Raw genomic sequence first — 47006 nt, forward strand, 5'->3', positions numbered from 1 at the left:
TGGTGGCCTACTGATGATTTGTCAAGTGCTTGAAGAGTAGCGATCGCGGTAGCGTTGCGTAGCAATATCGCTCCGGGCAATTATTTTTCTTCCTCCTCTATTATACACAAACGATGCTACCGGACATGATATAAACCGACGACTAAATTCATAACGCAAACACATTTCTAATTCAATGATGTAAAAAAGAATGTAGAGACGTTCCATGAAACCTCCCTACAAATAGACATCTCCAGAAAAGAGGGAATAGGTATGGAGAGGGAAATAACTGACAAGTTCTGTATGATAATTGATTTTATTTTTTATTTTTGGAGATGTCTAATTGATTGGTTCTAAATTGATCTATTAAGAATTCTAGAATTTATAGGAATTAAAAACTTGAGTCTGACCATCTTTTTGGAAGGCAAAAACATTGAAAGATTCTTGACGATCGCCCATTTCCATACCAGGAGTACCAATAGGCATTCCGGGAACGCTAATTCCGGCAATATTTGGTTTCTTTGCTATTAAATTTTTTACGTCTGCCACTGGGATATGACCTTCTACGAGATAACCAGCAATTTCACTTGTATGACAAGAAGCCAAATTTGAGGGTAGATTATATTTTTGCCGAATAGTTTTAATTTCTGACTCTGGTTTAACAATATCAGTGACTTGAAAGCCGTTTTGCTTGATATGTTCCACCCACCCCTTACAGCATCCGCAAGTGGGAGTACGGTAGACAGTAATATTAAGTGCTTGTGATGCTACCTCTGTTGTGGATAAACCAGAGTTATAGACAGTTTGAGCTGTTTTATTTAGCGTGGAATTCTGGGGTAAACCAATAAAAGTCCAATATGCAGTACCCAAAACTCCGGCAACTGCCACACCAGCAACTATAGCGCTGTGCGCAGGCAACAGGCAACAGCTCATCTGGCAACAGGCAACAGGGGGAGTAAATTGCCGATAATAAAGACTTTTAGCTATTTAGCCCCTCCTGCGATTTGTAAAGATACCAGCGCTCATTGCTATAAAGACTGTATCCAATTAGAGAAAAATTTTTTCATCACCATTGCCTCAAATAATCTATAAGTGCTTTTTTTGATTATATAGCAGAAGAAGGAAGGAACAAGGAAGAAGCGGTGCGACCCCGCGTCGGCGACAGACATAAGGGAATGCGCACCAAGAGAGGAAGAAGGAAAGTATTACCTTGTCTGAGTTTTAGAGCTTCTCAATCTGTATGCGCCCTTTACTTCGACTGCTATAAACCTTCTACTTCAAGCCTGAATTTCTAGATTACCCATCATTCCTAAATCTTCATGGTCGAGAATATGACAATGGTAAACAGTCTTTCCAGGAAAATCTCGGAAAGGCATTCTAATCATGGCTTTCTCTCCCGGTCTCACCAATACCACATCCTTCCACGCAAGATAGGGTTCTGGTTTCCCATTGCGACTCACAACTTGAAAAGCATTGCCGTGAACATGAAAGGGATGATCCATCATACCTGTGTTAATTAATTCCCAGTCTTCAACTGTATTAAGCTGAACTTGAGTATCAATTCTTGCTAGCTGATATGGTTGACCATTAAACAGAAATGCCATGCCTTTACCGGGTATCATGCCATGGTTCATCTGAAAACGACGTACCTTTTGAGCTTTTGGCAATGCTTCTACTGGTATTAGTTTGCTTGGCAATGGTACAGCAGCAACCTTGGTGTCATAAGTCACGGTTGCTAAGACTTGTGGTTGATTTTCAGGAGCATTCCTCCCCATCATACCTCTTCCTATCATACCTCTTCCCATCATCCCCATACCTACTCGTTGATAGGGCAAGTTCAACAAGCGATATTTTCCGGGTTCTCGGTTGGCTTGTATTAAGATATCTACTCTTCTCCAGGAGTTAATAACAGTTCTGACATTTCTATTGGTTCAGTTAATGCTCCTCCATCAGTAGCAATTAAATAAAGTGGGTGTTCTTCTAGAGACAACTGATAAAACCGGGAAGTGGAAGCATTGATAATTCGTAACCGTAACAAACCTTGAGGTGGAATTGTCAAGTTAGGGTTAGACTGACCGTTAACGGTAATTAAATCTCCCTCTCTTCCGGTCATAATTGAAAGTTCCTGGGATGGCAGTAAATTTCCTCGTCGGTCTAGAGCAAAGTCTTGCAATACTAAAAATTTTTCCTCAGCCGCCTTAACTTCTGGAATTTCATCCAACTCTCCCCGAACAATAAATAATCCTGCCAACCCACCAAAAAGTTGTTCTGCTGTCAAACCATGGAAATGAGGATGATACCAGAACATTCCCGCAGGATGATTTTGAGGAATTTGGAATTGATATGTTAGGCGATCGCCTTGTGCAATTTTCAGAAATACGTTATCAGCGTTTCCGGTGATGGGAATATGTAATCCGTGATAATGGATGTTTGTAGGTTGTGGTAATTTGTTGGTAAAGTTAATCCTAATTGTATCTCCTGGTTTTGCTTCTAATCTCGGTCCGGGAATTTGTCCGTTATAGTTGAATACATAAGCTTGTTGATTTCCTAGATTTATTTTATTAATACTGGCTATCAAATTTACTTCTAAAATTCCATCTTGGCTTTGGTTAATTTTATATTCGGATGAAAATGTTTGGAACTTTTCTTGAGTATTATCGTTGCTACATTGAGCTATTAAAACAGCAATAGCGCTACTAGAACTTAAGCTTAAAAATCTTCGACGGTTAATTTGTTTCATAATATAAATTTGTACTATAGCGCTAGGGAACAGGGAACTGTCATTTCAGTTATCAGTTGTCAAAGGGTTTTAGGATTGAAAAATGTCCGTTCCAAATTATTGTAGTGCTATAAATAATATTAGTATAACAGGAAACAGTAGATATCTCCAATAATAAAAAATTAAATCAATTATTATCCATAAATCATTAATTATTTCCCTCTACTGCCCTGCTCAACAAAATGTAGAAAAATTTTTGATAAATGGTATTAAATAACTGTAATGAACAATCTTTTCCCAAACTCGTAGGGATGTTGCATACAACATCCCTACATTACGGTTAATTAATGTTACTTGATATAATGTTTAGTCCTGGAATTTTGGCAGTAATTTTTTATTATTTTTAAATTTAAAAACTTGCTTTTACCTTTTAGGGAGATTCCATGGAACATCCCTACAAGATTTTGCTTGTGAAGATGTGGTTCATCAATTTGAAAAGCGCTGTAAAAGCAATAGCTGATGGCTGAATTATTACAAAAAATCAGATAAATTCCCTAAGTTTTATATGCAAAGAAAGATACTATGGGCGTACAATAAAATTGAGAATCTACAAACCCAACAAAGCTTAATTGATTAATACTTAGACTAACAGGACATTCAACCTCATAAAAAGTAGGAGCTAAAAATTCATACATATCAGTTGATAATAAATCTAAGTTAGTAGAGGATTGAAGAAAATTTTCGGCTAACCAAGTATGCAAACATTCGCCAGTAGAAATATCCCAGAGTTTAATAGTTTCATCTTCACTTCTACTAGCAATAGTTTGATTATTCTGACTCCAAACTAAGGAATCAATTCGAGCTTTATGTCCTTCAAAAATATGAAGACATTTACCTGTATTAATATCCCATAATCTTACTGTTCGATCGCTGCTACCAGTTGCGAGAAAATTTCCATCTGGACTCCAAACAATAGAATGTATTTCTTGAGTATGACCCTCAAAAACTAGATGTGGCTGATGATTCACCATTGACAACAAACGAATCTCTCCCAATTTATCCGCGATCGCTAAAAAATCTTTATTTGGACTAGAAGCTATGACAGAAATATTACCCAATGTCGGTATTTGGATTTTTTCTAACAACACTTGACAGTCTAAAAGATTTTCATCTTCTTGTTTTAGTGGTTCTAAGCAAGTTTGGTCAGACAAATTTACAGAATTAGTAGGACAAACACAAGAACTACGATCTAGCAACTGTGAGTCATAACTTTCATGGCATTTTTGTTTATCTGCTTGACTAATAGCAGGGCAAAGTTTCCCAGGAACTATTGTACAATAGTTAGAAGATTTCGAGTTAACTGTAGATAATACTTCAATAGCTTTTTGGGAGCAGGTATTAGCAGATTTATGAGATTCTATTTGACAGGGAGAAATGTCACCTACCATTAAGTCAATCTGTAGTTTCATGCACAGGTTAATCAGATTTTCAATGCCATAACCACATAAAGAAGTTTCACTTGCTTGTAGCTTGTTTAAAATTAATAATAATTGTTGTTCTAGCGCTCGAGTAGAACTAAATATTGTGCTGAGTTGTCTGGCAATAGGTTCTATAATCAGCTTATTTTGTCGTTCTTTAATATAGCGCTTGCCAGTAGTAATGATTAAAGAATGACTGAGAAATAAGTCTAAGTTGGCAGTAGTTAACTCAGCAACAACCTGTTCAATTAAATAGTGAAGAATATACTCCATTACTACAGGTTCGACTGTATACATACTTGATTTTTTCTTGACTAGAGAGCGCCAGATGAGAGCTTCTAAACTTTCTAAGAGATTTGCTTTGGAAATTGCTGGCACAATATCGGTTTGCAATTTTTTGACATTCGTCCAGTCTTGGTTAATTGCCAACCAAACTATGATTTTTTTTTCTAGCTCTGAGAGACGCTGAAAGTGTTGGTCGAGGAGGCGACGAATACCATTGAAGGTGGTTGTGCCATGTTGCAGAAATTCTGACAGGTCTCCATCAAATAAGTCTGTGATGGAACTGGTGACAATTTTTAAGGCTAGGGGACTATAGCTATAATATTCACTGAGCTGTTGTTTTTGTGTTTCTGAGCCTAATATTTTGTTAGTTTTTAGTAAGGCATGGGCGACTTCTTTAGACCCCAATAGTTGTAGGGAGCGTACTGCTGCATCTATACTTTCAAAGGCTGCTACTTCCGGAGGTTTTTCTCGACTGGTGAGGATGAGACTGCTAGAGTGAGATGTTTCGCCGATTAAATGAAAGAGTTGACTGTAGTCTTTGTAGCCAGGGCGATAGTGACCTGTACATCCAGTTTGTAAAATGCTTTCGACACTATCTAAAATTATTAGGCAACGTGAGTTGCGCAAGTATTCAATTAGTTTGCTTAGTTCTCCTTGAGTACATTCTTGCTGGGATAAAAATGACACTAGTTGAGTGAGAATTGTTTCTAGGGAGGGAGCATGGCGGAGCGATCGCCAGATTATATAGTCAAATTCATTCTGTAGTTGTTGGGCGACTTTTGCTGCTACTGCTGTTTTACCAATGCCTCCCATACCTAGTAATGCTACTAAACGACAGCCATCTCCGATAATATATTGTTGTAGTTGATTTAGTTCTTGAGAGCGTCCGTAAAAAACAGAAACATCTATGGCTTCTCCCCAATCAATTTTTGGTTTAGACAGTGTTTTTTTTGTTTCTGTAGAAGATTGGAATATATATTGTTGAATGTTTAGTTCTGTTTTGGCAAGACATGATTTGTGAGTACCAAATTTTTGTCTCAGCAGAGCGCGAAAGTTTTTCTTGGTTACTTTTTCGTCTAAGACACCAGAAAGACTTTGCCATAAGTTTGCAGCTACTCCTTTTATGTAGTCTGGGTCATAACCTGCTTGCTCGGCAATTTCAGAATATGCTTTACCTTCCCATGCTTGAGAAAATACTTTTCTTTTTACAGCGTTTAAGGAGCCTGGAGGTAGAACTGTCTCCAGAACTTCCAATGCTTCTTCGACTTTCATTTTTACTTAATATTTTGATATATTTTTGATTCTATCTAAGTTGATGTGATTTTACTGTTACTTCGGCGACAGCTTAAAACCTAATCTACATATTTAACTTTTTAGTTGAATAAAAAGTCATGCATGGGTACGAACAACACCAAATCATTACATAGTACTATAATTTTTTTGCCAATGCAAGGGGAAATTCTTTTCAGTGCCGACTTTTTTGGCAGCTCAACAAAATGCAGAGGTTCTGTTTCTGGGCAAAATTCTTGCCTTGTTATTGAATAGTCAAATCTTCCTACCACCCACTTTTTCTTCATGGGTGCTTCTCGCAATGAAGTTTTGCTCTAAGTTTGAGCGATCGCTCAAATGCGGAAGGTCGTTCTATCGCTTCTCTATTTCTCCTGACTTTTTCCGAGTGCTTCACAGGATGTTTGATCTATAATCAAAGCGATACCCATAACCTAGAGACTTTTCAGTTATCAGTGAAAAAGGCGATCGCTTCTGCTAAGGCAACATAATTATCCGTACATCCGTGGCAAAATCTGTGTCTGGCGATGTTTTGGCGTTGAATAAAAAGTCATGTATAGGTACAAAAGATCCAAAATATTACATACTACTATGATTTTTTTGCCGATGCAAGGGGAAATCCCTTTCAGCACCGATTTTTTTAGTAGCCTCACAAAATGCAGATTAATCATCCCGACATCCATCGGTGCATCCCTAGCAAAATCCTTGTCTTACTCTGACTTCTCCCACTCTGAAAAAAAATTTTCCCCGCTTCGTGGGAAGGAAAGAAAAAAGAAAAAGAGGGTAAAGGGGAAAAGGGGAAAAGAGAAAAGGGTTACAGAGTTCTCTCCCGCCTGAACACACAAGACGAAAACCAACAAAGTTGATGAGGTCGTCGCGCCAATAGTTGATGATGCGAAACGCGGAACGGCAAGGATTAGGACCGTCGATCCAGGATCCACCACGCAGCGGTGAAAGATTCTTATTTCCATCTAACCAAACACTTCCATCTGTAGGCGCTCCATTATAATTATCATGCCAATTATCAGCACACCATTCCCAGACATCCCCGTGCATATCGTACAAACCAAAAGCATTGGGTGGAAAAATTCCCACATCTGTTGTTTGTTCACGATATTTTCCTTTCGGTGCATTACCATAAGTATAATTTCCATCATAGTTAACTAACTCAGACGTTATAGTTTCGCCAAAATAAAATGGTGTTGTTGCTCCTGCTCGACAAGCATATTCCCACTGACTCTCACTAGGTAAACTATATTTTTTACCCGTTATTTCTGAGAGTTTCTGACAAAACTCTGTCGCATCGTTCCAAGTTACCATTTCTACAGGGCGACTTGCACCTTTAAACCTAGAAGGATTATTTCCCATAACTGCTTGCCATTGTGCTTGAGTGACTGGATACTTTCCCATGAAAAATTCTGGCACATCGACATAATGTTGCGGACCTTCATTATCTCTTCTCCCTGCTTCTGTCTCTGGAGAACCCATGAGAAATCTACCTCCAGGAATTTTTACCATTTCTAGGGAGACTCCATTGCCAAGATTTTCTGTCATTACTTCTGCTTGATGTTGACGGCGACTTATTATTTCTCCTCTACTATTAACTGTGACGGTGCTAAATGTCTGAATAGGAAATTTTGGTCGTGGTGGAGGGGGAGGTGCTGGAGTTGCTTCGGGAGTAGAAATATTTTCTGGAGGTGTTTCTGGTATTGGTTGGGGAGCAGGAATATTTTCTGGAGTTGTTTCTGGTATTGGTTGGGAAGTCGGAATATTTGGTCGGGAAGTCGGAATATTTTCTGGATATGGTTTATTCCCAAAACCTCTACTTAATATTGCTGCGACAAACCCACTTCCTGCTAAACCTCCTAATATCAATATTTGTCTTCTGCTTTTATTAGGTTGGGGTGGAGGGTTTACTACTACTGTTTTTGTTTGACTAACTTTTGGTTAGGTTGGGGTGGAGGTTTTACTACTACTGTTTTTGTTTGACTAACTTTTGGTGCTGGTGTTGGTTGTGGTGTGGGTGGTGAAGTTGTAAAACCTAAAGCTTCTAAGACTGCCGTAGGATTTTCATAACGCATGGGAAAATATTCATGTACCATCCTATCTAATACATTTGCCAGACGGTTACTTACTTGTGCTTCATTTCGCCAGATACATTTCCAGTCTTGGAGTCTTTTTGTAAGTTGTGGGGATCTTTTCCTGTCAGTGCTTTTATTCCTACCATTCCCACTGCATAGATATCGCTACTCAGTTTTGGTTGACCGTTACTTTGTTCGCCTGGCATATATCCAGGTGTTCCGACTGCTACAGTAAAAGTAGTCGTTCCTTTTTGGTAAGTAGTCAATACACTTATTTCTTTTACTGCGCCAAAGTCTATCAATACTATTTTTTGATCTGACTTACGACGCATCAAATTTTGTGGTTTGATGTCTCGGTGAACAATATTATTTTGATGAGCTACTGCTAATGCTTCTAAGATTCCTGTGAGTAAGGTGATAGTGTAAGACTCGCTTAATTTTTTCCCCGGGGTCAGTTCCTTACTTATATCGTGCCCTTCTATATATTCTTGTACTAGGTAAAATTCTTTTCCTTCCTGGAAATGAGCAAATAATTTTGGTATTTGGTCTGAGTCTTTGCCTAATTTGTATAAGGTCTTTGCTTCTGTCTCAAACAACTTTTGGGCAACAGGCAAAACTCCTGGGTCTGAACTTTTAGGTTTGAGATGTTTAACTACACATTTCGGATTTTCTGGTAGGTCTAGGTCTTGAGCTAAGTAGATATCTCCAAATCCTCCACTTCCTAGAGGAGAGTCGATAATTTTGTAACGTTGTCTCAAGATTTTTCCAGACTGCATTTTCAGTTATCAGTTATCAGTTATCAGCTTTTTTAGTTATTAGTTACCAGTTATTAGATTTCTTCTTATTCAGTTATCAGTTATCAGCTATTCTTCAACAATTAGCAATTAAAGAATTCAACTCATTCATTATTAATGATTCTTTATTTTAGTGGGCAAGTATAGTTTTTTGGCCTAAGTTATTTGAGTATATATGAGCGCACTTTTTCCATCATAAGTATAATACCATGTCAAGTTTTCTTGTCAACCCCCCCCCTTTTTTCAGTTATCAGCTTTTTCAGTTATTAGTTATTAGTCTAAATAGAATAAATTTAATTTCTTCAGGATTTACGCACGGAAACTAAATCCAGTGAGGGCGAATGCCATTCGCCCCTACATATGGCGTTTTCAAGGTTAATTTGTGTAAGTCCTGTTCTTCCTTCTTCCTTCTTCCTTTTTCACCGACCTATTCCAAAGGTGGCACAACTAAGGGTTGTTCTAATGGTTCTACTTCAAAAACTTCTTTTAATGCTTCATCTAAAGTTGGTTTCATTACAATTCGGTTTTCATAAGAAACAATAACTCTAGCTAAAGTTGGCAAACTATTTTGCTCTGCTTCTAAATAAATCGGTTCCACATAGAGCAAGGATTGATTAATTGGTATTACTAATAAATTTCCTTGAATTGCTTTCGATCCTTGACGATCCCAAAGAGAAATTTGCTGCGATATTTCTGGATTTTGATTAATCAAAGCTTCAATTTGTTCAGGACCATATATTAATCGTTGTTTAGGGAATTGATATAAAAGTAATTTACCGTAATTTGGTGCATCCGATCTAGCTGCTAACCAAGCAATTAAGTTATTACGACTTGCTGGAGTATAGGGTAGAAAAAGAATAAATTCTTCTGAAGTTTCTGCTGGTAATTTTGTAATTAAATAATAAGGTTCTACTTTCTGCTGTTGATTACCATAAATCTCAATAGGTACTCGCCACAAATCTTCTCGATTATAAAATACACGGGGGTCATCCATGTGATAAGTTGCCAATAGTTCGGATTGTACTTTAAATAAATCTACTGGATAACGGATATGAGCATAGAGACTTTTTGGCATTTCTGCTATGGGAGAAAACATATTAGGAAAAACTTTTTTCCAGGTTGTAATAATTGGGTCTTTAGGGTCAGCAACATAGAATTTTACTGAGCCATTGTAGGCATCAATTACAACTTTTACTGAGTTACGAATATAATTAAATTCGTTATTTTCTGGGTCAGAATAAGGATAGCGATCGCTTGTAGTATAAGCATCAAAAATCCAGTAGAGGTAACTGGGAGTTGTTTGAGTAACATCTTGTTTGCCGAATTGAGGATTAGCTACTACTAAATATGGGTCTTGGTCATAACGCAAAAACGGGGCAATCGATCGAACTCTGGCATTAATATTGCGGCGATATAAGACTTTAGTTGTAGGTATAAATTTATTAGTGAATAACATTCTCCAGTTCTTCAAATATTTAGCAAATACCCATCTTTTCCAGCTTGTACCGATGACAATACCACCACTGCCACTATAAGTGTTATAGGTATTTGTTTCTCCACTGGGATAGTCTAATTCTCTATCTTTTTCCGCAGTGGAAGTAATGACATGAGTATTGGTAAGTTCTCCATAATAAATTCTAGGTTTACCAATAGGAATACTGAATCTAATCCTTTCTAATACTTCTAAGGTACTATTCTTTTTAAGAGTTGGATCTGGTCCGATATTTTTAACGAAATATTCTGGTAATCCACTTTCTTCAACTTGATTAACTGGAGAAAGAGTAAAACCATAGCCATGAGTATAGACTAAATGTTCATTGACCCAAGTTTGTGCTGGTTGAGGCACAGATTCATAGTTTAGTTCTCTAGCTGCGATGATTACTTGTTGTTTTTCGGTAGGATTATTTTTTGTTCTTTCTTCTTTTTTCTTCAGGAATGTATAGCGGTCTATATCGGCATTTTTAAATTCATAATATGGTCTGATTTCTTGTAATTGTCGATTCGTTTGTAAAATTGGTCTTGTATCCCAAAGGCGAATATTTTCAATGGTTAATTTATTATTTATTAAGTCAGTATAGGTAAGTTTATTTTCTGGGTCAAATAGTTTTACTTCTAATTTTTCTGGATCGAAATAAGCTTCTCTAGTAAATTTAATACTACGTTTAATATATGGACTTTCTCGTTCTATTTCGTTAGGTTGTACGATGGTTATTTGTACAATTTCTGGTAATAACCAACCAGTTACTGCTGCGATGGCTAAATACCATGTTAAGATAGCTCTTAATGAATAGCTATTAGCAAACAGTTTTGCACTCAATTTTATCTTTTTTTTCCTTCTTCGACTCAAACGTAAAAATCGGAGACTGGCTTCAATATAAGGTTGAATATCTTTAATAGAAAAAATTGCTTGCCAAAACAAAAATAATGCAATTAATAATGCTAAAAATGCCAAAAATATATAAGCAGGAAGCTGAACTTTGACATCTGTGTAACCAGCACCATAGATGACACCACGCTGAGAGTAAAGCAATTCAAAACAAGCTAGAAAGTAACTATATGCTATGGTTAATATAAAACCTCCACCTAAAGCATGAAGATGCCGTTGTTGTTGTTGGGAAAATTGATGAAAATTGCCTTTACTTAGACTATTTCCAGACAATAAATAGATGAGAGTGCAAGCAACCAGTCCATATAAAAATAATCCGACCAACCAAAATTTTAATAATTGTAAAACGGGAATTTGAAAAACATAAAAACTGATATTTATATGAAATAAATCTTCTCTTTCAGGAAAGGGAGTAGCATTAAATAGTTGTAATATATTTCCCCAATGACTCGAAAGAATAAAACTAAAAACTAAACTTAGTACTATCGCAAATATACTTAACCATAATATAGGATTAACAGTGATAACAATACCTAATACAATAAATAATCCTAATAGCCACCAGTTAGACGGTATTTGACTGAATATTTGCCAAATTGATTCTACGCTCAATTCTGAAGGAATTTGTGGAGATACCTTTGCAACTGTGAAATCAGGATACCAGTAATCAGTAAATACCTGAATATAATGGGTTAGAATCAGTCCTATTAATAAAATTAATCCTAATACTAAACATAACAACCAGCCTAGACTAAATGAGGGTTCAATACGCAATTTACTTGATGGCATAGTTACTGGTGGAATTAGCATTATTTCTTCATATACTTTGGTTTTTCGATTGTGATTTTTTGGATACTTAAATATACTCGCTAGTCTGAGATTTGCTAAAAAGAAGACTGATGTAACTACAAAAGTAATTATCCATAATAAAGTTTCTGTTTGCAATTTAGTTATTAGTACGGGCAAATAATTAAGTTCTTCAAACCATAAAAATTCAGCCAATATATTAGTCGATAAATCAAATGCTGCCCACAATCCTAAGAGAATGACAAATATAATTAATATCTGTATAAAGTTGAGTTTTTCTAGTGCTTTGTATGACCTAAGTTTTAGCTTGTAAATAATATTTAATTTCATGGTTTATAATTTTAGATTAGTTATTTTATAGCAATTTTATTGAGTTTATCTACACTTATATCATGTCTGGTTGAATACTTAGACTTTGGAGAAAGAAAGGTAGAAGGCAGAAGAGAAGAAAAGGCTTGAAGGGAAAAAGTTTTTTGATCGTTAATTATCCGGATATGAGATTATACCAAATTAATAAGAAGCTGCATAGAATAATATATTGATTGGGATTGAGTGTATATCGAGATAGACAAGTTAATAAATTTCATAATTGTGTGCCACCTCACATAAAATTTATATAATATCAAATCCGGTTAATTGCACATAGAATCCTGTTATATAATATCTGTTTATAATCCTATAATTATACCAATTTCCTAAAGTCAGACTAAACATAACTTGACACCTTAGTTTTCAAGCTTGATAGATACTTTTACAAGTGTTGTTTCAGTTTATGAAATTGGTATTACTTCAATATTTAACCTCCTCCTACTCCCCTACTCCCCTACTCCCTCACTCCGCCGCTCCCAACTATATAATAAATATTCAACCGTATTTGATATAACACCCAATACCTAAGATCTACGACCTAATACCTCATTCTGTGCAGTCTCACATCAAATTAGTATTAGCAGGAACGAGAGTAGTCAGTCATCAATACTAAGTAGCAATATCAAGTCTCATTAATTAGCCATAATAAAAATGTTCTTCTCTTGAGAGAAAATATTTTTTAAATTTCCCCTTGTTCCCTACTTCCTACTCCCTACTCCCTACTCCCTACTCCCTACTCCCTAAATTTTTCCGAAGCGGTTATTTAAAGAGACATGATATAAAAAGGCATTTAATAAGCTATATCAAATCCTTTGAATTTGGTCTAAAAAAATTTTCCATCTGAGCGCCATTGCCAAATCTTTCAAGATTTCCCCCTCCTGGGAGGGGTTAGGGGTGAGTCCCCGCACTCTTTATCTAATTACACCAATACTACGGGATTTGATATTAGTCTCCTGAGTCGGATAGGAAGACTTGTCAAAAATTATAAAATATAATTTTAAATTTTAAGTTCGATCTTTTAGTTAATTAATAATTATATCACCTACATAAGGAATCACCTGATTTCTACCTTTTTCTTTTGCTTGATAAAGTGCTCGATCTGCTCCTGCAATTAAACTTTGATAAGTGGCTTCAGTAAATGGGATAATACTAGATACTCCTAAACTTGATGTTCTTAAATAGACTGTATTACTAAATTAATATCATCAGGATACATACGATTTTTCCAATCATCTACATGATTAAAAATCTCCGTTTCTGTATAACCTAAAATTTCTTGGCAACGGGTTGAATAAAAACATTCATTAGTTTTAATATTCCAATCCCATATACCATCATTATTACCGCGCAACGCTAATTTCCAACGTTCTTCACTTTTTTTTAAATCTAATTCCATTTGTTTACGCTCAGTAATATCTTTAATCAAGCCAATTAAATATTTTGGTTCTTGGGAAGTTTTGATTAAATATATATTCAAATATGATCAAATAATTTTACCTTTTTTGTGAATTAAACGGTTATCAGTTGAATATTTTTGTATATTTTATGCCAGAAGAGAGCGTAAATTAATTTGATAATCTTGCCGTTATTCTGCATAAATAATATCCACCAAGTTTAACTTTGATAAATCGGCATTACTATATCCCAAAATATTCCTAAATACTTGCTTAACTCGGAATATTTTTCCTGATAAAGTAGCAAAAAATATTCCCATTAAAGTCTGTTCAAAAGTCGCACGAAATTTTTCTTCACTTTCTTTTATTACTGCTTCAGCTAAAACATAGGAAGTGATATCTTGAAAAATTACTTGATAAAATTTTTCATCATTCTCTAACTGAATAATTTTATAATTGAAGAAGGAGACAGGAGACAGGAGACAGGAGACAGGAGACAGGAGACAGGAGACAGGAGACAGGAGACAGAAGGAAAATTACATGGGGATAGTCAACGAAGGGCCGCTCCGCGTCTACGCTCCCCCAAGTAATTTTGAACACCCCCGTTGACGATGGGGTATTAAACCCACAAAGAAAATGATAATATTTATCCAAATCCAATTGCCGTCTTTCCTCAAAGCTAGAATATTTGGTATAACATTTTTGCCATTTTTTGCTGTTTCCAGTATTGTCGCTATTACTTTTTGGTGTATTTCTGGTGGATGGATTTGTTTGGCGTGCATTTGCACAAGTTTTTCTCTGTGATAACCCAATATTTCTGTAGCTTTATAGTTAGCTTCTATAATCTTTCCCTGTAAATCAGCAATTAAAATTGCCTCACCCACATCTTGCATAAATGCACGGTACTTAAACTCTGAATTTTTTAATTTTTTTTCAGTTTTTTTGCATTCTGTTATATCAACATAATAGGAGATTTTTTTGTACTACGATTTTGTACAATTTCTGGAAAGATTGATATTTTGCGGAGCAAAACGCCATCCCACCCTACGGAAAGCTGCGCTAACGATCGCTTGCATCTAACGCCGACGCGGGGTCACACCGCTATTCCCTAAAATCTACAATATCTCACAACTCAAATAAGATTGCTATATATAGTAATTAGGAATGATTGATAAAAATTTTATTGCTTCGGTGTTTCCCATTCCCTATTTCCTATTTCCAGTTAAGAGTTTCCTAAAAGTCTAGAAGACCTAAAAACTCAAATAAGATTGTTATATCATGTCCGGATAATTAGTGATAAAAAAACTTTCTCCTTTTTCTCCTCTGTCTTCTTTTTCTCCTCTTTATTCTTTATTCTTGCTTCTTCATTCTTGCTTCTTTATTCCCTCCTGACTCCTAATAAATAATCTAGTTATTTGTAGCAAATATTTATCAAATTGGTATTAGAGAATTTTCCGAAACAGGGAAAGATTAAAATTAAGCTGTACAAATCAATTTCCTTGAAGAAGGAATAAGGAAGAAGGAAAAAGTGGATGGGTATAGTCAACGACCTAGCACTTTGTATCTACAAACCCCAACCAATTGTAAACAGCGTGTAGATAGCGGGGTATTAAACCCAAAAGAAAAAGATAAATGCTTACAGCGCTTTTCATTTAAGTAGACTACAAAATTATTTTTGCGCGCGGGAGCTAAGGAACAAGCAGCAGGGAATAGGGAGTATAAAAATACTTGATAGCTGTAGTATATACTATGTGAAAACCGCTATAATTGCAAACAACAAAAGCTATTGTTTCACTGAAAATTTCACAGTAAATATACTGCCTCGATCTAACTTTGAATAAACTTGAATAGTTCCTCCCATTCCTTCTACCAAAGTTTTAACAATAGATAAACCTAAACCAGCTCCACCAGAACGATTTCTAGCTTCATCCGCTCGATAAAAACGTTCAAAAATCTTAGCTTGTTGTGATAAAGAAATACCCTGACCTTTGTCACATACCTGAACGATCGCTTCACCACTTTGTTGACACAAATTTAAAATTATAGGAGAATCTTCACCAGAATATTTAACAGCATTATCAATTAAATTTAGTAAAACCTGTTTGAAGCGATTGCGGTCTACCATGACTTCAATTAACGATAAATTTATAGTTTTATCAATCTGATATTGTGATTTACCGACAATATTTTTTGATTTTAAACTTAATTTACTAGCAATATAATTATTATTGATATTTTGCTCTAAACTTAGTTTTTTAGAGTTGCCAATCTGGGCAGAGACTAGATTACTTTTTTCTGTAATAATTGAATTTTTATTATCACTAAATATTTGCTCTAGATTAACAAAATCACTTCCATTACCAAACCTCAGAATAATTTCTCGACCACTAAACTGTTTAGCCATTTCCACTACTTCTGCTACCAAATCATTCAGTACAACCGCTTCTAAATGAAAATGAATTTGTCCACTATCTGCTCTAGCTAACTCCAGCAAATCTTTCAATAATTCAACAGTACGTTGTGCTTCCCCAGAAGCTATCGAAATAGCTTCTTTCTGAATCTCCGTTAAATTATTACCCCTTCTCAAAAGACTCTGAAGATAACCAGAAACAATAGTCAAAGGAGTTCTTAACTCATGAGAAACATTACTCACAAACTGCCTTTGCTGTTCCCAAGAATCAGACAACCGGCCCAACATAGTATCTAAAGTTCTCGCCAACTCCTTAACTTCACTAGGAGCGCGTTCTAAAGAAACTGTTGCTCGATCTAGAATATCGGCATTAACATTATCAGCAAGTTGACTAATATGACGCAGAGGTATGAGAGAACGTTGAATATAGACAGTTATAGCAAGTGTTACTCCAATTATTGCCAAAATACTCGCCACACTTAAACTCATAACCATCGTCACTAGCATCTTTTGATCGCGGGAAATGTCTAGAGCGATATAAAGTTTACCAACATTCATCCCATTAACTGTTAAAGGACCACCACATAACACAAAATAGCGTCCATTTATTGGATAAACTAAGGGTTTTGAGGGCATTTCAGCTAAAGATTTTAAAACAAAATGGTCACTGTCACTCTGGAAATTTTGTGATTGAACTATCACAGTACCTTGCTGATTTTTGACCCAAATAAATACATTGGCCAATGTTAAATTATCAATAGCTTTCTGTAAACTTTTCTTGACATACCACGTTTCACTGTACATTTCAACATCTCTGGGAAAACGTTCAGCTATCTGCTCAATGTTATGCTTATGAGTGACTATCAACAATTGCTGCATCTTCCAACTTGTCCACAAGGCTACACTCCCTAGTCCTAATACTGAAAATAATGCAATACCCAATGTTAGGCGTGTCTGCAAAGAAGATGGCTCGAGTTTCCACCGCCCTAATTTGAGATTTTTCGGCCATTTAGCGATAAACTTCATCTTAAACTTAATTATGGGTAAAAAATATTTAAACTACAATTGTCATTAATTTAGCTACATATCCTGAGAAAACCCTGATAATTTTGTGGAGATATTCATACCTTTTGCTATTTGAAATTGCTACGCTGTAATTAGGAAACTATTTCTAGGAAAGAAAATTTCAAGAACACTTTTAGACACAATCATGTCTAGAGTAGTAACCATTAGGGAAAAGCGAATCACTAATTCATAATTCTTATGTTCCAACAAGAATTACAAGAATTTGTAGTGGTTTGTTGCATAAGAGCAATAGGGAAAGACCCGATGAAACTTCGTCAAAAAACATTAATAGTTATTAGTACGGCGATGGCTAGTTTGATAGTGGTGTTGTTTATTACAGCATCAATGATATTGTTTTATGGCTGCCAAAATTTGGAAGTCGATTACGTTTATCTAGATGTAGCAAGGGCATTAAATCTATTAGATGATGAGATATCTAATTTATCTGTAAAAGTAAAACAGGATAGAATATATGCCTTATCAAAAAAGTTAGTTGATCAGAATAAACTAGAGTCCAATAATATAAATAAATTTATTGATTTTAATTCATTCGATAATTTTGGGATTAATCAAAAACTGAACTTTCTATTGCTACTTGATGCTCGAGGAGAAATTTTATTTAGTCAAGAATTCGATGGAAGTCAACAAACAGAAATACTAATATCTGAGAACTTAAAAAAATATCTACCAATAGGTAAAAATATAAGTCAGCAAACAGGTATTATTCTTTTACCAGAAACTTATCTCCCGATCGCTGATACTCCTATTTTGAATGAAATAGATAGTCTAAACGTCCTTGGTGAATTAGTGTATGATATTAATCTTAATTATTTAGGAGTCAACCCACCCCTCGCCCCTCCCCCTCCCAGGAGGGGAAGTCAGTCGGACCGAGTCAGGAAGAAAGAAAGAAGAAGAAAGAGTAGTAGAGGAAGAAAGTTTTTTGTTTGCGCTCTTATCCGGACAAGACATCATACCTCTTTTCACCAAAGCCATCTAAACAATAACATCCTCATTGTTGGGTGCTATATAAACGATGCAACAATAGCAAAGTTAGCTGAATTAACAAAATTATCACTAACTTTTAGTCGGTGGGAAAATAACTCGCAACAAATTGATCGGCAACTGAAAACTTCAGAAATAGTTCTAGAACCGCTCAATTCCGATCGAGTAAATGGTTATAGAACTGTCAAAGATATCGATACTCAACCTCCTCTAATTTTACAAAGAGAAGTAGATCGAATTATCCGCCACCACAGTCGCTCATTTTGGAGTTACTTTATTTTTTCATCGGTAATAGTAGGTCTAGTTTTTGGGATCGTTATGCTGGCACTCAGAGAAAAATTGTTAGTCTCTCGTATTTCAAAATTAAACAAAATAGTTAATAAAATAGCTTCTAGTGGAGACCTTTCAATGCGCGTACCAATGCCAGGGGATGATGAGTTGTCAAACCTAGCTCAGACTATGAATAAAATGCTAGAAGCTTTACAACATTCTCAACTTGAATCTCAAGACAACGAAGAACGATATAGACTAATGGCAGAAAACTCCACTGATATGATTTCTCGTCACTCTCCAGATGGGGTTTTCCTTTATGTATCCCCCGCTTGTCGCAACCTGATGGGATATTCTCCATTAGAAATTGTTGGTACTCATCCAAAAGAGTTTTTTGCACCTGAAGATATTAAAGCGATTGCCAAAGCCTATCACACTATTATTAACAATCCCGTAACTTACACTATTGCCTACCGCGTTCTTTGTCAAGAAGGTAAATATATTTGGTTTGAAACCACCGCTCGTACAATTCGCGATCCTGAAACGGGGAAAGTACAAGAAATAATTGCAGTTTCTCGTGACATTTCTGACCGTAAACAAAGAGAACAAGAATTACAAGAAAGTGAAGCTGCTATTCGGAGATTGTACGAAATAACTTCTACTCCTTGTCAAGGTACAAATCAAGATAATTCTATTATCTTCTGTTTTTATGAACGCCTCCAAAAATTATTAGAAATGGGCTGTCAAAAGTTCGGCCTAGAAATAGGAGTATTGTCTAGAATTGAAGATAATAAATATACTATTGTTGCAGCTAAAACTCCAGATAATTCTATTTTGAAAGGAGAAGAATTTGACCTAGAAAAAACATTTATTTTTACAGCAATAGCAGAAGATCCAATATGTTTTGAATCTATTCAATATTCAGGTTTCTGTATCACAGTAGATATGGCTTTCCAAATCGAGGCTTATATGGGAACGTCAGTTATGGTGGGCGGCTCAGTTTATGGGACTCTCAATTTCTGGAGTCCTAAAGCCTTAAATGAACCTTTGAAAGCTGTAGATAAAGAATTATTAAAACTAATGGCTCAGTGGATAGGTGGAGAATTAGAACGTCAACAAACCGCTAATGATTTAGCAAAAGCTAGAGATGAAGCACTCGCTGCAACGAGAGCAAAAAGTGAATTTTTAGCTACTATGAGCCATGAAATTAGAACCCCGATGAATGCAGTTATTGGCATGACTGGTTTACTATTAGATACTCCTCTCAAAACAGACCAAAAAGATTTTGTCCAGACTATTCGTAGTAGTGGTGAGACTTTACTTACACTCATTAATGATATACTTGATTTCTCAAAAATAGAATCTGAGAAACTAGATTTAGAAGCAAATCCTTTTGATTTACAACATTGTCTAGAAGAATCTGTTGACTTATTAGCAGCAAAAGCTAGTGAAAAGAATTTAGAACTTGTCTATTTCATCTCTCCAGAAACTCCAACTACTATTATCGGAGATATTACTCGGGTACGTCAAATTTTAGTTAATCTCTTGAGCAATGCGGTGAAATTTACCTCTAATGGTGAGGTATTAGTTTCTGTTAGCAGTAGACGGCTAGAAGCAGAAGAAAATTCACAGAATTTAAAGGCAAAAAATAGCTCAGAATTTGATAATTGTGATATTTTTCCCGTATATGAAATACAATTTTCAGTCAGAGATACAGGTATTGGTATTCCTACTACTCGCATGAATCGTTTATTTAAGTCTTTTAGTCAAGTTGATTCTTCTACCAGTAGGGAATATGGGGGTACAGGTTTAGGATTAGTTATTAGTAAAAGATTAGCTGAAATTATGGGTGGTCAAATGTGGGTTGAAAGTATGGGTGCAGTTGGAGGTAATCCCCCAGCAGGCTATAAGTTTTTAGATGAAAAATTAGAGTATATCAACGAAAAATTAGGTTCAAGTTTTTATTTTACAATAGTCACAGAATGTAGCATTAAAACTGTCAAAGATCAATTAATTCAAACTAATTATTTAGATAATAATCGACATAGTTTAATAGACAAAAAAATACTAATAGTTGATGATAATACTACAAATAGAAAAATTTTGTTGAAACAAACTGAATCTTGGGGCATGAGAGTTAGCACTGCTGAAAATGCTACTCATGCTTTAGATTTAATGACTAAAAAGTACAAATTTGATCTAGCAATTATAGATATGCAGATGCCTGAAATTGATGGTTTAACTTTAGCAAATAAAATTCGTCAAAATCCAATGTATCGGGATTTACCTCTAGTGATTTTGACTTCTTTCGGTAGGCAAGAAATTAATGATTTTTATCAATTATTTGCAGCCATTATTAATAAACCTGTTAAACAATCTCAGCTTTATGAAACCTTACTAAATATTTTTTATGGTAAAGGTTTTGAAATTAGAATCACAAACAATAATATTAAATGGAATTCTCAAACTATTCCTTTATTAGCAGAACAATTACCGCTGCGAATATTATTAGCAGATGACCATTTAGTTAATCAAAAAGTAGCTTTACAAATTTTACAACGCATGGGATATCGTGCTGATGTTGCTAGTAATGGTTTAGAAGTTTTAGAAGCTGTATTTAGTTTGCCTTATGATGTGGTTTTGATGGATGTACAGATGCCTTTGATGGATGGCCTAGAAGCTGCTCGTCGCATTCGGCAAAAATATGAAAATATCACAGAACATCCTGAAAAAGTTTCTCAGCGAAGACCTCGAATTATTGCTATGACAGCTAATGCTATGCAGGGCGATCGTGAAGAATGTATAGCTGCAGGAATGGATGATTATATTAGTAAACCAATACGGATGGAGCAACTTATAGAAGCTTTAAGTAAAGCTAAGTCTATTGTGTCAGAAGGAAAGGAAAAATTGACTTTCCCACAATCAAATTTATCTCCAGCAACCGTTCCAGACGATAATCACATTTTCACAGAACAGACTATTCTTGAGAGTAAGGTAATAGAAGGGTTAAAAGAAGTAGAAGCTCTAGATGAAGTAATAGATATTTATTTAGATACTTCTCCCGAACTTTTAGAGAATATTAATATTGCTATTAATCAAGCCGATCCACTTATACTTAAGAATGCTGCTCATTCTCTCAAGTCTATTAGTGGTACTCTAGGAGCAATGATTCTTTATAAAATTTGTCAAGAATTAGAAATTATGGCTCGTTTAGCTTATGAGTCAGAAAATTCTACTCCAACAGAAGCAATAGAGATTTTTTCTCAGGTTAAAGTGGAGTATGAAAAAGTTATTGCTGCCTTGAAAATAGAGCGACAGAAATAGTAGGGGCAGGTTCCGCGTTAAGTTAATGCTGTTACAAATTATTCAGATGAACCCGCCCCCAACCCAATAATCTAGCTGAAAATATATTTTTATTTCCGAAACAATTTAATATTAAAGGAATAGGAAATATGATTAATAGTCACAAAAATCAACTCGTAGGGGTGGGTTCATCTGTTCAATTATGATACCCAAAATTAATATCATAAACCCACCCCCATCACCATTAATTCCACAGCAAAATATTTATTCATGGGTTTTAGGTGGGTTTTGTTAATAATTAATGATCGCATAACCGAAATACCCGATTTGGTAAAGATTTAATAATCTTGGGGACTGAGTTACATTTGTGTAGTATTTAAATTACATTATAGGTAATCTTCTGGCTGGAAGAGAGTAATTAAATAAAAGCCTAAATATTTATTGGTAATTAAGACCCTCAACAATCAGAGGGTTTTTTTTATTTTAAAAGAGATTTACTGGAAAGTATAGCGCTACGCGCAAGTCATAAGTTAGTAGGGGCGAATGGCCATTCGCCCCTACAGAAGTCAGAAGTCATCCCTGACTAAGTTTGAGCATTTATAAACGTCCTAACCTATTTGCGTCACCTGTTTAATTTGCTGTCGGCAATTCCCCTCCCGTTAAATCGCCCGATGATAACGGGAGACCCCTTGCCGAATCAAGTGGGATAAGTATTTTCTCATTTTCTCGCGATCGCTTGAGAATCAATACATTTGTTGCAACTTTAAAAAACACAGTTGTTTAATTTCTTTGCACCTGCAATGAAAATAAAATATCCCTAAATAAAGAAGGGAGCTTTGTTGAAACTCCCTAATACATTTAATACTGACTTATAATACTGACTTATATCATGTCCGGATAATTAGTTATAAAAAAACTTTCTCCTTCAACTCCAGTTGTTCTTCTTTCTTCCCTCTTTCCTCTTTCCTCCTGACTCCTGACTTCCCCTCCACCGGAGGGGTTAGGGGTGGGTTGACTCCTGAGGACTCCCTAGTTATTTATTTATCACTGTTTAACCGGACATGATATTAATACTGTCAAACTATTCACTCACAAGCAAAGAAGCTATTGGAATGATTTACTTTTGAGACTTGTGCTTAGTAGCAGCAACTAAACCACCGATAGTCATTAGACCTAATAAACTAGAAGGCTCAGGTACAGATTCAGATAAGATACCACCTGCTGATGTAATCTCGAAATTGTAGAGACCTTCGTGAGAACCTTCAGCATTTCTGCAAAAACACTGAAATTTTCTCCACAGCCCTTGACAAAACCTCCGACTTATGAACCAAAGCAAACCTCACATACCCTTCTCCAGCTTTACCAAAACCAGCTCCTGGGGCTACTGCAACCCCAGTATTTTTCACTAAGTCCACACAGAAACCTACAGAATTATTGGCCCATGCTTCCGGCAACTTTGCCCAAACATACATAGTGGCCGATGGAGTAGGCACAGGCCAACCAATTCGATCTAATGCCCCAACAAACACATCCCGACGTTGGCGAAAAATATCCACAGTTTCTCGAACTACCTCTTGAAGACCAGTCAAAGCAGCGATCGCTCCATTGAGAATGCCTTGATACTGATTAAAATCAATACAAGCTTTAACCTGTCGCAAAGCTTGAATCAATTCAGTATTACCAATGGCATAACCAACTCGGAAACCGCCCATACTATAAGATTTAGACATAGTAAAAAATTCTATAGAAACAGTTTTTTCTGGGTCAGCTTGAAAAATAGAAGGAGCGATAGATTGTTTTTTGGGTGCTTGAGAAAAGGTATCAAAAACAAAGTCTAAATATGGAGCATCGTGAACTAAGACTAAATTATGTTTTTGGCAAAAAGCAACAGTTTCTTGGAGAAAAGATAAAGGAGCGATCGCTGTTGTCGGATTATGAGGGTAACTCAAAACCATCATTTTTGCCTGAGATAAGACAGCTGGAGGTATGTCTGCCAAAACTGGCAAAAACCCATTTTCTGCCAATAAAGGCATAGGGTAAACTTGACCCCCCGCCAAAAACACCCCACCACTATGAGAAGGATAACTAGGGTCTTGCAGTAAAGCAAAATCACCAGGATTAAGTATAGCCAAAGGTAAATGAGCCGTACCTTCCTGAGAACCAATTAGAGGTAAGACTTCAGTTTCTGGGTCTACTGGAATGTCAAATTTATCAGTATACCACTGAGCTGCTGCTTGCCGAAAAGCTTGAGTGTTAGAAAATAACGAATAGCCGTGAGTAGTAGAATCTGACAAAGATTGAGCGATCGCTTCTAGAGCTTTGGGAGGCGCTGGTAAGTCAGAAGACCCCAGAGACAAATCTATTAAATCTTGCCCTGCTGCTTTTGCTAATGCTTTTGCCCGGTCCATATCGGCAAATACATTAAAGCTTAGGGGGGCTAAACGTTGTGATAATTGCATTTTGATTCCACCTCTGAATTGACTTGTGTAGTTATTATCTACTTTACTTTTGCCAAATATTTGTCAATCTTCCAATACCCGCTGTCAAAAGTCAAAATTTGAGAGGCACACAGTCGTACATGGGAATTAGGCAATAATTGAAAATACTTCAATACACCCAACTCCCCATTACCCCATCTATTTCCCATCAAGATTTTTATATCTGAATTCAGCGATCGCTCTAGGTTTCTCCACCAATCTCTGAAATACATTTGTATTGGATTGTATTATTGCGACATACGCATTAGCGGTACTTTGGGAAAAAATATGTTAAGAACAGCATAAAATCCTTATATAGTCTAGGTTTTACATTTAACCAACCTTTTTCCTGATATATCTAGGTTTTCCTGCGGAATGCTACGCAAAGAGCCATTTTTAGCCAGAGCAACGTATTTCCCTTGCCCCTACTAGCTTTGAAGGAATTTTCGCTCTAAAAAATATCAAAGTACCGTTAGTAGAGAAGGGATCTGAATTCAGCGATCGCTCTAGGTTTCTCCACCAACACCTGAAATACGTTTGTCTTATACTGTATTATTGCGACATACGCATTAGTAGAAAAGGAATATGTTAACTAGGAGGTTTATAGAACCCTGATGGTATCTTGACCTTGATGACAATTTTGAGCCATGGAGTCTTCGTGGGATAGAGGCAAGAGGAGAAACTGGTATTAGACAGAAAAACGTTGCGTAAGTCCTAAGAATATTGTCAACTACACAAATTATTCAGTATTCTAAATAAACTACTCTAACTAATAAAATAACAATGACCAAAAAAGAGGGTCAATAGCTTCCCCTTTCAAGGGGATGAAAAAAGTAAACTTCAGTATTTTCTTGCCTCTGGCCTCAGCCGGAGGTACTGATAACTGATATAGCACTACAAAAATTGGTTAGGACATTTTTCAATCCTAAAATCCTTTTACAGTTTGCTATTCCCTGTTCCCGGTTCCCTATTCCCTAGCGCGTAGCGCTATAACTGATAACTGAAATGACCACACCTTCCTCTGTTACCGTTACCGTTCCCGCAACTACTGCAAATATCGGCCCTGGTTTTGACTGCATCGGTGCTGCTCTCTCCTTATATAACCGCTTAAAATTTTCTATTGCGGATAGCGCAACAGAACTCAAAATTTCTGTCACTGGCAAAGAAGCTGCACGAGTAAGCACAGATAATACCAATCTCGCCTATCAAGCATTCGTCAAATTATATGAACATCTCGACCAAATACCGCCATCTGTAGAAATAGAAATCGACTTAGGCGTACCCTTAGCTAGGGGTTTAGGAAGTTCAGCTACTGCAATAGTCGGAGGTTTACTCGGAGCAAATCAACTGGCGGGACATCCTTTGAGTCAAACAGAAGTAATGAATTTAGCGGTCGTCATTGAAGGACACCCAGATAACGTTGTACCTGCCTTACTCGGTGGCTGTTGTTTAACTGCCTCTACTCCTACTGGTTGGGAAATATGTGATATTCCTTGGCATTCTGATATTGTGCCAGTAGTAGCAATTCCAGACTTTGAACTTTCAACAGCAGAAGCGCGACGAGTTTTACCAACAGAATACTGTCGCGCCGATGCAATATTCAATGCTGCCCATTTAGGCATTTTGTTAAGAGGTTTAGAAACTGGTAATGGAGATTGGTTAAAAGCTGGAATGCAAGATAAAATTCACCAACCCTACCGTAAGTCTCTAATCACAGGATATGAAAAAGTCAGATTAGCTGCTTTAGATGCTGGTGCTGATGAAATGGTAATCAGTGGTGCTGGCCCGACTTTATTAGCACTGACAAATTCGCTCACAACATCAGCAGTAGTAACAGCAATGGCAGATACTTGGAAAAATCAAGGAGTAGTTACAGAAGTAAAAGCTTTAGAAGTTGACACTAGAGGAGCAATTTGTAATTAGCTTGGTGATTTGATAGAACGCGATCGCTACCTTGGTATAATTGGCAAGCGAACACCAATGCTTGTCCAAATTTTCCATAAATTTAGCGATCGTCATAATTTTTTCCTTCTAGATTAAATATACATATAGCACTTTCGGTGCAGACTGGTATGCAAACGTGCAGGTAATATCATCTTCGGATAATTAGACTTGTCGCTTTATAACTTAAAAAATCCTCAAAAACTTTGTTCTGTCAGGATTGTAGCTATTGGCAGCTAAAAAGTTTTGGAATTATTGCTCTGTCTAGGTTGGAGCGATTTTTTTCATCTATTTAGCCACAACTCTATTAGTTATGAAAAAAAACTATCCTTTCAGTTGCTATTCAGTTGCTATCGCAAATCTCTTTTTTCTCTCTAAGACCTACAGACGTTCCATGCAACGTCTCTACTACTCCCTACTCCCTACTCACTTATTTATCAGTATTCAACCGGAGGTGATATCACCAAATAAATCATTTTTTGTACCTTTTTCCCAAAAAGCTCTTCCCTGTTCTACCAAGCGTGAAAAAAGAATGTTACGAATAATTAGAAGAGTTAAAATACTTGACATCAGATGTTACAAGTGACTAAAAAGACGTCCTAAGAAATGATACTTAATATATTAATTCTGTACGTCGCCCTAACGACGGAGACCCTAACTGAGTTCCGAGTTCTGACTCCTAAGTACTCACATAATTATTTGTAGCAAACATTTGTCATGCTTGGTATTCCCTGTTCCCTACTTCAGGCCAAAATTTATACCTTTTTCACCAGAGGTCTATTTATCAGTATTCAACCGGACATAATATAACAGGGAACAGAGAAAGACTGTTAAACTATCAGCTCTATTCAATGAGTCAATATTTATATACCCAATTTCAATGCTAAACAGCTTATGCTAAATGTTAATATTAAACATTATTTTTCCTCAGCAGTAATTATTTAACTTTCAAAGTCCGTAAACGATTGATCGCTGCTGCCAACTCAAAACGTCGGAAGATAGCTAAATCTGCTTGTGGAAAAGGAAGCAAAACATCCAAACCTTTAGATTCAATATCTACCATAATAGCATCAACAACTTCTGACAATGTTCGATCACTATCCATGTATTGTTTTTTAGCATAAACCATAGCTGCACCAATCGCCGTTAGTTGGTCTTTACTCACTAACTGTTCAACACTAGAGAGATCAACATCCTCGCTACCAAACACAACCTCATCAACGTCTCGTACTTTTAAACGCACATCTCGTCGTCCCCGACTGGGATCTAAACTTTCTGATAGTGGTATCCGCGCTCGAATTTCACCAAAATTTTCACCACCTTCAGAAGTACGACCAGTAACGTATTTTTCGGCAATCTCTTTAGCTTTTTCTGTAACTTCTTTAGCTTGGAAGTTTTCCATAGCAATAATTTTATCTGCCACTTCAAAATAGTCACCACTACCACCCATAACCAAAATTGTTGATACTTGATAGTCAATATATAACTGTCTTACCTTATCAATAAAAGGAGTTATAGGTTCACTATCTTTGGCAATAAGTTCTTGCATCCGGCGATCGCGAATCATAAAATTAGTTGCTGCTGTATCCTCATCTACTAACAAGACAGGAGAAGTTGTGGCAATTTCTTCAGATTCTTCAGGTGGAGCATTTTTAATACCTATCTCCAAAGCTTCCATAATATTTGCAGCTTGAGAAGTACTACCACTAGCATTTTCAGTAGTAAATTGAGTAGTAGAACGGTCTTGAGGCAATTGATTAATAAACGGCGAAATATCTACACCTGCAACACTACGACCATCCTCTGCTCTAATTTTCACCGCTGCTGGATCTGTCACAACAAATTCACGTCCATCACCAGGAATGTGATTATAAACCCCTAATTCAATCGCTTTGAGGAGGGTAGACTTACCATGATAACCACCACCCACAATTAATGTCACCCCTTTAGATATTCCCATGCCAGAAATTTTACCTTGATTCGGGCATTCAAACTCTACTTCCAAAGATGGAGGAGACTGAAATGGCACTACATTCTCAGATGACAAAGGGCGACTGTCAATCCCACTACGACGTGGTAAAATTGCACCATTAGCAACAAAAGCCACCAGATTTTTTTCTACCAACTGCTTCCGTAAAAAATCTGTATCTTCTACAGTTTCTACATGACGGCGACAAGCATCAGCATCTAATTGTTCATATTTGAGACTCCGATGAACAATATAAGGCATATCATCACACAACATTTCTGCGGCCTGTCTGCCTAGAATACGACGACCATTTGCAGGTAATCCAACTATTAATCGTACTTCAACACCTTTTTGAGGATTGTTTTTTAATTTTATCGGTTTTCCTCTTTGTAAAGCGGGGTTTGACCCAGGAGAAACAACTTTAGGAGCTGGAGGATCTATATTAGCCAAATATACTGATGTTCGTTCCAGCACTTCCTGTCCCATTTTCGTAATTGCCACCATCCCACTTTTGCCAGTTCCACGGCGTCCACTGACCTCATAAGCCATTCTGTCAAATTTACGAGTCAGGAAATCTCGTAGGGCAACTTCTCGAATTGGACTTTGATAAAGTTCTGGAGGAAAAGCAGCAACTGTATAAGGCACCTGCACCCGAAGTTTACTAGGAGCCCCAAAGGGGTCTCCCTGAATATAATCAATAATTAGGGTAAAGTCAGGAAATTCGTAACTACCTTGAATGTCTCTGTAGGCTTTGTAGTTACAGTTGTCTAAATCTAAAAGTTTCTGCCTCAGAGTTTGTTGATTAGTCATTTTTCAGGTATCAGGTGTCATTTCAGTTATCAGTTATCAGTTATCAGTTCCTATGGCTGTTTGCGCAGCATTCCGCAGGAAAGTCAAAGGCTTGAAATACTGAAGTTTATTTTGTTCATTCCCCTTCAAGGGACAGGAGACCTTATTTTTTGGTCACTATTAAGATTTTGTATTTGACGATTGATCTTTTACAGTCAGTGCCTATAAGAATACAAAGTATTTTATAGATTAGAACATATATTTAATCAGTAACCAAAAACCTTACAGTAAAATTTGTAATTATGGTCTAATGATAACCATTATTTTCCAAAACGTATAAGTTAATCAAAGCCATTAATTATACTTTATTAAGAGTATAATGTCAAGTCTAAAAATGAGAAAAAAAAGATAAGAAATATTGTAATACTGAGTATCAGTTAAATTTAGTTATACTGAAAGTTAGATAACAAAATTTGGTATCAGAGAAACAACCAGTTCAAATATCTAAATTAACAGCAAAAATGATGGAGAAATTCATTGGTCAAGTTTTACGCGATCGCTATCATATACAATCTGTACTTGGCGGTCAAACTGGTCGTAGAACTTTTCTTGCTAATGACTTACACACAGATTCGTTGGTTGTCATTAAGTTATTGCTATTTAGCCCTGACTTTACTTGGGAACATCTGAAACTGTTTGAGCGGGAAGCTGAGGTGCTGAAATTTCTGGAACATCCCTCTATTCCTCAATACCTGGATTACTTTGATGTGGAGATGGAGTCAGGAAAAGGTTTTGCCTTAGTTCAAACTTATATAGAGGCTAAATCTTTGTCCGACTGGATACAGTCTGGTCGTACCTTTAGCGAAGTCGATATCAAAGCGATCGCCACAAAGCTATTAAAAATTTTAGATTACCTGCATAATTGTCAACCACCTGTTATTCATCGGGATATTAAACCCAGTAATATTTTATTAGCTGACCGCAGTGGTAATAGCATTGGGCAAGTTTACCTGATTGATTTGGGTTCAGTTCAAACAGCAGTACATGGTGGGACCCGGACAATTGTTGGCACTTACGGCTATATGCCACTTGAACAATTTGGGGGACAAACTACACCTGCTTCAGATTTATATGCTTTGGGAGCGACTCTTATTTATCTGGCAACTGGGCAACATCCCGATGAATTACCTCAAGAGGAGATGCGTATCCAGTTTGAAGAGCAAGTCAATCTCAGTCCACATCTAATCGACTGGCTGAAATCAATGACAGAGCCAAGTTTAGATTTACGGCTGAAATCGGTAAAACAAGCATTAGAAGCTCTAAAAATACCCAACCTCCTAAAAAATCAGTTGACTGCCGTTACCAAACCTGAAGGTAGTAGAGTTCAAGTTACGAAGACCAGACAGATATTGGAAATTGTTTTTCCGCCACGAGGTTTCAATTTAGAGCTAATCCTCATCATTTTGTTTGCATTTCCATGGTATTTCGTTTTTGGCAATGGGTTTATTGTAAGCTGGAATTCTGGTGATTGGTTATCTGTTCTATTTGCACTTTTTTTCTTGCTAACAGGTCCGGCAATGACTTGGACAATTATCTCGATTTTATTTGGAACAATTAGATTTCGTATTACTCAATCAAAGATTTCTCACTCTTTGGAAATATTCGGGTTGAGGTGGTGGCAATTAACTGCACCTCGACAAAAGATTACACAAATTGAAATCACTCCCTCATATATAATAAAAGAGAGCGAAGGAGGTACTGCAATAGTACCTCCTAAAATTAACATTTGGGTAGGAACGAAGAAATTCACAGTAGGTGATAATTTAAGATGGAATAATAATTTCGACTTGACTCCCCCTGAGCGTGACTGGCTTGCTCAGGAGTTAAGCTCCTGGCTAAATTTACCGATTAGCAAGAATTTTTAATAAAAAATTTTGACTCGCCAAAAGGTTAAAATTCAGGAAGGTAAAAGGTCTAGGTCTTGGGAAAAGATGAAGAATGCTTAGAAGTCATACTCCCACTACAATGGAATTAAGTCGGAGGTAGTCAAAGATGATAACTTCTAACCAACAACTCCCTACTTCTTTAGTTCCTAGTAATTTCCAGAATACCTCGGTCACCATCAAGATTGGCCTCAACTCCTACAGGTAAAGCTGCATTTGGACCATCGTGGCCAAAAGGAAGCTCGGAAACGATAGGAATATTTAGATCGGACAGGCGATCGCGCAATACATCCCCAACAGTAAATTCTTTATTATTCATAAGGCCAGTAGAAGACTGACTAAACCGCCCCAGGGCAATACCATTTACCTGCTGTAAAACCCCAGCCATCCGCCAGTGAGTCAACATTCGGTCAATACGGTAAGGAGCTTCATTTGTATCTTCTAAGGCTAAAATTGTCCCCCTCAAATCTGGTTGATACTTAGTGCCTAATAAATGACCAGCTACAGTCAAATTTGCAGGCATTAAATAGCCCTTGGCCTGGCCTCCACCCCAACCATTGCCTTGTAAAGGTTCTAGGGAACGACCCTCTACCAAGTCAAATAGTCGTTGAATTGACCACTCTGGTTCTGCAGCTAAAGTAGTTAATAATGGACCATGAACACAGGAAAAATTGCTAATTTTACTAAAAGTCCACAACAGGGCAGTAATATCAGAAAAACCAATCAACCATTTAGGAGCAGGCAATGAAAAATCATTGAGGTTTGGCCAGTTTTCGAGTAAGCGAGTCGTACCATAACCACCCCTAGAGCAGAGAAGACCACGATAATTTTCATTACTCATCGCTGCTATTAATTGAGTGAGGCGACTTTCGTCTGTACCTGCTAAATAACCCCATTTCTCATCATAACCAGGAGTTAATTCTACTTGGTAGTCATGCGATCGCCAAATTTCCACTCCCTTTTCAAAAGCATCTAATTCTCGCAGACAACCGCTTGGTGAAATAACTTGTAGTAAGTCACCAGGTTTTAACCAATTTTGATTTAGCATATTATTATTGTAGAAGGAAAAAGGAAGAAGTTTGATTATTTATCTTCCGTTATTTGAACTATAGCAACCGTCAGGTTGATTAGGATAATTAGTGGGAGCATCTTGCTCGCGTTATGAATCATATCATGTCCCCTAGTGTCGTTTTTGTAAAAGTTAGCGTGAATATCTACAGGATATTTAAGTTTTTTCAGGCTTTTAAGCCTTCTTCCCTCTTACTTCTTCCTTACCCTTACCAAAGTTATGTTATAATTTTATCCATTCTTTCAACAGTAATGGTATTGATTGAACTAGGGACAAATCATCTAATGATATCAGCTACGATCGCCTCCGCTCCAATGAAAAGAAAGCGGTCGTTTTGCTGGCGCACAACTCCGTTAACGCTGCGCGATATGTTTGCGGAGTATGACCTAGGAAAAAGCGGAGCTTCCCGTAGGGTGGGATGGCGATCTTCGGAGCGGGTCTGCAAGAACGGGTCTCCTCGCCATATCCAATCGACCAAGAGAGAGGATGTATTTCGGTTTCTTTCCCATCTCCCCATCTCCCCATCTCCCCATCTCCCCATCTCCCCATCTTCCCATCTCCCTCTATCATTACGGCGACACCACTACCTAACTTGATTCACAACTAAAATATTACGATTTCGGTCACCTACTCGTTTATACATAAACTTATCAACACTGTCTTTTGCTAAATATATTCCTAATCCACCTATAGGGCGTTTATCTAAGGTTTGTTGTAAAGTTTCTTCTGTTACCATTTCTGCTTGAGTAGGGTCATAAGGTATGGCTGTATCTTCAATATAAACAGTTAAATTGTGCTCATTTATTTCTGCTTGTACAGAAATATCTCCTGCTAAACCAGCTTTATCATAGCCATGAGTAATAATATTTGTTGCTATTTCATCTACTGCTAAACGTAATTTATATGATGCTTTTTTTTCTAAACCAGCTTCTTTTCCTGCCGACATAATATACTGACCAATTTTTCCTAAAGAGTCTAGGTTAGCTGACACTATTAAAGGTTTCATAATGCTCCTTTTTTTTTAGTTTTTTTTAGTAATAATTTTCATCTTTTGTGTGGCGGGTTTAATACCCCATCGTCACCCGCAGTCCTTAAAATTGTTTTGGGTTTGAATCCCACCATGCAATTCTCCCTTCTACCTCCCCCCTTTGAAAGGGGGGAAGGGGGGGATACCTTCTGCCTTATGCCTTCTTCAATAATTTCGACGCACCGCTAATATTGTAATATCATCAAATTGTGGCGCATCATCCATATAATTAAATAAATTATCTTTAATGCGTTCCATCAATTATGAGGCATAATTAGCAGATTTTTCTACTATTTCTTTTAGCTTATTATCTGTAAATAACTTTCCATCAGGAGATTTTGCCTCAGTTACTCCATCAGTATAACCTATTAATATATCTCCCCTTTCTAAATGAACCTGCTGAATTCCAAACTGCATATTTGGCATCATTCCTACCGCAGGACCAGTAGAATTTAATAGTTGTTTTATTATACCATCTTGATTAACAATAAATAGCGGTTCATGTCCTCCATTAATATAGCTGAGTATACCCGTTTTCGGATCTAGCACCCCAAAAAATAATGTGGCAAACATACTCATTTGCCAATGTTTTTCTGCAACATAGTTGTTTGTAAGACGAACAGCTTGAAGAGCATTCTGGTGAGCTAAGTTAGTTGCATTTGACTCACCTATCCAATCAGAATTTTTAGGTTTATGTGCTTGAAGTATAGAAGCTGCTGTTCCTCGGAATTGAATTTCCCCAGAAAAAATACGAATTAAGCTGCGGAATAGAGCCATAAATAATGCTGCCCCTACTCCTTTATCACAAACATCTGCAATTACTAATCCTATTTGATTGTTATCAAATGTGAAAGCATCGTAAAAGTCTCCTGCCACTTGCTTTGCTGGATGAAAACAAGCAACTATTTCCCAATCATCCAACTTAGGAAGATCGTAGGGAAGAAAGTCTATTTGAATCTGTCTACCCTTTTCCAATTCATTGTCTAGAGCTTTGGAATAAGTATCTAGTTGCCCATAAAGTCTGGCATTTTCTAATACCAATCCTATGTGTTCCGCTATAGCTTGCATTGACTCTGCCATTCTCGAAGTAAAATGATTTGTTTGAGAATGCAGCAAGGTAATGATACCAAGCAACTCTTTTTTGCCATTGATAATTGGAACACCCAATGCTGAACGAACTATATAAGGTTGATCGGGTAAAGTCAGCCAGCGGTCGTCTTGTTCGGTATCTGTAATTAATCCTAGCTCAAGGTTGCGACTTACCCAACCTGCTAACCCTTTATCTAAAACATTACCAATTAATTGAGCACGTTGTTTGGGAGTTACTTCAGCGCGAGTCAGAATAGCATCTATAATTTTTCCAGATGCAGGATCTAGTAAAAATAAACTTCCTTTTTCTGCATTACAGGATACGTCAGCACAAACATCTAAAGTTTTTTGTAAAGCTCCTCTAATGATTCCTCCTGGTGAGCAATGACAACCTCTTGTGACTTCTATCAGTACCTTTTGAGCGAGTCGGAAAGCCACCATTTCATCTTGGAGTTTAGTCATCTCCTGACGTAGTGAGTCTATTTCTGCTCTCAAGTTTTCTTCTGTAGATACCATTGTTTCTAATACTCTTAGCCTTATTTTTAGGTAGTCCTGCATAGTAATTGTATACAGGAAAAAGGAATATATGGTACGGGAGCAAGATGCTCCCACTGCCGTGCTTCGTAAAAAATAATGACAATGCACCACCACCTATTTTTATATAGCTAGTTACTAATAGACATCTCCAATAATAAAAAATCGGCGTTGGTAAATTAGTGTATGATATAAATCTTAATTACTTAGGAGTCAGGAGTCAGAAGTCAGGAGGGAAGAAAGAAGAAGAAAGAGGAATAGAAGGAGACAGTTTTTGGGGGAGCGTAAAGGTCACGGAGTTCTATAGCGCTCTTATCCAGACTATCATACCTCAAATTACCAACGCCAAAAAATCAAATCAATGATCGTGCATAAATTATCAATTCTTTCCCCGTACTGCCTACTGCTTCTTTTCTGGAGATGTCTAATGAGTGAGAACTGACATCCTTTCTTAGAAACCTACAACTATCTGTAAAAATCTATGATTTTCTATATAGTCTTTTGCAGGTTTAATACCCCACGGTCAACGGGAGTGCTTAAAGTTGTTTGGTTTAATTCATAAGCAATTTTCCCTTGTGCTTCCCCCCTTTCAAAGGGCGAACAACCGTTCGCCCCTACTGCTGACTATTTCTTTAATGCGTAAATTTTGTTCAAATATTCTCTATTTTAGCTGCATCATATTCATCCACTAAATAAATACTTTGATCGAAACCTGTTTTCTTGATGGTATCCAGCACCATTTCTTGAACACCTACCATATAAATATCAACACCTGTTCCCATTTTTTGTTTAGAGAAAATCAATACCCGCAGACCTGCACTTGCCATATATTCTAGGTCATTCATCATTAAAACAAGTCTTTTCGGACTTCCGGCGGCTGCTTCCTCTACTTTTTCCTTAAAAGCTGGAGCAGTAGATCCGTCTAGTTCTCCAGATAAAGTGATTTTAGCGATGCCGTTTGTTGTTTCTAGAGTTGCTTCAAAAGCCATAATTTTCCCTTATTTATTAATTTCGTAATAGTTTCTGCTACTGAGCTATCTTTTTGGTTTTTCTATCATATCATTCCTGGGTTATATCATGTTTGGATAATTAGTAGACATCTCCTCCAAAATAGGGAACAGGGAACAGGGAACACCGAATAATTAATAATTAATAATTAATAATTAAATAATTCTGGTTTAAAGTCTCCCCTTTTAAGGGAAAAAAGCGGTTGATCTTCGGAGCTTACCGTCGTAGTGTGGTTGGTGTTAGCTGGGCGGGTCTGTAAGAACGAACGGGTCTCCTCCCTGGGCGACTATTGACTAAGAGAAGAAATAATATTTCCTTATATTCAATTCCGTAACAGTTAAAACCCGAGGTAATTATCAGTTATCCATTATCAATTAATGAAGGGCGAATGCCATTCGCCCCTACGACTCCTTCGTCTCAACCAGACATGATATTATTTACCTACCAAAATAACTACTGAGCGATCGCCAACTAATAACCCCTGTTGATTTTCCAGTACAGCTTCAGTTCCTGGTTCCCAAGCATCTTCTGGCGATGGACAGGCAGTATTAGCAAAAACGTGCCACTGCATTCCTTGGGGCAAACCAGGAATTTCATACAATAGAGTTTCCCAGTGCATATTCATTGCTACATAAATATAGTTATCTGGCTGTTTTCCTTCTTTAGCGTGTTTGCCACAGAGCATAAAAGCAATAGTACGGCAGCTCTCAGACCAATCTACATTCCACGCCTGGGTTCCATGCCAAGTAATATCTGCATAACCACTACCAGTATAATCTTGATTTCTGAAATGGTTGCGATTTCTTAATACTGGGTGTGCTTTCCTAAATGCAATGCAATTTTTCACAAATCTAAATAACTCAGCATTCGTTTTGAGAAATTCCCAGTTAAGCCAATTCAGCTCCGAGTCATGGCAGTAGGTATTATTATTACCATGTTTACTGCGTCCTATTTCATCTCCCATCAGCAACATAGGAACACCTTGACTAACCATCATAATTGCGATCGCATTTCGCATCTGACGACTACGCAAAGCATTAATTCCCGGGTCGTCTGTCCAACCTTCTGCTCCACAATTCCAACTTTCGTTATCATTAGCACCATCGTTATTATTTTCCCCATTAGCTTCGTTATGTTTCCCATTGTAAGAAACCATATCGGCTAAAGTGAAACCATCATGGGCGGTAATAAAATTAATAGATGTTGCGGGAGCGCGACCTTGCCAAGCATATAGGTCTGGGGAACCTTGTAATCTTTGCGCCATTTCCCCTACAGTACAATCACCTTTAATAAATTTGCGAATTGCATCGCGATACTTACCATTCCATTCTGCCCAACGTCCAAAAGCTGGAAAAGAACCAACTTGGTATAAACCTCCTGCATCCCAAGCTTCTGCAATCAATTTACAGTTAGCTAAAATTGGGTCAAAAGCCAGAGTTTCTAAAAGTGGAGGATTTGCCAATGGCGCTCCCCAGGGGTCACGACCGAGAATTGAAGCCAAGTCAAACCGGAAACCATCAATATGATATTCACTTGCCCAATAACGCAAACAATCTAATACCACACCACGAACGATGGGATTATTACAGTTAATCGTATTACCACAGCCACTAAAGTTATAGTAATAACCTTCGGGTGTTAGCATATAATATACTTTATTGTCAATACCCCGGAAAGAAATTGTCGGACCGTTTTCATTACCTTCTGCCGTATGATTGAATACAACATCTAAAATCACTTCAATTCCATTTTTATGCAGTTCTTTAATTAGAGTTTTTAACTCATCCATCTGCATCCCTGACTTGCCTGTGGCTGCATAACCTGCTTTCGGGGCAAAAAATCCGACTGTACTATAACCCCAATAATTGTAAAGCATTTCCCCTGTAATCGGGCTGGGGCGGGAATTTTCAAATTCATCAAATTCATAGATAGGCATCAATTCTACTGAATTAACACCCAATTCTTTGAGGTAGGGAATTTTTTCGCGGATGGCAGCAAATGTTCCGGGATGTTTGACTCCAGAAGAGGGATGAGCGGTAAAACTACGAACGTGCATTTCATAGATAATTTGGTCTTCTGGTGGAATTTCTAGAGGGCGGTCATTTTCCCAGTCAAAATCATCATAAGCAATTCTCGCTCGATGTTGATAATTGTCATCCCAGTTAGGAAAAACTCCCCAAACATCGCGACCCCCAATAATCTTAGCGTAGGGGTCCATGAGAATTTTACTCTTGTCGAACCATTGACCTTCCTGGAAGTTATTCGGTCCATCCATCCGGTAGCCATATTCAATATTTTCTATATTCAGGTCGAAGACAATCATACAATAAACGTTCCCAATTTTAAATTTTTCAGGAAAGGGAATTTCTGCCATTGGTTGGAGAGCACCTTTTTGAAACAATACCAATGTACAGGATGTGGCATTAGAGGAGAATATAGAAAAATTCACTCCTCCAGGCACCAGAGTTGCACCAAATGGGAAGGGTTTCCCACTACGCAGTTTGAAGTCACCGTGACTGTCGGTAGGGTGAATATCAATACGATCTAATTGCATGACTTTTGATTAAATAGATAGGGGAATAGGTTGTTGGTTATCTGTAGGTTTTAGGTAAGCTAAGAAGCATTTAGATTTTATCAGGAATTACGCATGAACGCTATTGGTAGTGGACTGACACACCTTAAATGGTGCATTAGAATAGCCAGCCAAAAGTTACTATTACCAAGACAAGCGATCGCTCTTCAACAGGCAGTCAAAAGAGAAACTTGGTTTTGTGGCGAAGTTGGAAGAAAAGCTCTCACAGAAGCGATCGAAAGGGTAAGGGAGAAACATCCTTTTTCTATTGATGCTTTTGTTTTGCTACCAGAGCATTTTCATTGTCTGTGGACTTTACCACCCAGCAATGATCGGGATTTTTCAAAGAGATTGCGATTGATAAAAACCTATGTTACTAAACATTATGGACATAGAATTAGGTATTAATCGATAAATTTCTCTGTGACGACAAAAGCGAAAAGAAAGCAATCTTTGGCAGCGTCGTTTTTGGGAACATTTAAGTCGAGATGAGCGAGATTTTGATCTGCATTGTGACTATATTCAATATAATCCCGTTCGGCATGGGTTATGTGCAAATCCCCAAGATTGGCAATTTTCGAGTATTCATCGGTTTATAGCTCAGGGAATTTATCCGGCAAATTGGGGAAGGAATGGAACTCCAGAAATACCACAAGGAATTTGGGATGAATAAAATGTACAAATATTTGGGATAAGGCTGTGGTTATGCTTCGCTAAAACACCCTACTAGACTCTTTAAATCGGCTTTTAATATCTATTACTAAACAGGGAATTTATCCGGCAAACTGGGGAAGGGATAGAAGTCCAAAAATACCCCAAGGAATTTGGGATGAATAAAATGTACAAATATTTGGGATAAGGCTGTGGTTATGCTTCGCTAAAACACCCTACTAGACTCTTTAAATCGGCTTTTAATATCTATTACTAAACCATGAATAGCTATACTATCGAATTTAACCCAATAATTGACTTAACAGATGAACAATTCTTTCAACTCTGTCAAAAAAACCAGGATTTAAGATTTGAAATAAATGCCAAAGGAGATTTAATTATTATGTCGCCGACCGGGGGATAAACTGGAAATTATAACGCTGGATTAACTTCTAAAATATGGATTTGGAATGAGCAAAGAAAGCTAGGCAAAGTTTTCGACTCATCCGCAGGTTTTAAACTCCCTAATTGTGCTAACCGTTCTCCCGATACTCCCTGGATACCTATAGAAAAATGGAATAATTTAACATCCGAACAAAGAACAAAATTTTTACCTATTTGCCCTGATTTTTTAATTGAATTAATGTTTCCTTCTGACAGCTTGTCTGAAACCAGAGACAAAATGAAAGAATATCTGTAAAATTGAATGCAGTTAGGTTGGTTAATTAATCCCAAAAATCAGCAACTAGAAATTTATCGTGCTGGTAAAGATGTGGAAATATTAGACTCGCCTCAAACATTATCTGGTGAAGATATTTTGCCTGGATTTGTTTTAGATATGACAATAATTTGGTAGTTAACTCTAGGAAATAAAGAATCAAAATGACAAATATTACTATTGAGTTTAACCCAATAATTGACCTGACAGACGAACAATTTTTTCAACTTTGTCAAAAAAACCAGGATTTAAGATTTGAACGAAATGCCAAAGGAGATTTAATTATTGTGCGGCTGATGGGGGGAGAAACTGGAATTATTAATGCTGAAATTTCTACCAATTTAGTAATTTGAAATAGACAAACAAAATTAGGATTTGGCTTCAATTATTCCGTAGGTTATCAACTCCCTAATGGTGTTAACATTTCTCCTGATTGTTCCTGGATTACCAGATAAAAATGGAATAATTTAACTCCCGAACAAAGAGATTTTTTTTTACCTTTTTTCCCTGATTTTTTAATCGAATTAATGTTTCCTTCTGACAGCTTATTCGACACTAGAGAAAAAATGACAGAATATCTGGAAAATGGAATGCGTTTAGGTTGGTTAATTAATCGAAAATCTCGGCAAGTAGAAATTTATCGTTTTGGTAAAGATGTGGAAATATTAGACTCTCTTACAACATTATCTGGTGAGGATGTTTGATCAGGGTTGGTTTTAGATATGTCAGTAATTTGGTAGTTAATTAGAATGAAAAATATTACTAATTTAGCTAAAAATTTATAACGCTTTTGAGATGGATGAACTACAATAAATTCAAAATACCAACGCGATTAAAAAAAATTGATGAAACATCCATACTACTGTAAAACAGAAAAGATATAGTAGTCGAAGGAAAGGTTAGAACATATCAAAAGCTTAAAAATCAGACTACACCAGATTTTTTCTTCCTCCTTCTTCCTTCTGCTATAACTGAAAATTGATATAAACATAAAATCTGATGACTAATATTCAAGGTACACCAGGTATTGATTTTCTCAGTGGCACTACTGAAAATGATATAATTCTTACTCTGACAAGTAAAGATATTGTCCAAGGTTTCGGGGGTAATGACCAAATCTTCGGCAATCAGGGAACTGATGTCCTTCAAGGTAATCAAGGGGATGATATTATATACGGTGGACAAGATGCTGATACAATTTTTGGAGGGCAAGGAAATGACTTGATGTTTGGAGATTTTGGCCCTGACTGGTTAATTGGTGACTTGGGCAGCGACACTATGAGTGGAGGTGAGGGTGATGATTTATTTGCTATTGGTAGACGTGGGGGTCTATCTTCTACTGGTGCGGTAAATATTACAGATGCAGATGTAATTACTGATTTTGGTAATGGTGGCGATCGCCTAATCCTAACTGGTGGCTTACAATTTAGTGAGTTGAATATTATTTCTTCTGAGAGTAATACTATTATTCAAGACCGAGTAACGGGAGAATATTTGGCAGTTTTGTCAGGGGTGACAAGTCTTGAGGAGTCAAGTTTTAGTTCTATTTTTGGTGAGGTGGAGTTGGGTCAAATGTTACCTATTTCAGCACAGGCAAGTTTTTCTGGTCAAACGGTTAGTTTGGAGGTGGCACAAACTCCACTTGAACAGGGAATAGGTTTAATGTTTAGGACTGAGTTGCCAGAGGATCGAGGAATGTTGTTTGAGATTAACCCTCCTCGGACTGTGAGTTTTTGGATGAGAAATGTGTTTATTAATCTGGATATGGTGTTTCTGAGGAATGGGGAGGTACAGGCAATTTTTTCTAATTTACCTCCTTGTGAATCTGAACCTTGTCCTACTTATGGACCTAATGTTCCTGTGGATGGAGTGATTGAGTTGAGGGGGGGAAGAGCTACTGAGTTGGGTTTAAGGGTTGGCGATCGCTTGGATATTCAGCCTGTTTTTTTGGCTATCTAATTTTTTGTGTTTTGATGGTTAGGCTAATTAACTGCTGTTTTTTTGCGTTGAATAAAAAGTCATGCGTAGGAGCGAGTTTATCCTTATAACTTCATACTATCACAATTTTTTGTGAGTTGTCTGGGGAATTTACTCTAATTTTTCTGAGCTTCACACAATGAACAATGAAGGGAGCAATTTGTTCTGAGTTTAGGATTTAAGAGCTTTCTAGTTTTTCAGTTATGGAAAATATTTCTAGTTCTCAAGATATCAGCAACAGTAGGACAAGAAGTTAGTAGTTGAAAAGTGGTGGATTAATTCAGTATTGAGTGGCGATATTTTCCACATCAATTGCCACACTCTATCTTTGTTTGAAACTCTGTGATCCTGTTTTTTGCGTTGAATAAAAAGTCATGCGTGTAGGCGAGCTTAACCTTATAGTTCTATACTACCACAGTTTTTTGTTTATTCCCAGGGAATTTCCTCTGATTTTTTTGAGCTTCAGAAAATGAAACGAACAAGTTTTTCTGACTTTAGCAGTTGAGAACTTTCTAGTTTTTCAGTTATGGAAAATATCTCTAGTTCTCAAGATGTGCCGATATTTCCCACATCATCTATCGCTAAACTTTATATTTGTTTGAAACTCTGTAATCCTGTTTTTTGCGTTGAATAAAAAGTCATGTTAAGTTACGAGTTTACCCTTATAACTTCATACTATCACAGTTTTTTGTTTATTCCCTGGGAATTTCCTCTAATTTTTTTGAGCTTCAGAAAATGAAACGAACAAATTTTTCTGACTTTAGCAGTTGAGAACTTTCTAGTTTTTCAGTTATGGAAAATATCTCTAGTTCTCAAAATATCAGCAAGAGTAGGACAAGAAATTGGTAGTTTAAAAGTAGCTGGATTAACTGGATTTTGATATGTAAAATGACGATATTCTAAACAAAATCTATCCCAAGCAGCTATTTGAATTTGAAATACTACAATTATTAGTTCTATCAACCAAGGAGACAAATTAAACTGGAAATATATTCGCTTCTTCAGATATGCACAAATTTCCGTAATTGCCTGATTAACTGTAACTGGTGTATTTCCCAAAACTAATTTCTGGAGTTCCTGAGACTGGGGTGGGTTTTCTACTAGATAAGTAACGACTCTAGCAATATCCTCAGCATGAATAAAATGGAAACTACCATCAGCTTTTAACCACCGAATTAAACCAATATATCTAATTATTTCTGGCAAACCAGAGGAAAGATGAGAATAAGGTTTTCTGTCATCTCCACCTAAAACTAAAGTAGGAAAAAGACAAGTTAGAGGAGGTACATTTTTGAGTCGAGATAACTGATACATACAGTCATATTTAGAGCGGATATAATCAGTGCCAATTTCACCAGCTTTTCTGAGTAATTTATTTTGACTATCAAGAATACTAGCTGTAGAAAAATAGATAATATTTTCACATACTTCTGGATTAAGTAATTTGACTAATTTAATTGTTTTGACAACATTTATATCAAATACTTCCTGTAAGTTTCCCCAAGCAGTAGCAATGAGAATAGCCACATTAATTTCTGAAAGTAAGTCGGAAAATCTTTCAATTTCTCGGAGATTTGCTGTTAAAAGGTTGACACCCGAACGAGCTTTATAATCAACTTTTAACTTTTCCGGGTTTCGCACTAATAAGAAAAGTTCGTGTTGAGTATTTTGAATTAATGACTCAACAATATAGTGACCGATACACCCACTAGCACCCGTTACAAAAATCCGTTTATGGCTCATAAAAAAATATTTTAAGTTTTAGATGATAGGTAAAATTCCGGTTATAAGTAATTTTTGACTCTTGATACTATCTTCTAAGACTATAGCAAATAAATTTTATGTATCCACAGAGGTGTACCCTCTTTTTTAGCTATTTTAGGTCAAAAATTTGGATTTTAGCTAAGGGGAAAAATCGGAATATGTAATACCATTTATCAAAAACTTTTCTACTTTTTTTGAGTAGGGGGGTAGGGGAGTAGGATAGCAGTAAAAATAAGAATAATTAACATTGAATTGGCTCAAATCACCAAAAAAGTGATAAAGCCAGTATTAAGTAATTAATAACTGAAGTGTTACATAAGTATAGAATTAATACATGGGAATTGGTATAATACTAATTTCATCGAATAATATTATAAATAATAGGAGTAATTGTCGGAATTTCTTTTTGATGTCCGTCAGAGTGCAAGGCATAATACCCTGCCTAAATCAAGTTTCACATTTGTTACCAAGAAACTAAATGATGAGATAAATAAGGCAATAGCAAAAAATCAATTATCCAATTCTTAGACTCTCTTTACTCCCTACTCCCTGCCCCTCTAAGTTCAGTGCAATGAGATTTTTTTTACTTGGAAGTCCCTAATAATCCCTAATAAGTTGAATAATATAGCAGTTGCCATTATTGTATTTGACATATCAAAAGCTTACCGAATAATTAAGTTTGAAAGTCTCTCCTTTAAAGGAGAAAAAAAGCGGTCGATCTTCGGAACTTTCCGAAGGTTTGGATGGCGATCTTCGGAGCGGGTCTGCAAGAACGGGTCTCCTCCGCATATCCAATCGACCAAGAGAAAAAAAATTTTCCCTATCGCGTCAATCCTCTTCTTTTCAAGGAGAGGTAATATCAAATCCGGTAGCATCGGTATAAAATCTTTTGAAGTAGGAGTCAGGAGTCAGTCCTCAGGAGTCAGGAGGGAAAAAATTTATGAAGATTTGGTAATGGTGAAGATAAAGAATGTTTTTATACCGAATTAAACGGATTTGATATAATTATTAATTGTTGAAAGTGCTTTTCATTTAAGTAGACCACAAAATTAATTATTTTGGGGTAGGGAGTAGGTAGTAGAAAAATGCACCGTTTCTGAATAAATGTATGATTTCACAGAAGGACTGAGTCAGGAGTCATTAGGTAGAAAGGAGTTTTTCGGTGACTAAATAGAAAGAAATAGGTATAGTTTGCACTATTGTTTTGGCTGAAAACTTACTCAAAGTTGACTTTCATTCCTTACTTCAGCAACGCCAAAAATGCTTTTGGGTTGCCCGTACTAACTGTAGTCTACCGAAATGAAAACCGCTATAAAACTCAGACAACACAATATTTTTCTTTCTTCCTTCTTCCCTCTTCCTTCTTCCCTCTTCCTTCTTCCCTCTTCCTTCTGCTATTAATATAGGGGCGAGTATAAACCCACCCCTAGACAAAACAAAAATTAATGGAAATCTTACATAAGGTTGAATTTAATTAAGCAGTTACTGCTAGTAAATTGCTGACCTCTTTGGCAGTTTTAAAGAAGAACTCTACATTTTCTTCAGGGGTCTTTTGCAAAACACCATGTCCTAAATTTAATATATGACCTTGGTTGCCTGCTTTGCGGATAGTTTCCAAAATGCGAGATTTGATAAACTCTTTAGAACCAAAAAGTACGCCGGGGTCTATATTTCCCTGTATGCCAATATTTTTACCTAGTCGCTGTCTTGCTTCGCCGATGTCTACTGTCCAATCTACACTAACTATATCAACACCAGTTTGGGGCATTCTCTCTAACAATCCAGCACTGCCATTAATATAAAGAATAAAAGGTGTGTTTGGATGAGTTGCCTTAACCTGTTGGACTACTCGTTTTTGATAAGGCAAGGCAAAAGTTTCATAATCTTGAGGACTAAGTTGACCTGCCCAAGAATCAAACATTTGGATGACTTGTGCTCCACTATTTATCTGGTAACGAGCATAAACGGCGATCGCGTCTGCTAGTTTGCCAAGAAATTGATGCAACATTTCTGGTTCGCAAAAGGCCATTCTCTTGATAAAAGTATAATCTTTAGAACTTTTACCTTCTATGGCATAAGCTGCTAATGTCCAAGGTGCCCCAATAAAACCTAAAATTGCTGCTTCGTTCTTAACTTCTCTTTTGAGAATTTGTAAAATTTCCCGAATAAAAGGTAGAGACTCTTCTGGTTCGATGGGGTGAAGTTGGTCAATTTGAGATTGGGTGCGAATAGGAGGGTCAATTATTGGTCCTTTACTTTCGACTATATCAAAGTCAATGCCTATTGCTGGAAGTGGGGTTAAGATATCTGAGAATAAAATTACTCCATCAGGTTTAAATGCGTGGAAAGGTTGCAGAGATATTTCCACAGCAATATCTACGTTTTCGGAACGCTCGCGAAATGAGGGGTATTTCTCTCGTAAATCTCGATAAGATTTCATGTAACGTCCTGCTTGTCTCATCATCCATACAGGTGGACGGTCTAAGACTTCACCCTTAGTTGCTCGTAATAAATATGGTAGTTGGCTTGATTCGGCCATCTTTATTTTACCTTCTACTTCTCAAATTTTTTATCTAAATAGCTAGCAAAGCATAAGGTTGGGACATAACAAAAGTCTCAAACTCAAATTTTCAAGATAGCCTTTCCCTTTTGCCTTCTGCTATATCAGTATCAGTAGGTCAATATGATTGTCCTGATTAGTTAAGTTTACAAGGACGTGACATCTGTGGAAATAGTAGACTTTGGATTGTAACGAAAGTTTACTATTAAGAAAGGGAATAGGGAGTAGGGGATAGGGGACAGGCAAAAAATATTTATTCGGAGTTGTGTCATATTAATCACTGAACTTGCTGTAAGTTATAAGAATTCGTCACTAAAATGATTAAAAAAAATGGTAGTTCGTCATAGTAATGGTATCTGAGTTAATCTTGATATTTACCTAAATTTTGATTCCTCTAAATATCCAAGAGTATTTTGATAATGAGTTGCGAAAAAATTATTTTCCCCTAGCTTCTACCATTACTTTTCACCAGTACCAAAAAAATTACTTAATCTGGCTTTTTACCAAATATCTGAAGTTTTGAGAAAGTTTAGTATTTTTGTTGGGAATTGGTATCAGACTAATTTTTATATAAATATGGATTGGTATATTTTGTGTATCTACAAATTATCAGGAACCTCTAGTTTAAATTGCCAAATTTTTAATCAATTCTGGTCTTAAAGAACAAAGTTTAATTACTATAGCAATTCCCAAGAAGCGTGAGGTACAGAATTCGTTGATTTTAGGGAGTAGGGAGTAGATCCTAGTAATTGGGGAAACTGAGAACAGACAAGAAGAAAAACAACTGTTATTGCTCGGGAGTAGGGAGTAGTTGCATACAACGTCCGTACAGAGTAGTAATTGGGGAAACTGGGAATAGAAAAGAAGAAAAATAATTGTACTTCAGTAACTTGATAAACGCTATATATTTGGTATATCTAAAAATTATTAGGAAGCTCAAATTAACATTGCCGTCTTCAAGAAGATAGTTTAATTACTATTGCTATTTAATTGTCTGTATTGTTTGTGTAAAGCACTTATAGTTTAGTTTTGCATCTGTTATTGCTCGGGAGTAGGGAGTAGTTGCATACAACGTCCGTACAGAGTAGTAATTGGGGAAACTGGGAATAGAAAAGAAGAAAAATAATTGTACTTCAGTAACTTGATAAACGCTATATATTTGGTATATCTAAAAATTATTAGGAAGCTCAAATTAACATTGCCGTCTTCAAGAAGATAGTTTAATTACTATTGCTATTTAATTGTCTGTATTGTTTGTGTAAAGCACTTATAGTTTAGTTTTGCATCTG

31 protein-coding genes and 4 pseudogenes are annotated in these 47006 nt (G+C 36.6%); 8 read left to right on the forward strand and 27 right to left on the reverse strand.

What is annotated here, in order from left to right; genetic code table 11:
- Window positions 1-21 precede the first annotated feature (21 nt).
- From F6K27_RS10485 to F6K27_RS10505, 5 genes are all read right to left on the reverse strand, one after another.
- Window positions 22-207, reverse strand: coding sequence for a hypothetical protein (locus tag F6K27_RS10485; protein ID WP_287276196.1), 186 nt, complete (start codon window positions 205-207; stop codon window positions 22-24).
- 147 nt (window positions 208-354) lie between these two features.
- Window positions 355-897: a DUF411 domain-containing protein gene (locus F6K27_RS10490; RefSeq protein WP_287276198.1), complete on the reverse strand. Its 543-nt coding sequence runs from the start codon at window positions 895-897 to the stop codon at window positions 355-357.
- A gap of 359 nt (window positions 898-1256) precedes the next feature.
- Window positions 1257-1823, reverse strand: a complete 567-nt coding sequence (locus F6K27_RS10495) for a multicopper oxidase family protein (protein WP_287276200.1) — start codon at window positions 1821-1823, stop codon at window positions 1257-1259.
- Window positions 1824-1864: 41 nt separating this feature from the next.
- Window positions 1865-2719, reverse strand: coding sequence for a multicopper oxidase family protein (locus F6K27_RS10500; protein WP_287276201.1), 855 nt, complete (start codon window positions 2717-2719; stop codon window positions 1865-1867).
- A 533-nt stretch (window positions 2720-3252) separates the two neighbouring features.
- Window positions 3253-5733 carry an NB-ARC domain-containing protein gene (locus F6K27_RS10505; RefSeq protein ID WP_287276202.1) on the reverse strand — a complete coding sequence of 827 codons (2481 nt, stop codon included), beginning with the start codon at window positions 5731-5733 and terminating at the stop codon, window positions 3253-3255.
- A gap of 338 nt (window positions 5734-6071) precedes the next feature.
- Between F6K27_RS10505 and F6K27_RS10510 the strand changes: the two genes are divergently transcribed.
- Window positions 6072-6239, forward strand: a complete 168-nt coding sequence (locus F6K27_RS10510; protein WP_287276204.1) for a hypothetical protein — start codon at window positions 6072-6074, stop codon at window positions 6237-6239.
- A 202-nt stretch (window positions 6240-6441) separates the two neighbouring features.
- On the opposite strand, the pseudogene F6K27_RS34315 reads toward F6K27_RS10510, so the two are convergent.
- The 7 genes and pseudogenes from F6K27_RS34315 to F6K27_RS10555 all read right to left on the reverse strand — a co-directional run bounded on the left by F6K27_RS34315 (window position 6442) and on the right by F6K27_RS10555 (window position 17015).
- Window positions 6442-8605, reverse strand: a pseudogene (locus F6K27_RS34315) (SUMF1/EgtB/PvdO family nonheme iron enzyme).
- Between the two features lie 445 nt (window positions 8606-9050).
- Window positions 9051-12146, reverse strand: a complete 3096-nt coding sequence (locus tag F6K27_RS10530; protein WP_287276208.1) for a UPF0182 family protein — start codon at window positions 12144-12146, stop codon at window positions 9051-9053.
- Window positions 12147-13207: 1061 nt separating this feature from the next.
- Window positions 13208-13348, reverse strand: a pseudogene (locus F6K27_RS10535) (diguanylate cyclase domain-containing protein); the annotation flags it as partial.
- A gap of 11 nt (window positions 13349-13359) precedes the next feature.
- Entirely contained in the window at window positions 13360-13662 is a 303-nt protein-coding gene (locus F6K27_RS10540) for a PAS domain-containing protein (RefSeq protein WP_287276210.1), read from the reverse strand.
- A gap of 108 nt (window positions 13663-13770) precedes the next feature.
- A complete protein-coding gene (locus F6K27_RS33600; RefSeq protein WP_353735964.1) occupies window positions 13771-14100 on the reverse strand; it encodes a PAS domain-containing protein in 330 nt (109 codons plus the stop codon).
- A gap of 51 nt (window positions 14101-14151) precedes the next feature.
- Window positions 14152-14553: a PAS domain S-box protein gene (locus tag F6K27_RS10550; RefSeq protein WP_353735965.1), complete on the reverse strand. Its 402-nt coding sequence runs from the start codon at window positions 14551-14553 to the stop codon at window positions 14152-14154.
- A gap of 809 nt (window positions 14554-15362) precedes the next feature.
- Window positions 15363-17015 carry a cell wall metabolism sensor histidine kinase WalK gene (locus F6K27_RS10555; protein WP_124146441.1) on the reverse strand — a complete coding sequence of 551 codons (1653 nt, stop codon included), beginning with the start codon at window positions 17013-17015 and terminating at the stop codon, window positions 15363-15365.
- A gap of 237 nt (window positions 17016-17252) precedes the next feature.
- Between F6K27_RS10555 and F6K27_RS10560 the strand changes: the two genes are divergently transcribed.
- Window positions 17253-21650: a response regulator gene (locus F6K27_RS10560; protein WP_287276212.1), complete on the forward strand. Its 4398-nt coding sequence runs from the start codon at window positions 17253-17255 to the stop codon at window positions 21648-21650.
- Window positions 21651-22259: 609 nt separating this feature from the next.
- Here the strand turns inward: F6K27_RS10560 and F6K27_RS10565 are convergent.
- The 4 genes from F6K27_RS10565 to F6K27_RS10575 form a co-directional block, all read right to left on the reverse strand.
- The gene (locus F6K27_RS10565; protein WP_161565078.1) at window positions 22260-22403 is read right to left on the reverse strand and encodes a hypothetical protein; all 144 of its coding nucleotides are present in this window, start codon (window positions 22401-22403) and stop codon (window positions 22260-22262) included.
- A gap of 343 nt (window positions 22404-22746) precedes the next feature.
- Entirely contained in the window at window positions 22747-22965 is a 219-nt protein-coding gene (locus F6K27_RS33605; protein WP_124155404.1) for a PEP-CTERM sorting domain-containing protein, read from the reverse strand.
- Window positions 22892-24088, reverse strand: a complete 1197-nt coding sequence (locus F6K27_RS10570; protein WP_287276214.1) for an LL-diaminopimelate aminotransferase — start codon at window positions 24086-24088, stop codon at window positions 22892-22894. The genes F6K27_RS33605 and F6K27_RS10570 overlap by 74 nt, the downstream gene beginning before the upstream one ends.
- 38 nt (window positions 24089-24126) lie before the next feature.
- A complete protein-coding gene (locus F6K27_RS10575; RefSeq protein ID WP_124146749.1) occupies window positions 24127-24339 on the reverse strand; it encodes a hypothetical protein in 213 nt (70 codons plus the stop codon).
- A gap of 772 nt (window positions 24340-25111) precedes the next feature.
- Here F6K27_RS10575 and thrB point away from each other — a divergent pair.
- Window positions 25112-26029, forward strand: coding sequence for a homoserine kinase (gene thrB, locus F6K27_RS10580; RefSeq protein ID WP_287276216.1), 918 nt, complete (start codon window positions 25112-25114; stop codon window positions 26027-26029).
- A gap of 955 nt (window positions 26030-26984) precedes the next feature.
- Here the strand turns inward: thrB and F6K27_RS10585 are convergent.
- The gene (locus tag F6K27_RS10585; RefSeq protein ID WP_287276218.1) at window positions 26985-28826 is read right to left on the reverse strand and encodes an ABC-ATPase domain-containing protein; all 1842 of its coding nucleotides are present in this window, start codon (window positions 28824-28826) and stop codon (window positions 26985-26987) included.
- 452 nt (window positions 28827-29278) lie between these two features.
- On the opposite strand from F6K27_RS10585, the gene F6K27_RS10590 reads away from it, so the two are divergent.
- Window positions 29279-30730 carry a serine/threonine-protein kinase gene (locus F6K27_RS10590; protein ID WP_287276220.1) on the forward strand — a complete coding sequence of 484 codons (1452 nt, stop codon included), beginning with the start codon at window positions 29279-29281 and terminating at the stop codon, window positions 30728-30730.
- A gap of 160 nt (window positions 30731-30890) precedes the next feature.
- On the opposite strand, the gene F6K27_RS10595 is transcribed toward F6K27_RS10590, so the two are convergent.
- The 6 genes from F6K27_RS10595 to glgX form a co-directional block, all read right to left on the reverse strand.
- Entirely contained in the window at window positions 30891-31796 is a 906-nt protein-coding gene (locus F6K27_RS10595) for an LD-carboxypeptidase (protein ID WP_287276222.1), read from the reverse strand.
- A gap of 298 nt (window positions 31797-32094) precedes the next feature.
- Window positions 32095-32358, reverse strand: a complete 264-nt coding sequence (locus F6K27_RS10600; protein ID WP_161564665.1) for a hypothetical protein — start codon at window positions 32356-32358, stop codon at window positions 32095-32097.
- Between the two features lie 42 nt (window positions 32359-32400).
- Window positions 32401-32823, reverse strand: a complete 423-nt coding sequence (locus F6K27_RS10605; protein WP_124146753.1) for an ATP-binding protein — start codon at window positions 32821-32823, stop codon at window positions 32401-32403.
- 282 nt (window positions 32824-33105) lie between these two features.
- The gene (locus tag F6K27_RS10610) at window positions 33106-34449 is read right to left on the reverse strand and encodes a PP2C family protein-serine/threonine phosphatase (protein ID WP_287276224.1); all 1344 of its coding nucleotides are present in this window, start codon (window positions 34447-34449) and stop codon (window positions 33106-33108) included.
- Between the two features lie 668 nt (window positions 34450-35117).
- Complete coding sequence (locus F6K27_RS10615; protein WP_287276225.1) at window positions 35118-35456, reverse strand: anti-sigma factor antagonist; 339 nt, start codon at window positions 35454-35456, stop codon at window positions 35118-35120.
- Window positions 35457-35908: 452 nt separating this feature from the next.
- Complete coding sequence (gene glgX / locus F6K27_RS10620) at window positions 35909-38029, reverse strand: glycogen debranching protein GlgX (protein ID WP_287276227.1); 2121 nt, start codon at window positions 38027-38029, stop codon at window positions 35909-35911.
- Window positions 38030-38122: 93 nt separating this feature from the next.
- On the opposite strand from glgX, the gene F6K27_RS10625 reads away from it, so the two are divergent.
- The gene (locus tag F6K27_RS10625; RefSeq protein ID WP_287276229.1) at window positions 38123-38455 is read left to right on the forward strand and encodes a hypothetical protein; all 333 of its coding nucleotides are present in this window, start codon (window positions 38123-38125) and stop codon (window positions 38453-38455) included.
- On the opposite strand, the gene F6K27_RS10630 is transcribed toward F6K27_RS10625, so the two are convergent.
- Entirely contained in the window at window positions 38452-38604 is a 153-nt protein-coding gene (locus tag F6K27_RS10630) for a hypothetical protein (protein WP_287284273.1), read from the reverse strand. The two genes, F6K27_RS10625 and F6K27_RS10630, sit on opposite strands and share 4 nt — an antisense overlap.
- A gap of 374 nt (window positions 38605-38978) precedes the next feature.
- Here F6K27_RS10630 and F6K27_RS10635 point away from each other — a divergent pair.
- From F6K27_RS10635 to F6K27_RS10645, 3 genes and pseudogenes are all read left to right on the forward strand, one after another.
- Window positions 38979-39554: pseudogene (locus F6K27_RS10635) on the forward strand (Uma2 family endonuclease).
- A gap of 26 nt (window positions 39555-39580) precedes the next feature.
- Window positions 39581-40120 (forward strand): annotated as a pseudogene (locus F6K27_RS10640) (Uma2 family endonuclease).
- Window positions 40121-40415: 295 nt separating this feature from the next.
- Complete coding sequence (locus F6K27_RS10645; protein WP_287276231.1) at window positions 40416-41375, forward strand: DUF192 domain-containing protein; 960 nt, start codon at window positions 40416-40418, stop codon at window positions 41373-41375.
- A gap of 804 nt (window positions 41376-42179) precedes the next feature.
- Here F6K27_RS10645 and F6K27_RS10650 read toward each other — a convergent pair.
- From F6K27_RS10650 to hemE, 3 genes are all read right to left on the reverse strand, one after another.
- Window positions 42180-43136, reverse strand: coding sequence for an NAD(P)-dependent oxidoreductase (locus F6K27_RS10650; protein WP_287276232.1), 957 nt, complete (start codon window positions 43134-43136; stop codon window positions 42180-42182).
- 1266 nt (window positions 43137-44402) lie between these two features.
- Window positions 44403-44591, reverse strand: coding sequence for a hypothetical protein (locus F6K27_RS10655; protein ID WP_124144757.1), 189 nt, complete (start codon window positions 44589-44591; stop codon window positions 44403-44405).
- A gap of 40 nt (window positions 44592-44631) precedes the next feature.
- Window positions 44632-45696 carry a uroporphyrinogen decarboxylase gene (hemE, locus tag F6K27_RS10660; protein ID WP_287276234.1) on the reverse strand — a complete coding sequence of 355 codons (1065 nt, stop codon included), beginning with the start codon at window positions 45694-45696 and terminating at the stop codon, window positions 44632-44634.
- Window positions 45697-47006: the final 1310 nt, after the last annotated feature.

Origin of the sequence: Okeania sp. SIO2F5 (genome assembly GCF_010692685.1) — a bacterium.
GTDB lineage: Bacteria > Cyanobacteriota > Cyanobacteriia > Cyanobacteriales > Microcoleaceae > Okeania > Okeania hirsuta.

Bases quoted from the DNA above. Each gene is read 5' to 3' on its own strand.
- F6K27_RS10555 (WP_124146441.1), bottom strand. From the start codon at position 17,015: ATGAAGTTTATCGCTAAATGGCCGAAAAATCTCAAATTAGGGCGGTGG.
- thrB (WP_287276216.1), top strand. From the start codon at position 25,112: ATGACCACACCTTCCTCTGTTACCGTTACCGTTCCCGCAACTACTGCA.
- F6K27_RS10610 (WP_287276224.1), bottom strand. From the start codon at position 34,449: ATGGTATCTACAGAAGAAAACTTGAGAGCAGAAATAGACTCACTACGT.
- F6K27_RS10570 (WP_287276214.1), bottom strand. From the start codon at position 24,088: ATGCAATTATCACAACGTTTAGCCCCCCTAAGCTTTAATGTATTTGCC.
- F6K27_RS10650 (WP_287276232.1), bottom strand. From the start codon at position 43,136: ATGAGCCATAAACGGATTTTTGTAACGGGTGCTAGTGGGTGTATCGGT.
- F6K27_RS10505 (WP_287276202.1), bottom strand. From the start codon at position 5,733: ATGAAAGTCGAAGAAGCATTGGAAGTTCTGGAGACAGTTCTACCTCCA.
- hemE (WP_287276234.1), bottom strand. From the start codon at position 45,696: ATGGCCGAATCAAGCCAACTACCATATTTATTACGAGCAACTAAGGGT.
- F6K27_RS10605 (WP_124146753.1), bottom strand. From the start codon at position 32,823: ATGAAACCTTTAATAGTGTCAGCTAACCTAGACTCTTTAGGAAAAATT.
- F6K27_RS10600 (WP_161564665.1), bottom strand. From the start codon at position 32,358: ATGGGGAGATGGGGAGATGGGGAGATGGGGAGATGGGAAAGAAACCGA.
- F6K27_RS10625 (WP_287276229.1), top strand. From the start codon at position 38,123: ATGAACGCTATTGGTAGTGGACTGACACACCTTAAATGGTGCATTAGA.
- F6K27_RS10485 (WP_287276196.1), bottom strand. From the start codon at position 207: ATGGAACGTCTCTACATTCTTTTTTACATCATTGAATTAGAAATGTGT.
- F6K27_RS10530 (WP_287276208.1), bottom strand. From the start codon at position 12,146: ATGAAATTAAATATTATTTACAAGCTAAAACTTAGGTCATACAAAGCA.
- F6K27_RS10560 (WP_287276212.1), top strand. From the start codon at position 17,253: ATGTTCCAACAAGAATTACAAGAATTTGTAGTGGTTTGTTGCATAAGA.
- F6K27_RS10615 (WP_287276225.1), bottom strand. From the start codon at position 35,456: ATGGCTTTTGAAGCAACTCTAGAAACAACAAACGGCATCGCTAAAATC.
- F6K27_RS10575 (WP_124146749.1), bottom strand. From the start codon at position 24,339: ATGTATTTCAGAGATTGGTGGAGAAACCTAGAGCGATCGCTGAATTCA.
- F6K27_RS10595 (WP_287276222.1), bottom strand. From the start codon at position 31,796: ATGCTAAATCAAAATTGGTTAAAACCTGGTGACTTACTACAAGTTATT.
- F6K27_RS10585 (WP_287276218.1), bottom strand. From the start codon at position 28,826: ATGACTAATCAACAAACTCTGAGGCAGAAACTTTTAGATTTAGACAAC.
- F6K27_RS10645 (WP_287276231.1), top strand. From the start codon at position 40,416: ATGACTAATATTCAAGGTACACCAGGTATTGATTTTCTCAGTGGCACT.
- F6K27_RS10500 (WP_287276201.1), bottom strand. From the start codon at position 2,719: ATGAAACAAATTAACCGTCGAAGATTTTTAAGCTTAAGTTCTAGTAGC.
- glgX (WP_287276227.1), bottom strand. From the start codon at position 38,029: ATGCAATTAGATCGTATTGATATTCACCCTACCGACAGTCACGGTGAC.